Raw genomic sequence first — 55747 nt, forward strand, 5'->3', positions numbered from 1 at the left:
TTATTGTCCCTTTCTTTTTTATTTGATATAATATTTTAGAAATAAAAGGAGTTTATATGGTTAATTTTTTAAATATGCTTAGAAAAATATTTTTTACCAATGTAATTGGTGAAATAAATTTATATGTAATTTTATCTTCACTATTTAAATTTATATTTATATCTATAGTTTTATATTATATTTATATAATCGTGAAGTTAATTATACTTGATATAAAAAATATTGATATTAAAGATAAGATTAAAAAGTATTTTATAGTGGTAGTTGATTCTGATGGCATTTCAAAAAACTATTTACTTGAAAATAATACAAGTATTGGTAGGGCACTAAACAATGATATCGTGCTTAGTGGGGAGGTTATCTCTAAATATCACGCAGAGATAGTCCAGTCATCTGATAACTATTATTTAGTTGATAAAAATTCATCGAATGGTACATATTTAAATGGTGAAATAGTTAATAAAAATTATCAACTTTTAAATAATGATATTATCCAAATTGGCGATTATAAAATAAAATTCGTTGAAGAATTTGTTGATCCAAAATCAAATTAGGAGTTTTTATGGATATTAATAGAAGTATTGCACAATATAAAAGTAAAAAAAAGACTTATAATAATTTTCTGATTTTTGGATTGTTTATCTTCCAGTTTGTAGGTTTATTTTTATCATTATTGAGAAATACAGATAGTAAAAATATTACGATAATTTTGTCTATTGTTTTTATAGTTATGACACTTTTATCAAATGCACTTATTCCTAAAATTACAAAAGGGGATAGTACATTCATATTGCTTGTAAATTTATTATTTACAATAAGTGCTATTATGATGATAAGATTAGATATTCCTACTGCGAACAAGCATATGATGTGGTATGTTTTAGGATTGATTATATTTTTATTTGTGTTTTTTGTAATGAAATACATGGATAAATTCTTAAAAAATAAATTTATTTTATATTTTAGTTTAACTTTTTTAACTTTTTTAATAACATTTGCACTAGGATTTAGAAGTGGTGGGGCAAAAAATTGGATTAGAATCGGAAATTTGTTCACTATTCAATTATCAGAGTTTGCAAAAATAGGTTATATATTTATGTTAGCAAGTTATTATTATAATATAGAGGAATATCAACAAAAAAAATTAGGTAAATATTATACTGCTATCGCAACTTATATATTCTCAGGCATGTTTTTTATACAAGGGGAATTGGGAACTGCAACTTTATTATTTGGTCTATTTCTTTCAACAATGTTTATCCTTGAAAGAAGATATTTTTTCATTATATTAAATATTGTTATAGGACTAATAGGAATATATCTGGCATCGTTAGTTTTATCTCATATAAGAGTTAGAATTGATATATGGTTAGATCCATGGAAAGACTATAATAATAGAGGTTATCAAATTATACAAGGACTTTTTGCGCTTGCAAATGGATCGTTTTTTGGTGCAGGTATTGGATTAGGTAGACCAGATCTAGTACCTGTTATTGAAACAGACTATATTTTAGCTGCTATAATTGAAGAAATGGGTATCTTTATGGGATTTGCTATATTAATGATATATATTATAATTTTCTATAAAACAATAAAAGTAGCGCTAGAATTTAAATCAAATTATTACAGCTCTCTTTCAATGAATATAGGTTTAATTTTTGCATTTCAAACTTTAATTATGTTTGGTGGGATTTTAAAACTTATTCCTCTTACGGGTATAACTACTCCGTTTTTAAGTTATGGAGGCTCATCTACAATTGTAAATTTCACACTTTTAGGTATTTTACAATATTTAACAACAAGGACAGGTGGTAAATATGAAAAACTCGAAGGATAAAAAATTAATATTTTTACTTGTTGTTATTGTTTTATTATTTTTAATACAAGCGACGTATTTGGTATATTTTCAATTATTTAAGTCGGAAGAATTAAATAAAAGTTCACTGAATGCTAGAAACTTTGCAGATGAAACTAAGATTGAAAGAGGTAAAATTTTCGATATAAATGGAAAATTGTTAACGGAAACAATTAAAACTGAAAATGGTCTTCACAGAAAAAACACATATAGTTTTATGTATTCAAATATTATTGGATATAATACAATTCAATACGGAAAATATGGTATAGAAAAAGCATATAACAATGAACTACTTGATATTAGAAATAATGAAGATATATTTACAAGACTTTCAGGAATGCTAAAATCACAACCTAAAGGAAATGATCTTTACTTAACTATAAATGATAAATTACAAGGACATGTATATGATTTGCTAGGAGATAATAAAGGTACAGTTATAGTAACTAAACCAAAAACTGGAGAAATTGTAACATTAGTTTCTAAACCATCATATAATGTAAATCAAATTAAAATAGATTGGGATGAAATAATGAATTCTAAAGATGGTATTTTATTAAATAGAGCAACACAAGGAAAGTATGTTCCTGGTTCTGTATTTAAGCTTCTAACCTCAACAGTATTTTTAAGAAGTGGAATAGATTTAAATTATAACGATACTGGAGAAGCAACTATAAGTGGTTATACAGTTCATAATTTTGAAAACAAAGTTTATGGAGATATGGATTTGGAGAAAGCACTAAATGTATCTTCCAATACATACTTTTTTGAAAAATCTAAACTTGTAAGTAATGATCTTTATATAAAAACCTTAAAAGATTATGGTATTGGCAAGGTGGATAATTTTCCAATTCCAATGAGTAATTCATCATTTCCATTTAAGGAAGGATTATCCGATTTAGAAAAGGCTAATGCATCATTTGGTCAAGGAGATACATTAGTTACTCCTATGGATATGATGCTAATCGCTATGGGGATTGCTAATGATGGTGTAGTAAATCAACCATATATTGTTAATAAGATTGTGAGAGATGGAAAAGATGAGTATACTACTCAAAAAGTATTATCATCTAATATCGAAAAAGATATAGCTCTAAAATTAAGAAAGTACATGCAATCCACTGGTGAATATAATGGATACCAATTAAATAATGGTGAATATTTAACTGGTAAAACAGGTACTGCTGAAATAAATAAAGAAAAAAATAATGCGTGGTATGTAGGAATGACTAATGAAGAAAAACCGGAATACGCAATTGTTGTTATGATTGAAAATACAGAAGGAATGGGTGGAACATTAGCAGCACCTATAGCATTAAAGACTATTGATTTTATAAATGAAAATTTGAAATAAATATAGATATATATGGTTTATATGGCAATTTATGAAGAAACTTGGAACAGAAATGTAAAAATTAAAAAAATGTTCCAAAAACGGTATATAAAGAACAAAAAAATTTGGAACAGAAATTAAAAAATAATATTTCTGTTCCAATTTTTAAATTTTATTCTTTATAATATATTAAAAACTATAATATCTTCAATTATATAAATTTTTCCTTAATATTTTTCCAGAACCAATTTTTATCAAACACAACTTTTTGTATAGTATTTTTTGAAAGTTGTATATCTATATAATTTATAGATTCTATTTCTTGATGTAATCCATCAATACCTAGTGCAAACTGAGTATCTTCTCTTTTTCTTGTTATTAATTTTATCTTTGTATCTTTAGGTACAACTAAACTTTTATCAAGTGAACGATGTAATGCTGAACGTATTGGTGCTAAAGGAGTAATTTGGAATGCATCTATGCTTTGATACATAATTGCTCCGCCTGCTGATAGGTTATAGGCTGTAGATCCTGATGGGGTGGAAAACATTACACCATCTCCTGCAAATGACTCTAACATAACATCATCAACATATAAGTTAAAGTGTAATACTGAAGTATATTTTGCCTTCAATACTAATTCATTTAAGCTCTTAAATTCATATGTATCATCATCTGTTGAAACCTTACAGTCTATTGAACGAAGATTGTGAACAAAGTAGTCATTATTTTTAATCTTTTGAATTGTTTCTGCTACTTCGCTATGATGTACATCATTATAAAAACCTAAGTGTCCAGTATTTATACCTATAAAAGGAATTTCAGAAAAATTAGAATCATGAACAGCTTTTATAAACGTACCATCTCCACCAATTACTATGTTGAAATCAGCGTTTTTATCAAATTCTTCTGTAACGATAAAATCATTTGCTCTTAATTCATCTTCAACAATTTCTCTAATTTCATTTGTAATTTTATATAAATTAGAAAAAATATTAACCTTCTTTTTCATTTATTCCTCCTTAAATATTATATATAAAGATTAACATATTAGACTATACTTTTCAAAACTAATATTTTCTGTTATAATATATATATCCACAGTTGATTTTATAATTAACCTACACTAACTATAAGGGCATCCGGAGTTCATTAATGAATGTAACGCCTTAAATGGACTACAAAAATTGATGACAGGTAGCCCACCTTCACATATTGAAGGTATAATTATTTGTCATCTGTGGATATATTTTATTACTAGGACAAAGGGAGGATATTTATGTCAATAAAAGATTATTTCGTAGCAAAACAAAGAGAGCTAGAAAGACAAAAGAAGAAAGAAACTGCTGGTAAAGTGGGATTAGGTTTAGCAGTAGGAACTTTATTGGGTTCAGCAGCAGGATTATTATTCGCTCCTAAATCAGGTAAAGAAACTAGAGAAGATATAAAAAACGCAGCACAAGATGCGGGACAAACTATCAAGGATAAATCTCAAGAATTAGGAAAAGAAATTTCTAAAACTTATAATAAAGCTGTTGATAAAGTAAGCAAATTTAGTGAAGAAAAATTAACAGATTTAAGAAGCTTTTCAGATGATGTAGAAGAAAAAGTAGAAGATGTTAAAAAAGCTGTAAAAGGTAAAGTTGAAGAAGGTAAAGAAAAAGCTGAAGAAGTGAAAAAAGAAGTTGCAGACAAGGTAGAAGATGCTGCGAAGAAAACTAAAGATACAGCAAAAGAAGTAGAAGAAAAAGCAAAAAAAGAAAAATAATAAGGAGGAAATATGTTAGCAAATAATGCTATCAATATATCTTTCACATTATATGATGTATTGATTTTTGTTCTTATTATTGCTGGAACAGTAGCATTGCTATTTTTAGCAAAAGTATTTATGTCTTTAGCTAATTTACTTGGAACAGTAAATAAAACTTTAGAAGATAATAAAGAAAGTTTAGATAGTACATTAAAGAATTTACCTAATATTACAAGTAATATTAATAGTATTTTAGTTAATACAGATGAAGTTGTAAATGATATAAAACCTAGCATTACATCTACATTAGCAGATGTAAGTAATGTTACAAATAAGGTTTCAAATATAACTACAAATGTATCTGATACAGTTGAAGTTGTTGGAATTGCTGCAGCAGATACTGCAAGCAGATTTACAAATACTTTTACAAGTGCAACTGATTATGTTTCTCTATTTAAGGGTATAATGAAAATGATCAGTAAAAGAAAAAAATAATTTTTCAAGATGGATTTTACGATTCATCTTTTTTATGTTAAAAAGGGGAATTATGAGTGAAGAAAATAAAGTAATTACAAATTATATGGGGACAGAAAATGAACTTAAAATATTGATAAAAATGAGTTTGCCAGCGATTTTTTCTATGTTAGTTCAATCTATTTATAATGTTGTTGATTCATTTTTTGTAGCTCAAATAAGTGAAAAAGCTTTAAGAGCTGTTGCTATGGCTTTTCCTATACAATTGATTATGATTGCAATATCTGTAGGGACATGTGTTGGGGTAAATTCATATATGTCGAGAAAATTAGGAGAAGAACATCACAGAGAAGTAGGAAATGGTGCTGTAAATGGAGCTTTTGTATTATTTTTATCATGGTTATTATTTATAGGATTTAGATTTATATTTTTAGATTCATTTTATGGTATATTTACTACTGATCCAGAAGTTGCATCCATGGGGAGAGATTATTTAGGAATTGTTTCAGGTTTTTCAATTTTTGTATTTTATCAAGTACTTGGTGAAAAAATAATGCAATCAACAGGTAGTATGGTTATACCTATGATAAGTCATATGATGTCATCAATTATAAACATGATTTTTGATCCAATTTTAATTCATGGATACTTTGGATTACCTGCAATGGGAACAAAAGGTGCTGCAATTTCAACAGTATTTTCACAATTTGTAGGATTTGTGTTTATGGCACAATATATTTATAGAAATAGAGAAAAACTAGGTATTGATTTTTCACATATTCATATTAATAAGTATACTATTTCTGCAATTTATCATGTAGGAGTGCCTGCAATTTTAATGACATCAATCGCAGCGGTACTACAAATGGGTATGAACTGGATTTTGTCCTCAGTTAATGAAATTTCAGTGACTGTTATGGTTGTATTTTTACAATTGCAATCATTTGTATTTATGCCTATATTTGGTTTGAATCAAGGGTTTTTACCACTTATTGGATTTAATTATGGAGCAAAATTAAAGTCAAGAATATTGAATTTACACAAATATGCTAAATACTATTCTTTAATATTAGGAATAGTAGGATTTATTGTTTTCCAATTATTTACAAAAAATCTTTTAATGCTATTCGGTGATAACAGTGAATATTTACAATTAGGAACAATAGCAATAAGAATCTTGTCGTTTACTGTATTATTTGCACCATTATCAATAGTTAATTCAAACTTCTTTCAAGGTTTAGGTAATGGTAAATATAGTTTTTATTTATCACTTATGAGACAATTGATAATAGCGTTACCTTTAGCATATATATTTTCTAAAATAAGTTTAACCCTTGTTTGGACATCTTTACCAATAGCAGAATTTATATCTTTGATAGTAAGTTTTTATTTTGTTAAATTAATTGTAAAAGAAAAAATTGAAAGAATATAAAACTTGCTAAAATACGCTTTATATGATATACTTTTTAAGTCAAATAAACACATTATTTGTTTATGCCCGTGTGCCGTAAGGTTTGGCATTGAAGAATAATGGAGGCAAATAAAAACACAAGGAGAAAAAAATGTCAGTTATACCTATGAAAGCTTTATTAGAAGCTGGTGTTCATTTTGGTCATCAAACAAGAAGATGGAACCCAAAAATGAGCAAATTTATATTTACAGAAAGAAATGGAATTTATATCATTGACTTACACAAAACATTAAAAAAAGTTGATGAGGCTTATGATGTAATAAGAGAAGTTGCTAGCGAAGGTGGAAACATCTTATTTGTTGGTACAAAAAAACAAGCTCAAGATGCTATAGAATTTGAAGCAAAAAGAGCAGGCCAATATTACGTATCACAAAGATGGTTAGGTGGTATGTTAACAAACTATAATACAATTAGAAAATCAATTAAAAGATTAGAAGAAATTGAAAGAATGTCAGAAGATGGAACTTTTGATTTATTACCAAAAAAAGAAGTATTAAACTTACAAAGAGAATTAGAAAAATTAAATAAATATCTAGGTGGTATTAAAGATATGCCTGGTATTCCAGATTTAATGTTTGTAGTTGATCCTAAAAATGAAAATATTGCTGTAAAAGAAGCAAGAAAATTAGGTATTCCAATCGTTGGTATCATTGATACAAACTGTGATCCAGATGATGTAGATTACCCAATTCCAGGTAATGACGATGCAATTAGATCAGTTAAATTAATTACTGCAGCTATGGCAGATGCTATTATCGAAGGTAGACAAGGTGAATCAGATGATGCTTCAGAAGAAAGTTTTGTTTCTGAAGAAGTAGAAGTTGTTGAAGAAACAGAAGAAGTAGAAGAAGATTCAGCAGAATAATTATAATAATAAAATATGCAAAATTAATAGGAAGTAGTACCGCTACTTCCTATAAATATATAGGAGGAAATATGGAAATTACTGCAAAAATGGTTAAAGAACTAAGAGAACTAACTGGTGCAGGTATGATGGACTGTAAACAAGCTTTACAAGAAACAAATGGAGACATGGATAAAGCTGTTGATTTATTAAGAGAAAAAGGTGCTGCTAAAGCTGTAAAAAAAGCTGGTAAAGTTGCAGCTGAAGGTGTTATTAAATTATTAGTATCAGATGATAATAAAAAAGGTACTTTAATAGAAATTAACACTCAAACAGACTTTGTTGCTAAAAATGAAAATTTTTTAGTTTTAGCTGATAAGATTGTAAAGCACGTATTTGATAACAATATTAAAACAGTTGAAGAATTAAATGAAACAACATTTGAAGGTCAAAATTTCAAAGAATATATGAATGCACAAATTGCAAATATTGGTGAAAATATCGTTGTTAGAAGACTTTCTACTTTAGTAGCAGAAGAAAATGAAGAAATTGTTGGTTATGTTCACTTTAATAATACAAATGGTGTAGTATTAAAGGCTAAAGCTGATAGCGAAAAAACTTTGGAAGGTGCAAAACAATTATTACAAAATGTTACAATGCATATTTCTGCTATGAGTCCAGAATACATTTCATATAAAGAATTATCACCAGAATTTGTTGAAAAAGAATTAGCAGCATTAAAAGGTGCTTTAGAAGTTCAAAATGAAGAAAATGAAAGATTAGGAAAACCATTAAGACACATTCCTAAATACGGTTCAAGAGCTCAAATCACAGATGAAGTTTTAGCTCAAGAAACAGAATTAATTAAACAAGAATTATTAGCAGAAGGAAAACCAGAACAAATTTTAGATAGAATTGTTCCTGGTAAAATTTCAAAATTCTTTGAAGATAATACACAAATTGATGCTCAATATGCTTTATATAGCCAAGCATACGTATTAGATGCAGATAAAACTGTAGAAGAAGCAATTAATGATAAAGCAAAAGAATTAAATGGTTCTTTAGAAGTTGTTGAATATGCAAGATTTAAAGTAGGTGAAGGTATCGAAAAGAAAGAAGAAAACTTTGCTGAAGAAGTTGCAAGTCAAATGAGAGGCGAATAATATATTCACGATTACTAAGAAGAGAACATTTTATGTTCTCTTTTACTGTATATAAATTTATGGAGATACAATATGTATATTAATAAAAGAGTTCTTATCAAATTAAGTGGCGAAGCACTAGCAGGTGGCAAAGGCTTTGGAATGGATGATAATGCAATTAACAATATAGCTAAAACTATAAAAGAAGTACATGATTTAAATGTTGAAATTGGTATTGTAGTAGGTGGTGGAAATTTCTGGAGAGGAAGAAATCAAGACGATATGGATAGAACTGTATCTGATAACATCGGTATGTTAGGAACAGTTATGAATGCGTTGAGAGTACAAGCTGCCTTAGAAAAGATTAATTTAGAAACAAGGGTTCAAACTGCTATCCAAATGAATGAAGTTGCAGAGCCATTTATAGTAAGAAGGGCCATCAGACATCTAGAAAAAGGAAGAGTAGTTATATTTGCTGCAGGTACAGGTCATCCATATTTTTCAACTGATACTACATCAGCATTAAGAGCTTTGGAAATTGGGGCTGATGCAATATTAATTGGTAAGACAGGTACAGATGCAATATATGATAAAGATCCAAATAAATTTGATGATGCAGTAAAATATGATGAATTATCATATAAAGAAATATTAACTAAGAATTTAGGAGTTATGGATGCCTCTGCAACATCACTTTGTAGAGATAACAACATGCCTTTAGTTGTTTTTGGTATTGATAATCCTGAAAATTTAGTAAAAGTCGTAAAAGGCGAAAGAATTGGTACTATTGTTGGAGGAGACAATGATAAATAATTTAATTAAAGATGGAAGAAAACATTTAGAACAACATTTAAAAGGATATAAAGATAATTTAAATTCTGTTAGAGCTGGTAGAGCTAACCCGTCATTAGTAGAAAATATTCATTTTGATTACTATGGAACAGAAACACCTATTAAAAATGCTGCTACTATTACAGTTCCTGAAGCAAGATTATTAGTTATACAGCCATGGGATGCATCTCAATTAAAAAATATTGAAAGAGCAATTTTAGCATCCGAATTAGGTATTACACCTTCAAATGATGGTAAAGTTATAAGATTGCCTTTCCCAGAATTAAATGAATCAACTCGTAAAGATCTTGTTAAAGAAGTTAAGGCTAAAGGTGAACAATCTAAAATTGGAATTAGAAACTATAGACGTGAAATGATTGATGATATCAAAAAAGCTGAAAAAGATAAAGAAATTTCTGAAGATGATAAAAAAGTTTTAGAAAAAGACGTTCAAGATTTAGTTGATGAGTTTGTAAAGAAAATAGATGAAGTTACTAAAGAAAAAGAAAAAGAATTATTAACAATATAATTTAATAGGTAGGAAGCGTATGGATGATAGAAATTTAATTGAATTAATAAAAAATAGTTCATTAAATCACATTGCAATAATAATGGATGGTAATGGAAGATGGGCTCAAGAAAGAGGCTTTGAAAGAAGTAAGGGACATAGTGCAGGAATGCAAAAAGTTATTGAAATTATTGAAGTTGCAAAAAAATTAGAAATTAAATATTTAAGTCTATACGCTTTTTCTACTGAAAATTGGAAGAGACCTCAAATAGAGGTGTCAACTTTATTTTCGATATTAAATACATTTATAAAAAATGAACTAAATAGGTTAATTCAAAATAATGTAAGATTAACTATAATGGGAGATATAAGTAAACTTCCGTATTCAAGTAGAAAAGCAGTTGAATATGCTATAAATAAGACAAAAGATAATAATGGTTTAACTGTAAATATTGGACTAAATTATGGTTCAAGAGATGAAATTGCTTACGGAATTAGAAATATAGTTTCTGAAATAGAATCTGGAAATTTAAATCAAAATGATATTAATGAAACTACTTTATCTAAATATTTATATACTTCAGAAATACCTGATCCAGACTTATTGATTAGAACAGGTGGAGAAAAACGCTTATCTAATTTTATGTTATATCAAATAGCATATTCAGAATTTGATTTTCCAAAAATATATTGGCCAGATTATGGCGAAGAAGAATTCAAAAGTTCTATTCTTAATTTTATCAATAGAAATAGAAGGTTTGGTGGATTAAATGAAAAATAATTTATTAAAACGTATTATTACAGGTATCATTTTAATATTTGTTATATTAGGAATGATTTATCTAAATAATCCAATTCTTACATTTGGAATACTTATTTTATCAAATATAGCTATTTATGAATTATCAAAAGCATTAAAAAAGTTAGAATATGGTATTCAAGAAAAGGTATTATACATATTTAACAGTTTACTTGTTTCATCAACTTTATTATATGATGTTAAAATTACCTTAAGCTTATATATTTTTATAAATATAATTATATTATCACTTATTATATTTAAGAGTGAATGTAGAGTAAATGATATATTGGGAAATATCTTTATAATTTTATATATAACAGTTCCTTATATACTAATATTAAATTTAAGAGATACTAAATGGATTTTTTATGCCTATGCATTGCCATCATTTACAGATACACTCGCATATGCTATAGGTATATTATTTGGTAAACATAAGTTAATTGAAAGACTATCTCCTAAAAAAACTATAGAGGGTGCTTTAGGTGGAATTTTAGGAGGAATAATATTTACTTATATTTTTATAAATATATTTAATTTAAACCAAGATTTATTTTTATATGGATTTGCTGTAATATTTTCAATTATTTCACAAATTGGAGATTTATTTGCATCATTCATAAAAAGAAAAGCAGATATTAAAGACTACGGAAGTATACTTATTGGACATGGTGGAATAATGGATAGATTTGATTCATTACTTTTTGTTGCACCTTTAGTATACATAATGATTATTAATTTGAGGTTATAATGAGTACAGCAATAAATATTATCATTGGATTATTAATGTTTTTATTTTTAATCACAATACATGAACTTGGACATTTTACAGGCGCAAAATTATCAGGCATAAAAGTTAATGAATTTTCAATTGGTATGGGACCATCAATATATAGTAAAAAAGGTGTAGAAACGCTTTATTCATTAAGAGCTTTACCAATTGGTGGATATGTTATGATGGAAGGTGAAGAAAGTGATTCAGATGATGAAAGAAGTTATAATAATTCTAAACCATGGAAAAAATTCATTACAATTTTAGCAGGACCAGGAATCAACCTTCTGTTTGCAGTAATTGTATTTTTTGGTATTAATGCAGTAAATGGGACTCCAACAACAACTATTAGTACAGTTGCAAATAATTCTCCAGCACAAATAGCAGAAATTAAACAGGGTGATAAGATCTTAAAAGTTAATGATAAAAATATACATATTTTTCTTGAATTGATTTCAGAATTAAGATCTTCAAAAGAAAATTTTAATATCTTATTAGAAAGAGATGGAAAAGAAATTTCTGTCAACTTAAAACCTAGTGTGCAAAATGGACAAAAAGTAATAGGAATTTCACCATTATTAGAAAGTAGCATTTTAAGTAATTTAAAATATTCATTCTATATGACATTTTATATGATGGGAGAAATTTGGAATGGATTGAGAGGGTTAGTATCTGGTGCTTTAGGTTTAAATCAATTATCCGGACCAGTTGGTGTTATAAAACAAGTTGGAACAGTTGTAAATCATGGTTTTAAAGCATTTTTAATGTTTTCTGCAATGATTTCAATTAATTTAGGTTTCTTTAATTTATTGCCAATACCAGCACTTGATGGTTCAAAATTACTATTTATTATTTGTGAAATGGTACTTGGTAAACCGATAAACAGAAAATTTGAAGAAAGAATTACTATCGTAGGATTTATATTTTTACTTGGACTAATTTTATTAGTTACAATTAAAGATGTAATCTCACTATTCTAGAAGGGTGTAATAATGCAATTTATCGAATTTTTAGATGAATATAATAAAAACAATAAAACGAGACTTTTTTTAGATGAAGTTTCGTTTTTTAAAATTGAAAATGAACTTAATATAAAATTACTTTCTAAAGATGATGTTGATTTGGATGATATTAAGACATATTTTAATAATGTATTAGATAATTATGGTGTAAATATTGAAATTACAATATTTACATTAAAGGAGATATTTGACTATTTTTCACAAGTTTTTCCATCATTAAAGTATGAATATAATGATCCGAAATTCAAGATTTATTTATTACACATGAATCAAAAACAGTTTTATGAAGGCAAAGATATATTTATTAGATTTAAAGAAAAAGTATCTAAATTAGATATTGAAGTAGAATTTCTAGAAAATAGTATTGATAATAAAGAGGCAATAGAAAAAATTGCAAAAAAGAAAGAACAGGAAATACTATCACAAATAAAAAAAGCTAAAGAAAAAGAGGATAAGAAGCAAGAGAAGGAAGCAGTTAAAAAAGCTTCAGAAAAAGGGGATATGTTTTCTTATGGTTTTACAAAAAGTGTACCTGCAAATTTTACTGAATTAGAAGATTTAGTTAATGACACAAATAAAGTTAAAGTAAAAGGTAAAGTTTATGATCTCGAAAGTAGAGCGGTTAAATCCGGATGTTTTGTTAAATTTTCTTTAGATAATGGATATTATGCTATTTCGTGTAAGATTTTTGTTAGAAGTGATAAAATTGATGACTTTTTAGAAAATTTTAAAAATGGTTTAGATGTTATTATATCTGGAATATATGCGTATGATGAATGGGAAAAATCATCGATACTAAATGTTACAAGTATTGAGCAAACAATATTACCTGTTAGACAAGATTTATCTCAAGAAAAGAGAATTGAATTTAACATTCATACTAAATATACTAATTCCGAATCAGTTGTTGAGATTTCATCTCTATTTAAGACTCTAAAAACTTGGGGACATCAAAATGTAGGTGTTTCCGATTTATTTAATGTGCAAGCTTATCCAGAAATTTATAAGGTGGCTAAATCAAGTGGAATAAAACTTAACTTAGGATTACAGACTAATTTTATTGATTCAGAAATGACAATATTGAGAAATTATTATAATTTACCTATTGATAATAAAGACTATGTTGTATTTGATTTGGAAACAACAGGTTTATCTAATTTTACAGATAAAATAATTGAATTTGGTGCCGTGAAAATCAGAAATGGTGAAATTATAGAAGTTTTTGAGGAATTTGTAAATCCTAAAGAGCCATTAAGTGATTTTACTACTGAGCTTACAGGTATTACAAATGATATGGTTGTAAATGCTGATACAATTGATATAGTACTTCCAAAATTTTTAGAATTTACAAAAGACACAATTTTAGTAGCACATAACGCTGAATTTGACGTTGAGTTTATATTAGCTAAAACAAGTGAAATGAATCTTGAATTTAAGCCAATTTATGCAGATACTATGTATATATCTAGAGCCTTAAACCCTGATTTTAAAAATCATAAACTTGATACTTTAACTAAACATTATCAAGTTAATTTATTAAATCACCATAGAGCTAGTGATGATGCTAGAGCTACTGCAGAAGTTTTTATAAAAATGTTAAAAAAACTTGATGAATTAGGTGTAAAATTTGATAATAATATAAATAAAATGGATGTTGAATATAATGTAGCACAACATAAGGAATATCAAGGTCTATTGTACGTTCAAAATAAAGTTGGATTAAAAAATTTATATATTATAGTTTCAAAATCAAATCTAGAATATTATCATAGGGATCCAAGTATACCACTAAATGTACTTGAAGAACTTAGAGAAGGTATATTGATAGGAACTGGAAATTACAAGAGCAGATTATTTAATTTGATTTCATTAAATTATGATGAAGATATTTTAATAAATGAAGCTAAGTTCTTTAATTTTATATCATTAATTCCCTTAGATTTTAGTTATTATTTAATTAAAAGAGGATATATAAGAAGTGAAGAACATTTAAAACAAATTAATACTAAATTAATTGATATTGCAGAAAAATTAAATATTCCTGCTGTTGCCATGGGAGATGTTTATTATATAGATAAAAAAGATTATCCATTTAGAAATGTATTAAAAAATTATCCGAGAAAGAGAAGTCAAGACAATTCGGGAGCGTTTTATTTAAAAAATACACAGGAAATGTTAAATGAATTTTCGTATTTAGGTGATGAAAAAGCTTATGATGTTGTAGTTAAAAATTCTTACAAATTAAATGATATGATTGAAAACATTTCACCTATTGCAGATGGTACATTTCCACCAAATATTGAAAAAGCAGTTGAAAGACTACAAACTGAGTCGTTTGAAAAAGCTAGAAGTATTTATGGAGATGATTTGCCAGAATTAGTTGAAAGCAGATTAAATAGGGAATTAAATTCAATTATTGGAAATGGTTATGCATCTTTATATGTAATCGCTCAAGAATTGGTTAGGGAATCTAATAGGCAGGGATATTTAGTAGGTTCAAGAGGGAGTGTTGGCTCTAGTTTTGCAGCTACAATGGCTGATATAACCGAAGTAAATCCGCTTCCTGCCCATTATATATGTGAAAATTGTAAGCATGTTGAATTTAATGAAGACGATAAATATTCATGTGGTGTAGATTTACCGGATAAAATTTGTCCAAAATGTGGAAGTGAAATGAGAAAAGAAGGATTTGATATACCTTTTGAAGTTTTTTTAGGATTTGAAGGGGATAAAGAACCAGATATCGACTTAAATTTTGCTTCTGTATATCAATCAAAAATTCATAAATATACTGAAAAGTTTTTTGGACCAGGAAAAGTATTTAGAGCTGGTACACTAGGTACAATTGCTGAAAAAACTGCATACGGTATGGCTAGAAAATATAAAGAATTTTATCCGGATGATGAAAAAATTCAATTAGATAACGCAAATATTAACAGAGTAAAAAGATATATTACTGGAGTGAAACGTACAACAGGCCAGCACGCTGGTGGACTTATAATTGTTCCGGATAATAAAGATATAGAAGATTTTACACCTGTACAATATCCAGCCGATAAGAAGGAAACTGGGATAATTACGACTCATTTTGATTATCATGCTATCGATAAAAATCTATTGAAACTAGATTTATTGGGACATAACGCACCCACAATAATAAGATTACTATCTGATAAAAGTGGAGTAAATGCTGTTGAAGTACCTTTGGATGATAAAGATACTATGAGTATATTTAGTTCAACGGAAAAACTAAATATAAAACACGAATATACAAATATAAAAGATGGATCACTTGGAATTCCTGAATTCGGTACTAATTTTGTTAGAGGAATGCTTGCAGATACAAGACCTACAACATTTGAAGAATTAATCCGTATCTCTGGACTTTCACATGGAACAGATGTATGGCTTGGAAATGCACAAGAACTTATTAGACAGGGAATATGTAATTTAAGAAGTGCTATTTGTACTCGTGATGACATCATGAATTATTTGATTGAAAAGGGATTAGATAAGAAGCTATCATTTGATATAATGGAAAAAGTTAGAAAAGGCAAAGGTGTATCTGATGAACAGATAGTTGACATGAAAAAATGTAATGTACCTGATTGGTATATTGAATCATGCCAAAAAATTCAATATATGTTTCCAAAGGCACATGCTGTTGCATATGTTATGATGAGCTTTAGAATTGCATATTTTAAAGTGCATCATCCAGCATATTTTTATGCTGTATACTTTACAAATGCAATTTCAGATTTCAAATATACTCATATATCTAGAGGATTGGATTACATGACTTCGTTCATTACATCCTTAAAATCGGAAGGTGATTTAGATATAAATAATGAATTTTATTGTTATGAACTTGCTGAAGAAATGTATGCCAGAGATATTAAAATGGAAAAAGTTGATTTATACAAATCACATCCTGTAGAATTCGAAGTAATAGATGATAATACAATTTTACCACCTCTTATGGCTATGGAAAATATCTCTGAATCTATGGCTCTTAGAATTGCTGAAGCAAGAGATAATGGTGAATTTATATCTAAAGAAGATTTTATTAAAAGAACAAAAATTAATAAAACGGCTATTGAAACATTAGAAAATGCAGATATATTTTATGGAATGCAAGATACTAATCAGATTGATTTTTTTAGTTTCTAAATTTGACTTAATTATGTGTAAATGCTATAATATATGCAGATAGAACGTTACTAAAGAGTGGACATACAAGGTCCACTCTTTATTCATTAAAAGGAGCGAGAATGTCAAAAAATTTAATTGAAAAATTAAAACTTGAATTTGAACCAAGCATTATTGATATGGGATATGAACTAGTTGACATTGAATTTATTAAAGAAAATTATGAGAATTATTTAAGCTTTTATATCTATAGTGAAAATGGAATAGATATAGATGATTGTGAAAAAGTATCTCGTTATTTGGATGTTAAATTAGATGAAATAGATCCTATTGATGTACATTATTATCTTGAGGTGTCATCTCCTGATTTAAATAGACCATTAAAAACAGATGATGATTTAAGAAGAAATGTTGGAGAAATAATTGAAGTTCACTTATATAAAAAAGTAAATGGTTTGAAAGATTATATTGGAGAATTAAAAGAATATAATTCTGATGAAATTAAATTATTAAGTGAAAATATTGGAGAAGTAGTATTAAATAGAAAGGATATAAGCCTAATTAAAATTTGGCTAGAGTTTTAGAGGATATCATGAATAAAGAATTTATAAAAGCTTTAGATGAAATTGAAAAAGAAAAGGGTATAAAAAAAGAAGAAATAATTACTGCAGTTGAAAAAGCTTTAGAAAAAAGTTTTGAAGAAAATTTTGATAGCACAAATGTAGAAATTAGTATAAATGAAGAAACTGGCGATACTAAAGTACTTGCTGTTAAAGAAGTTGTAGAAGAAGTAACAGACCCTAACAATCAAATTACTTTAGATGAAGCATTAGAACATAATAAAAGAGCAAAAGTTGGTAAAGAAATTAAAATAAAAGTTACTCCTAAAAATTTTGCAAGAGTAGCAGCACAAAAAGCAAGAAATATTGTAATTCAATATATTAGAGATGCTGAAAGAAAAGTTATCTATGAAAGTTATATTGATAAAGAGAAAGATATAATCAATGGTATGATACAAAGAGTTGATTATAAAAATATATATGTAGACTTAGGAAAATCAGAAGGATATATACCAGAAAAGGAACAAGTTGAAGGTGAAACATTTAAACCAGGAGACAGAGTTAAGCTATATGTAAAAGAAGTAAAGGAAACAAGTAAAGGAGCTCAAATTATTCTATCAAGAAAAGCACCTGAGTTTGTTGCGAAACTATTTGAAATAGAAGTACCTGAAATTAGTCAAGGAACAGTTGAAATTATGTCAATCTCAAGAGAAGCAGGATATAGAACTAAAATAGCAGTCTATGCGGAAGATAGCTCTATTGATCCTGTTGGTGCATGTGTAGGTATGAAAGGGGCTAGAGTTAATTCTATAGTTGAAGAAATAAATGGTGAAAAAATAGATATTGTAGTATGGAGTAAAGATATGAAAGTATATATTTCAAATGCATTATCTCCTGCTGAAGTTGTAGATGTTTATATTGATTCTGATAAAAAAGAAGCAGTTGCATTTGTTCCAGATAGCCAATTGTCATTAGCTATTGGTAAAGAGGGACAAAACGTTAGATTAGCAGCTAAATTAACAAATTGGAAAATAGATATTAAGCCTGAAAGTAAAAAAGATGAAGTACTTAAGGAACTTGAAGAATTAAAATTATCAGAAAAAGAAAATTCAGACAATGAAATATCTGACTTAAATGAAAATATTTTAGAAAATGAAGATATTCAAGAAGAAATTGTTTTGGATGAAATAAATGAATAAACAAAATTTAAGATTAAGAAAATGTATAGTTTGCAAAGAGCAAAAAACTAAAGATGAATTAATCAGAATTGTAAAAGATAAAGAAGGGAATATTAGTATAGATCATAGCGGAAAACTTAATGGTAGAGGGGCGTATATTTGTAAAAATAAAAATTGTATAGATAGTGCTATTTCAAAAAAAATATTGAATCGCCACCTTAAAACTAATGTAAATGCTGAAATTTACAAGGAGTTAGAATCTATGTAGAAAGGTGTAATTTATGTCAAAAATAAGAGTATATGAATTAGCAAAAGACTTAAAATTATCAAGTAAAGAGTTAATAAAAATATTAGACGAAGAATTTGGACTTGAAGTATCAAGTCATATGTCTGTATTAGAAGGTGAAAATCTTGAGCTAATTCAAGAATATTTTGTAGAAATTGAAGAGGAAAAAAATAATAAAAATAAAAAGAAAAAAGAAATAGTTGAAAAAGAAGAAATTAAAGATTACGAAGAATATAATGATGAATATGAAGAAGTAGATAGAAAAAAGAAAAAGAAACAAAAAAAAGAAAAGAAACCTCAAATTGAAGTAAAAGAAGAAACTAAAGCTGAACAACCTGATTCAAAAATTGTTTACATTGAAGAGGGGATTACAATTAAAGAATTTGCTGAAAAATTAAATAAACCAGTAACATCAATTATTACTGAACTTATGAAAATGGGGATAATGTCAAATATGAACCAAGAAATTGAAATTGAAAAAGCAATGGAAATTGGTATGATATTTAATATTGAAGTTGAAGAAAAAGCTTTTTCAGATGAAGATGATGCTAATGATATTTCAAGCATTGACTTTGAAGATAAAGAGGAAGATTTAGAATTAAGAGCACCAGTAGTTACAGTTATGGGACACGTTGACCACGGTAAGACATCTTTATTGGATAAAATGAGACATTCTAGAGTTACAAGTACTGAAGCTGGTGGTATTACACAACATATAGGTGCATCTTCAATTTATGTTGATGGTAAGAAAATTGTATTTTTAGATACTCCAGGACACGAAGCATTTACACAAATGAGATTAAGAGGTGCAAATGCTACAGATATAGCTATTTTAGTTGTTGCTGCTGATGATGGAGTTATGCCTCAAACAATTGAAGCTATAAACCATGCTAAAGCTGCAGGAGTTCCTATAATCGTTGCTATAAATAAAATGGATAAATATGAAGCTAATCCGGATAAAGTAAAATCAGAATTAGCAGAACAAGGTTTAACACCTGAAGATTGGGGTGGAAAAACAATTATGATTCCTGTATCAGCACATACAGGTGAAGGTATAGATGAGCTATTAGAAATGATTTTAATGGTTGCTGAACTTGAAGAATTAAAAGCTAATCCAAATAGACCTGCAGTGGGTATTGTTATTGAGGCTCAATTAGACAAAGGTAGAGGACCTGTTGCAACTGTACTTATAAATAAAGGTACATTAAATAAAGGTGACTTTGTTGTTTCAGGACATTCAAGTGGTAAAGTTAGAGCAATGTTTGATAATAATCAAAAAGAAGTTAAAAAAGCTAAACCTTCAACAGCTGTATTAATTTTAGGTTTATCAGATGTACCAGAAGCTGGAGACAAGATTTATGCAATAGCTGATGAAAAACTAGGTAAGAAATTTGCTGATAGGGCTGCACAAAAAGAAAAAGATGAATTTATTAAGAGAACATCAAAAGTTAACTTAGATCAATTATTTAATAAAATTTCTGATGGAGAAATGAAGGATCTTAACATAATTGTTAAAACAGATGTAAAAGGTACTATTGAAGCTGTAAGTACTTCTTTAATGAAACTTTCAAATGAAGAAGTTAAAGTAAATGTAATTCACGGGGCAGTAGGTGGTATAAATGAATCTGATGTTATGCTAGCTTCAGCATCTGATGCAATTATTATTGGTTTTAATGTTAGACCAAATCAAGGTGCTAAATCTCAAGCTGAAACTCAAGATATTGAAATTAGAACATATAGAGTTATATATGAAGCAATTGAAGATATTAAAAAAGCTATAACAGGTATGCTTGCTCCTAAATTTGTAGAACAAGTTATCGGTACTGCAGAGGTAAGAGAAGTATTTAAGGTTCCTGGAGTAGGTAATATCGCTGGTATCTATGTAACAAATGGACAAATGCAAAGAAATGCTAAAATTAGATTGTTAAGAAATGATGTTGTTATTCACGAAGGTGAAATATCTTCATTGAAACGTTTTAAAGATGATGTAAAAGAACTAAACCAAGGTTATGAAGGTGGTTTAGGAATTCAAAATTATAATGATGTAAAATCAGGAGATACTTTAGAAGCGTTTATTGATAAAGAAGTTAAAAGATAGGAGTAATAATGGATAAGAAAAGAATCAAAAGAATCGAATCAGAATTAAAAAAAGAGATATCTGTGATGATTAGTAATGATATTAAAGATCCTAGAATTGCACCAATAACATCTATTACAGATATAGAATTAACTGATGATTTACAATCTGCAAAAATCTTTATTTCAGTCTTAGGTAGTGATGAAGAGAAAAATGATACAATTGATGGATTACAAAATTCAATTGGATATATTAAACGAGAATTAGGCAAAAGAATGAATTTGAGACATATTCCTCAATTAAAAATTGTATTGGATGATAATATTGAAGAAGCAATGAGGATTGAAAAATTAATAAGTGAAGTAATTAAAAAAGATACAGAGGCACAAAATGAACGTGAAGAATAATTTTTTTAAGCTTGTTCAACAATCTCATAATATCTTGATTTCAGGGCATATCAATCCAGATGGTGACTCTATTGGTTCATCATTTGGATTAGCTCTTGCATTACAAAATTTAGGTAAAAATGTAAAAATAGTTAAAAATGATGATTTTCCAACTAATCTAGAGTTTATATACAGAGATGATTTATATTATAATGATGAATTTAATGATTCTATCGACTTATTTATAGCTATAGATAGTGGAGATATTGAAAGAATAGGTGAAAGTATAAAATATTTTGAATTAGCTAAAAATACTGCAAATATCGATCATCATATAACTAATACACATTTTGCAGATGTAAATATTGTTTTAGAAGCAAGCTCGGCTTGTGAAATTGTAACAGAATTATGTATTGATTATGATGTTATAATGCCTGAAGATGCTGCAACATATTTATATTTAGGTATTTTAACAGATACATTTAGATTTGTATACGAATCATCTACATCTACAACTTTAAGGGCTGCTGCAGCTCTTTTAGATATAAATGCCAATAAAAAATTAATACATGATAATTTATATGATAAATTAGATACAAATTTATTATTATTCCAGGCTGATGTAATAAAAAATGCAACTAGAATTGGTGATAAAATTATAGTTGCAATGATTACAAAGGATTTAGTAAAAAAATATAATTTGGATTTTGATAAAACTTCAGGAATTGTATCATTACTAAGAACTATAGATGGTATTGAGGTTTCTGCAATAGTACAAGAAGATGAAATAAATAAGCAAAAAATTAGCTTTAGATCTCAAGAATTTATTGATGTTTCTAAAATCGCCGTTGAATTTGGAGGAGGAGGACATATTAGAGCCTCTGGAGCAAATCACGAAGGAACACTAGATGAAGTATTTGATAAAGTTGTAAAAAGATTGGAGAAACTTTATGAAGATGGGGATCTTAGTCGTTAATAAAGCTAAGGGAATGACATCTCATGATGTTGTTGCTATTTTAAGAAAAAAGCTAAATACAAAAAGAATAGGGCATACTGGTACATTAGATCCAATGGCTACAGGTGTCCTACCTATTTGCATTGGAAATGCAACAAGAGTAAGCGATTATATAATGCAACAAGGGAAATCATACATTGCAACATTAAAATTTGGAGAAGCTACAACTACGTATGATTCTGAAGGAGAAATAACAAATTTATCTGAAAATGTAACATTTGAAGCAAATACAATAGTTAATGTTTTAAGTAGTTTTAAGGGGAAAATTGAACAGTCTCCACCTATATATTCTGCAATAAAAGTTAATGGTAAGAAATTATATGAATATGCTAGAGAAGGAAAAGACGTAGAAATAAAAAAGAGAAATGTAGAAATATATGATATAAAACTTCTTGAATTATCTGGTAAATATGCGAAGATAAAGGTTGCATGTTCTAAAGGAACTTATATAAGATCATTAATTAATGATATTGGATTGAGATTAAATACTTATGCGCATATGACTGATTTAATCAGAAATAGAGTTGGGAAGTTTGAAATTAAAGACTCCATTGATATATCTAAAATTAATGAGATTAATATAGATAAAATATTGGATAGTATCATTCCTACTGAAAAAAGTTTATATAATTTAGATAAAATAAATATTTTAGAGGATATAAAATTTAGATTAATCAATGGACAACGAATAAATTTAAATACTGTAAAATATAATGGTAATTTCAATCAAAATGAAGATATAGTTATAATTATAAATGACGAATTTATTGGAATTGGAAAAGTTGAAAAAAATGTATTAAAAATGGAGAAGGTATTATGTCAATAATTATTGATTTAGACAATAATAAAAATAATATATTTCAAGAATCAGTTATCGGTCTTGGAAATTTTGACGGATTACATTTAGGACATAGAGATATCATAAGTAAAGTTATAGAAATTTCTAAAAATAAAAATGTAAAATCTTCTGTTCTAATTTTTAAACAACATACTAATGAGATTTTTCCATCTTTTCCTAAATATTATATTACATCATTAAATGACAAAATTAAAATTTTAGAAAATTTAGGAATCGATATTATTTATTTAGTAAATTTTACATTAGAATTTGCAAAATTAGACAGTGAAGAATTTATTTTTGGTTTTATAAAAAATAAGCTTAATGTTAATACATTAGTTTGTGGTCCGGATTATACATTTGGAAAAAAAGATATTGCAAATACCAATTTATTATTAAAATATAAAAATGAAGGAAGAATTGGTGTAGAGATAGTTGATTATGTAATGGAAAATTGTGAGAAAATATCATCAACTTTAATTAGAGAATACATAAATAATGGTGAAGTTGAAAGAGTTAAACATTTAATTACAACAAATTATAAAATCTCTGGCACTGTTATTCATGGATTTAAGATTGGTTCTGCAGAGTTAGGGTATCCAACGGCAAATATATCTCTAGACTTTAATTATATTATTCCTAAAGAAGGAGTGTATTTAACATATGCCTATCATAATGGGAAAAAATATGTTTCATTAACCTCAATAGGAACAAATCCAACTGTAACAGATAATCAAGATATAAAAATCGAAGTATATATACTGGATTTTAACAAAAGAATTTATGGCGATAAATTAGAAATCGAATTTATTTTAAGGATGAGAGATCAAATTAAATTTAATACAAAAGAAGAATTAATAAAATGTATGGATAATGATTACAAATACGCATTAAAATTTAAAAATGAAATTAAATAATATGTTTACATATATTTAACAATTCTAGATATTTACATATAGCTTATTTGCGTTAGATTATATTTAAATGTTTTTATTTGCTATAATGAAAGCTAATATATAAAGATATAAAGGAGGTATATATTGAATTTATTATTTCAAAAATTGAAAGAAATATCTATGACGGTACTACCAATTGCTTTTATAGTTGTAATAGTTAATTTTACTTTAATTCCTCTTGGCGATATAATAATGAAAAGATTTCTAATAGGAACACTTCTAATAATAATTGGACTAACATTATTTTTAATTGGAGTTGAGATTGGAGTTACACCATTTGGATCGAAAATTGGTTCTACTGTTGCCAGAAAAAACAATATATATTTTGTTGTTTTAGTTGGATTAGTTTTAGGTTTTTTCATATCAATAGCTGAACCTGGATTGCTTGTACTAGGTTCACAAGTGGAATCTGTAACTTCTGGAGCTATTTCTGCTACAACATTATTTATTGTAGTATCAATTGGACTAGCTTTTATGATTTCAGTAGGATTTATTAGGGTCTTCTTTAATTTATCACTTAGAAATATACTTATCGTAATATATTCGATTATATTTTGCTTGGCACTATTTACATCAGAAGAATTTTTGGGAATATCATTTGATGCTTCAGGCGCAACTACCGGTGTTTTAGCTGTGCCATTTATACTTTCTTTATCAACAGGTGTCTCAAAATCAAAGAAAGACAGCATAGCTGGTGAAGCTGACTCATTTGGATTGATTGCACTAGCTTCATCAGGAGCAATAATAGGAGTATTATTACTAGATTTATTTACAAAAAGTAATATTGTATCGGATAGTTTAACAATTGAAAAACTTAAATCGGAATCTGTTTTAGGTCCATTTATTTATATATTTCCAAGTCAATTATCTGAAACTGTAAAATCTTTATCTCCACTTTTATTAATATATATTGTAATGCAAATATTTGTTTTTAAACTTAATAAAAGAGAAAATAGAAAAATATTGACAGGTTTTGGTTTTGCATTTATTGGTCTATTAGTATTTTTGACTTCTGTTAATGGTGTTTTTATAGAGGTTGGAGGATTAATAGGTGAAGGATTAGCTAGTTTAGATAAAAGTATTTGGCTGATTATAATATCGTTTATTATAGGAGTAGTTACTATTTTAGCAGAACCTGCTGTATATGTATTAACAAGACAAATTGAAGATGTTACAAGTGGTTATGTAAAGAAATCAGCTTTATCTATTTCTTTAGCTTTAGGTGTAGGACTAGCGATTTCTTTGTCTTCACTAAGAATAATAATACCTGAGTTGAAATTATGGCATATTTTACTTCCTGGATATATACTATGCTTTATATTATCATTTTATACTCCGCAACTATTTGTTGGAATTGCATTTGATGCCGGTGGAGTTGCAACAGGTCCAATCACGGCGACGTTTATCCTTGGATTTATTCAAGGAGCAGCAAATATAACTACAACTGCCAATTTATTGATAGATGGATTTGGTATGATCGCATTAGTTGCGATGACACCTATAATTGCTTTGCAAATATTAGGAATAATATTTAAGATGAAGTTAAATACAAATAAAAGACAAGATATAAAGGAGATTTCTAATGCAAGCTAAAAGTTATGAAATTATGTATGTAATCATAAATAAAGGAAAAGCATCTAAAGTATTAAGTTTGGCTAAGCAACATGGAGCTAAAGGTGGAACAATATATCTTTGTCATGGAACTGTAAAAAATAAGGTATTAAATTTTTTATCAATTTTTGATGAGGATAAGGAAATGGTAATTACAGTTTTAGAGAAAGAAGAATCTAAAAAAGTAATGCCAGCCCTGATTGAAAAATTTAAATTTGATAAACCAAATACTGGAATTGTATTTACAACATCAGTAAGTCAAATTCAAGGGGCATATGTTAAATACAATAAACTTAATGAAGGAGTTGATAAACCTATGTATAAGTTAATTACAACAATTATTGATAAAGGAAAAGCTGAAGATGTTGTAGATTCAGCAAATAAAGCAGGTGCAATAGGAGCAACAATATTAAATGCAAGAGGTTCTGGTACAAAAGAAACATTAAAAATATTTAATATGGAAATTGAGCCAGAAAAAGAAGTTGTTATGATGATTGTAAATTCAGAAAAATCACTAGAAATTGTAGAAACTATAAATAAAGATATGCATATAGATGAGCCTGGAAACGGGATAGTTTTTGTGCAAGATATATCTCAGGCTTATGGAATGTATGAAGATAATAATTTAAAATAGTTTACATAATAATATTTATATGATATACTATTGAAGTACTTTGGCTTGGTTTATGGTAACTCCGTTCTAAACTCGGTCATAGTGAATAAAACGTAGAGGAGGAAATATGATTTCGAATGAAAAAAAATTAGAAATTATTAAGGAATTTGGAAGAAAAGAAGGAGACACTGGTTCTCCAGAAGTTCAAGTAGCTATTTTTTCACACAGAATTAAAGAGCTTACAGAACATTTAAAAAATAATCCTAAAGACCATGCTTCAAGAAGAGGGTTATTTATGTTAATTGGTCAAAGAAAAGGATTATTAAACTATTTAGAAAAGAAAGATATAGAAAGATATCGTTCTTTAATTGAAAAATTACAAATCAGAAGATAATTTTTTAACTGCTTTACTACGGTAAAGTAGTTTTTTTTATATTTATTCCCATTTTTTCTTATTTTATGATATTATATATCTGTACAAAAAAAAGAAGTATAAAATATGATAGCAGGTGCTATCAATAGGAGAGAAAATGGTAAAAAATTATAAGTATAGTTCAAATTATAATTCATTTGAAATAGAAACAGGTAAAATGGCTAAACAAGCCGGAGGAGCTGTAACTATAAAAGCTGGAGATTCTATGGTTTTAGTTACAGTAGTAGGATCAGACACACCTAGAGAAGGAGTTGATTTCTTCCCACTTTCATGTGAATTTCAAGAAAAAATGTATGCTGTAGGTAGAATTCCTGGAGGATACATTAAAAGAGAAGGGAAACCATCTGACGAATCAACATTAAAAGCACGTATGATGGATAGACCTTTAAGACCTTTATTCCCTGAAGGATATAAAAATGATGTTCAAATTATTGCAACAGTATTATCTGCTGATGAAAATCACGATGTAGGTATTTTAGCAATGGTAGGTTCATCTGTTGCATTAGGAATTTCTAATATTCCATTTAACGGTCCAACAGGATCAGTTTCTGTAGGATATGTTGACGGAGAATATGTAATAAATCCAACTCAAGCTCAAAGAGAAATTTCTGATTTAGATTTAACTGTTGCAGGTACAAAAGATGCTATTATGATGGTTGAAGCTGGAGCAAATGAATTAACAGAAGATGAAATGCTTGAAGCAATTTTATTTGGACATGAAGAAATTAAGAGAATATGTGATTTTATTCAAACTATTGTAGATGAGATTGGTAAAGAAAAACAAGTCTTTGAGTTTAAGGATGTAGATCAAGAATTAAAAAATGAAATAGAATCAGAATTTTATGACAAAATCAAATCTGCACTACAAGGCATAGACAAGCAAACTAGACAAGAAGAATTAGATGTTGTAAAAGAAGAAATAATAGAAACATATGTTACAGAAGAGTTTGAAGATATTGAAGCAAGACAAAAAGAAGTTGTTGCAATATTTGATAAATTAGAAAAAGAAATAGTAAGAAGATTGATTTCCGTAGATAAAATTAGACCTGATGGAAGACAAATGCATGAAATTAGACCTTTATCTGCTGAAGTAGCTCTTGTGCCAAAGGTACATGGATCAGGATTATTTACAAGAGGACAAACTCAAGTATTAAACATTGCTACTTTAGGTTCACCAAGTGATGTTCAATACATTGATGGATTGACAGATGAAGAAGTTAAAAAGAGATACATTCACCACTATAATTTCCCACCATTTTCAGTAGGAGAAGCAGGAAGAATGCGTGGACCAGGAAGAAGAGAAATTGGACATGGTAGATTAGCTGAAAGAGCTTTAGAGCCAGTAATTCCTTCACAAGAAGAATTTCCATATGTTATAAGATTAGTTTCAGAAGTATTAGAATCAAATGGTTCTTCATCAATGGCTTCAGTATGTGGTTCAACATTATCATTAATGGATGCTGGTGTACCAATTAAAGCTCCTGTTGCTGGTATTGCTATGGGCTTAATTAAAGAAAATGATGATATTGCCATTTTAACTGATATTCAAGGTTTAGAAGATCATTTAGGAGATATGGACTTCAAAGTTGCTGGTACAAAAGAAGGTATCACAGCATTACAAATGGATATTAAAATTGACGGTATAAATAGAGAAATTTTAACTACAGCTTTAGCAGATGCTAAAAGTGCTAGATTGAGAATTTTAGATGTTATAACAGGTGCAATTTCAGAACCTAGAAAAGAATTATCTCCAAATGCACCAAGAATATACACAATTCAAATTAAACCTGAAAAAGTTAGAGAAGTTATTGGATCAGGCGGAAAAACAATTAATAAGATAATTGATGAAACTGGAGTAAAAATAGATATAACTGATGAAGGTCTTGTAACAGTTTCTTCACAAAATGGAGAAGGTGGAAAGAGAGCTATCGTAATGATAGAAGGAATTGTTGAAGAACCAGAAGTAGGGGATGTATATCTTGCTAAAGTTGTTAAAATAATGAACTTTGGATGTTTTGTATCATTTGGTCATAATAAAGAAGGTCTTGTACACATTAGTAAACTTTCATCAAAAAGAGTTGAAAAAGTTGAAGATGTTGTAAAAGAAGGCGATGAAATTATGGTTAAAGTTTTAGAAATAGATGATAAAGGAAGAATAAATTTAGCAAGAAAAGATATTTAATATAAATAAATTTAAGCCAGATGTTCAAGTAGCATTTGGTTTTTATTATGTGTATTTAAAATAATTTAATACCATATTTAGTAGATTTATGATATAATGATAATGAGTTTTTATGGAGGAAATATGGCAAATAAGAGAAAAAAAAATACTACAAATAATAAAAATTTTGCTATTAAGTCAATTACTACATTGTTTTTATTTATATTTTTAATATCAGCCATTATTCTCAAAGATAAAATGGGAATAATAGGTGAGGTATTTAGTAAAGGTCTTTTTATTCTTTTTGGTTTGACAGCTTATATTTTACCACTTTATATTGCTTTTATGTTTTTTGCATTATTAAATAAAAAATTCTATGATACAAATAAACATAAAATAGTTGTAATTTCACTATTACTTATAATAACAGGTATATTTTTATCAACATTTTATAGTAATGGATTAAATTATTCATCATATATTGAAAACTCATATAGTCAAGCATTGAATTATACTGGAGTTGGTATTATGTTTACCACTTTATATTTTTTATTTAATGCTTTAATTGCCGACATCGGCATATATATATTTACTATACTAATATATTTTGCATCATATTTTTATTTATTTGATAAATCAATGTCTGAATTTTTTAAAAATTCATTTTATAAATTTATGACTTTATTTTCCAATACTCCTAAACCTATTAAAAAAAATAAAGATGTTAAGGAAAAAAGATTTATATTTGATAAAAAAGATGATACTAAAAATGAAATTTATAACAATACAAATTCAGATAAATTAGAACCTCGTATTGAACCTAAAATTTCATATCACAAGCAAAATGCAGAAAATAAATCAGTAAATAAAGAATCTGATGAAGAAAATGGTTACGATCAATTGGGAATTGTATACGATGATAATTATCAATATACTAAACCTCCAATGGATTTATTAAATAACCAATCGGAGTCTAAAACTGATGATGAGACAAGATTACTAGGTAATGCTGATATAATCGTTGATACATTAGAAAGTTTTGGTATTTCTTCTGAAGTTGTAAATATTAACAATGGACCTACTGTAACTTCATATGAGGTTAAGCCCCAATCAGGTATAAAAGTAAGTAAAATAGTTAATTTATCAAATAATTTAGCTATGGCCTTAGCATCACCTGGTATAAGAATAGAAGCTCCAATTCCGGGAAAACCATATGTAGGTATAGAAGTTCCAAACCAAAATAAAGATATTGTTACATTTAAATCTTTAATTTCTACTGATGAATTTCAAAAAGAAGATGATGATATTACAGTTGCAGTCGGTAAAGACTTATTTGGTAAACCATTATATGCAAAAATTAATGAAATGCCACATTTACTTATTGCTGGAGCTACTGGATCAGGAAAATCTGTTCTTATGAATGTTATCATTATGAGTATTATATATAAATATTCTCCAAATGAGGTAGAATTTATTATGATTGACCCTAAAATGGTTGAACTTAAAATTTATTCTGGAATACCTCATCTAAAGGGTAGAAAAGTAGTTACTAAAGCTCAAGAAGCTACAGCTTCTTTATATGAAGCTGTAAAAGAGATGACTACACGTTTTGAAAAATTTTCAAAAAATGGATGTAGAGATATTAAGTCATATAATAAGAAAGTTGAAGAAGATAATGAAGATGGAAGTTTAGAAAAAATGCCATATCTTGTTGTTATTATTGATGAGTTATCTGATTTAATGATGGAAGCATCCAAAGATGTTGAAAATTATATTACAAGACTGGCTCAAATGGGTAGAGCTAGTGGTGTTCATTTATTAATTGCAACTCAAAGACCAAGTGTTAATGTCATTACAGGTATTATTAAAGCTAATATTCCATCTAGAATAGCATTTCAAGTTGCATCAAATATAGATTCAAGAACTATAATTGATATGTCTGGTGCTGAAAAGTTATTAGGTAAAGGTGATATGTTATATTATCCTGGAAAATTACCAAAACCAAAACGTGCACAGGGTGCATTTTTAACTGACAGTGAAGTTGAAAGAGTTGTAACATTTGTAAAAAATAAAAATGAAGAAATTAAACATGATGAAAGCTTTAATAAAGTTATTTCAGAAGCTGCAAATAAATCAAATGAATCAGTAGATGATCTTGATGAATTATTTGATGAAGCTGTTAACTTTGTTATAAGTGAAAATCAAGCTTCAATTTCTGCAATTCAACGTAGATTTAGAGTTGGATATGCTAGAGCTGGCCGTATAATTGACCAAATGACTAGAAAAGGAATTGTAAGCGAACAAGATGGAAGTAAACCTAGAAATATACTTAAAACTTTAGAAGAAATTGAAATGGAAGATAATAATGAAGAAATTATTGAAGATGAATCTACCGAATAAACTAACATTGATAAGATTATTTATGGTTCCAATTTTTGTTATTGTATTCAATATTTACAAAACAAATTCTGTGTTGCCAGCTATTTTATTTGCAATTACATCATTTACAGATTTTCTAGATGGTCATATTGCAAGATCAAGAAATTTGGTTACTACATTTGGTAAATTTATGGATCCTTTAGTGGATAAAGTATTAACTCAAGCTGGATTTATGGTTTTAGCAGGGGCTGGAATAATACCTGCATGGACTGTAATTGTTATAATTTTTAGAGAATTATTGATCGATGGTTTGAGAATATTAGCTGCATCTAATAATATTACTATTGCAGCATCTATTTATGGAAAATTAAAAACTGTTAGTCAAATGATTACAATTATTATGTATTTATTGAGTGGAATACTTACATTTATACCAAGTTTAGTATTTAGCTTATTACTTTACATTTCAGTTATTTTAACTATACTTTCAGGTTTAGATTACTTAATTAAAAATATTAAGGTATTAGATTTAGAAAATATTTAGGAGGTTAGTTATTACTGAAAATACAATGGATAAAGAAAAAAGAAAAGCCTTAGATCGTGCTTTATCCCAAATTGAAAAATCATACGGTAAAGGTTCAATAATGGTTCTTGGTGAAGCACCAAAATCAGTTGATATTGAAGCAATTCCTACTGGTGCGATGAATTTAGATATTGCGTTAGGAATTGGTGGTCTGCCAAGAGGTAGAGTTGTAGAAATTTATGGACCAGAATCATCTGGTAAAACAACATTAGCATTACACTGTATTGCTGAAGCTCAAAAAATGGGTGGAATCGGTGCTTTTATAGATGCAGAACATGCTCTAGATGTACATTATGCAAAAAATTTAGGTGTTGATACTGATAATTTAGTTTTATCACAACCTGATACTGGTGAGCAAGCATTAGCTATTACTGAATCATTAGTAAGATCTAATGCAGTAGATATTATTGTTGTTGACTCTGTTGCTGCGCTTGTACCAAGAGCAGAAATAGAAGGAGATATGGGTGATAGCCATGTTGGTTTATTAGCAAGACTTATGAGTCAAGCTATGAGAAAATTAACAGGTATTGTTGCAAAATCAAATACAACAGTTATATTCTTAAATCAATTACGTCAAAAAATTGGTGTAATGTTTGGAAATCCTGAAACAACAACAGGTGGTATTGCTCTTAAATTCTATTCAAGTGTTAGACTTGATATAAGAAGAAAAGATCAAATTAAAAATGGTGATGAAGTTATCGGAAGTAGCACTCAAGTAAGAGTTGTCAAAAATAAAGTAGCTCCACCATTTAAGACTGCAACATTTGATATTATGTATGGAACAGGTATATCAAAAGTTGGTACAGTTTTAGACTCAGCAGTTGACTTTGAAATAGTTGATAAAGCTGGCTCATGGTATAGTTATAATGGAGATAGATTAGGACAAGGCCGTGAAAATGTTAAAGAGTATCTATTAAATAATGAAGATATTTACAAAGAAATTGAAATGAAAATTAGAGAAAAATTAAAAAAAGGAAATCAACCTTCTGAACAACCTGAAGTGTTAGAAGATGAAGAAGAAGGATTGATTAAATAGCATCTAGGAGGTTAGCATGGATTTTGTATACTATGCACTAGCCTTAATAGTGGGAGTTATTATTGGATATATAGTTGTTTCAATTATAAAACAAAATGCAGATAAGAAAAAAATTAATTCTGCAGAACAAATTTCAAGAAGAATAATTGACGATGCTAATAAAGACGCTGAATCTCTAAAGAGAGAAGCAATATTGACAGCTAAAGATGAAATTTATAAATTAAAACAAAATATTGAACAAGAAAATAAAAAACGTAAAAGTGAAATTAACAAACACGAACAAAGGTTAGTTAAAAAAGAAGAAAATTTAGATAAAAAATTAGATAAATTAGATAGAAAAAATGATTCATTAAATAATAAAATTAAAAATATTGAATCAAAAGAAGCTGAAATAGAAGAAGCATTAAACAAACAAGTAACAGAATTAGAAAGAATTTCTGGTTTAACTCAAACAGAAGCAAAAGATATTATTTTAGAACAAGTTGCTGATGAAGCAGAACATCATAAAGCATTAATTTTGAGAGAATTTGAAGCTAGAACACGTGAAGAAGAAAAGCGTTTATCTAGAGAGATTGTTGCAACAGCAATTCAAAGACAAGCATCTCAAATTGTTGCTGAATCTTCAGTTTCAGTAGTATCACTACCTAGTGATGAAATGAAAGGTAGAATTATAGGACGTGAAGGAAGAAACATACGTTCGTTTGAAAGTTTAACAGGAGTTGATTTAATTATAGATGATACCCCTGAAGCGATAGTTTTATCTTGTTATGATCCAAGAAGACGTGAAATTGCTAAACTTACATTAGAATACTTAATGGTAGATGGAAGAATCCATCCAGCAAGAATTGAAGAAATGTATCAAAAAGCTCTTGAAGATATCGAACAAAGAACTAAAGAATATGGTGAAGAAGCTTGTGAAAAAGCAAGAGTTCATGGTTTACATCCAGACTTAGTAAAAGTTTTAGGTAAATTAAATTATAGAACATCATACGGACAAAACGTTTTATGGCATTCAGTTGAAGTAGCAAATATAGCTGGTATTATGGCTAAAGAATTAGGTATAAATGATAGAATTGCTAGACGTGGTGGTTTATTACACGATATTGGTAAAGCATTAGATCACGAAATCGAAGGAACACATGTTGAAATTGGTGTAAATTTATTAAGAAGATACAAGATTAAAGAAGAAATTGTACACTGTGTTGAAGCTCATCACTTTGATGTACCATTTAATTCATTAGAAGCTATGATAGTTCAAGCAGCTGATGCAATCTCAGCATCAAGACCAGGTGCTAGACGTGAAGCTTTAGAGGCATATCTACAAAGATTGACAAATCTTGAAGCAATTGCAACATCATATGACGGAATTAAAAAAGCTTATGCTATTCAAGCTGGTCGTGAAATTAGAATCATGGTTGAACCTGAAAAAATTTCTGATGACCAACTAACAATTCTTTCAAATGAAATTGCATTACAAATTGAAAATGAATTAGAATACCCAGGAAAAATTAAAGTTCATACAATTAGAGAAACAAGATCTGTTGCATATGCAAAATAAAATAATTTATATTAAAATAGTTATTAACTATAAAATAAAAAAGACAATCAATTAATTTTGGTTGTCTTTTTAATATTATAATAAAAATCAAAAATATAAGTAAAATTAATGAAAATTTAAAGGTGTAATTGTATGTCTAAATATAAAAACATCGCTTAGAATCGATTTTACGGCTTCAAATTTTAGAGGAAATTAGCAAATTATTATATAAAGCAAAATACATCATGAAATAGTAATAAAAACAAAATATTATATTATTAAATTAAATTTGGAATCCTGAAATTAAATTTCTGAAATATTAATTTAATAAGAATAAAATTCTTAGATTAATTTAAAAGGAAATTCTTGTAAATGAGATATATTGATTTAAATTAAGAAGAATAAAATTTTTAGATGGAGAAGCATTTATAAATAAATTAAAGGATATAAGTAAATAAACTAATTAATAAATTTAATATATCGGATATTGAATTATAATAATATTACTGAATTTTACATTATTTGGAGTTTATATATAAACGCAGCACTCCTATTTCGTTTATACTATTTTGTCACAAAATTAGTATTTTGTGACAAAGTATATTCTAAGAAAAAATATTTAATATTAAATTATATTAAATATTTATATCCCCTGTCAAATATTTTCAATATGTTTTTTAATCAATGATACTACATTATTTGAGTTTTTATTCTCATTCATGTATATAGAAATTAACTCTACAATATCTTCATCTTTTGCATAGTGTCTAACAAAAGAACGTGCAGTTGTTCTATTCTTTAAATACCTGGAATGTTCAAGGTTCTTTTTATGCCACTTTTTGTGTGCAATTGTGTTTGGTGATAATTCTTTTTTTTCAGACATATTATATAATCTCCTTCTATTCTAATTGACATTTTCAAATTTTAATGATATCTTTAAGAAGGATTATATAAATATTAAAAGAATTTACCCGTTACCAGTATCATAACATAAAAATATGTTTTTATATACTTAATTTTAATAATTTTATATAAATCATTGAAAATATTAAAAATTTGTAAAAAAGTATGATTTAGGGGTCATGCTTTTTTATTTTTAAAATCAAATTTCAATAAATTTTGAAATACTTTCTTTTGAATTATATTTTTCAATATTATTTAAGATTTTACGCAATTCATATGTTTCTATCTTTAATTTAATTATATCATTTTTATCTAAAGTTGTCTGTAATTTTTTCATATTTTCTTTAATTTTTTTATTAATATTTTTTTCAAAATCATATTTAATATCATATTTCTTATTTAAAATATAAAGGTTATGATTTATAGTTGTTGTATTATTTTTTTTAGCCCAATTTCTATATCCTTGTTTCGTTCTAGCTTTATCATTTGATTGTGTATCAACAATAAAACCTATATCTTTTTTTATCTCATTAAATTTATTACTTAAATCAATATATTCTTTATCTTGTGTCTGGTGAAAGTTCTTAAATTTTTCTTTTTTATTTTTTTTGTTATTAGAAGTAACAATAGCATATTCTATTTTGTTTTCTATTCTTTGTTTAATACTTTCTCTAGTATATTCTTCTCCTAATTTTTGGGTACATCTCATAAATTTTTTGCTAAAGTTTTTGTGTTTAAAAGAAAGATATTTATAGCCTTCATCTTTTATAAAATATTTAATACTCATTATCTTAATAAAATCTTCATAAGTAGAAGATTTTAGAATTGCTGAATCTATATCTTTTTTTAGCAAATCTCTTAAACTTTTTTCATTTTCATATTCTCTATTTACTTTTTTTTCAGTTACAATACATTCATCTATATAATTTTCTTTTAAAACCGTATTAAAGTCTTTTATTAATTTATCGTGAAATGATTTTTTATTGGATCTATAAGCTTTTCCAGTCTCTAAATTTACAGTATTAAATATTATATGAGCATGTAAATGCTCTTGATCGATATGTACAGAAATTACATATTGATAATCTTTTAAATGTTTTTCGCAAAATTCTTTAGCTACTTTTAATACTTCATCTTTATTAACATTTTGTTCCTTAGCATAAGATTGTATGATATGTCTGGCTGTTACTTTTACTTTAGAATGAAACTGCAACCTTGTAAGTTCAAAATCTTGTTCTGTATTGTAAATACCACATTTATTAAAATAAATTAATTCTGGAGTAGTTTTTTCTGGATTTAAAATATAGTCTATACTTCTATTAACATTATCTTTAATTGTAAAAATTTTTATATAAGACATTTATTTTCCTTTTATTATTTTTATAATATCATCATTAATTTTTTTATTCTCATTAATCATTTTTTTAAATTCTTTTTGAAATTCAACGAAATCTTCATAATAAAATTCATTTATTGTATTAACCCTTTTGGCAATTTGATTAATATTATTTCCGATTTTATTTATTTCATAATTTCTTTTTCTAATAATTTCAAAATCTATAATATTTACCTCTTTTTTTAACAAAATATTTCTTATATATTCAGATAAATTATTAAATTTACTTTTATTTAATTTTTCCTTAATTATTTTTTCTTCATCTCTGTTAACTCTACAAAAGATAAATTTGTCTTTTTGCATAAAAAATCCTTCCTTCGGTCATGATTTTTAGATTAAGCAGATGGAAAAATTTTCTTCACACTTAAAAATGATAAAATTTTTCCTTCAAAATGTGCTATTTTCAATAGCACGCAAGAACAGCATTTGTATAACAAATGCCTAAAAAAATAATATTGGAATTCTCCAATATTATTTTTATCTTGTTAGGGTGTACCCTAATACCCCTTTTTTATATTCTACAAATTGTATATTTATTACATGTAAATCATTTCATCAATAATATTTTTAACTATATTTTTTTGTTTTTCATTGTAATTTTGATCTAGTTTATATAAGTTTTTATTTATTGCATTTAATCTACTTTGTGCATAATTTTTTGTTATATCAACATCAAAATATTTTTCACATTCTATAATGAAACTCATAATATCTTGATAAGAATAACCTAAAGCTAATAAAAAATAAATGTAGAGAATAGTATTATAAAATCTATTATTTATTACAAAGCGTTTAATTAATAATTGTTCTTTTTCTTCTAACATTATTCTATCTGAAATATATGTTTCGCAGAATTCAATTAGTAAAATTTTGTGTTCTTTTGTTATTTCTAACTTAAATATTTGTTCTACTTCTTCATAATATATTTCTCGATAAAAAGATATATTTATATTGTTTATTTCTAAATTTTCTTTAAAATAATCACTTATAATTTTCTTATTATTATCTTTAAAAGTATTATTAATTTTTTTCAATTCCTTTAATAAATTCATATTATATTCATTACTATAATATGGTTTAATTTTTTTAATTTGATTTAGAGTAATTTCTTTATTTTCTAATTTTTCTATGATATTTTTTTTAATAAATTCATTAAAATTACTTAGATCTACTGTAATTTTTTTCACATTTTTAGTTTCATACAAGTAATATAAATCTTCTTTAGATAAATCATATCTCATATAAGACTTTATTTTTTCTATAAATCTTTCATCATTTACTAAATAACTTACAATAGAATGAAAAATTGCTTTTTGTTGTAAATTAAATTTATTTATCTCAAAATTATTTTTATTTTTTTCATCTGATAAAGCTATTTTTATTTTTTCTTCTTTTGATTTTACTTTTTTCATCTCCTAACCTTAAATTTTCCTTTTTTCTTTAATAATAAACAATAAAATCGATTATAAGAGCTTTAGTAAAGAAGTTAATGTATTTATTGAACTTCATAAATTTAAAGCCTTATAATCGATTTTGTGCTTTGATTTTTTCATAATTCTGTCATTTCTTCATCATTTTCTTCATCATTAAAATTATCTTCCATATTATTATTTTTCTTTGATTTTTTTAAATAAAGAATAACAATCATTACTATAATTACGACAATATATATAGCATAGTCTAAAATATTAAAATCTTTTTTTTCTTTCTTTTCTTGTTTTATTTCATTATCATTTTTTTCTACATTTTTTTCTTTTAATTCTGGTTGAATTTTAATATTTTCATTTTTTGTTTCTTCAAAACTTTCACCAGGATCATTTAATTTATTTTGTTTAATTTTATTAATATCTTCATTGCTTATTTTTTTTAATATTTCAACATTTTGTTCTATACCATTTTTATCATAATCAATTAATAAATAAAAAATTTGTCCTTCAATTGTCGTAAAAGATACAAATTGGCGATTGTTTCTTCCAAACATTTTAATTTTATCTTTATTCATTACTTCTTTAACATTACCTGGTTTAGTATTCTGTATATCAGTATTATTTTTTTTAGGTGTTTCTTTAGGTGTTTCCTTAGGAGCTTCTTTTACATTTTCTATTTTTACTTCTTTTTTTGCTTGTTGCTTGGGGGTATTATTTGCAAAAGATATATTTGTTGAAATAATTAATATAGTAAAAATGGTTATTAATATTTTTTTTATATTTTTCATATTTTTTTCCCTTTCTTTTTGATAGAATTATGTTTTAGGTTACTTTATTTGTGTATATTCATTTTTTAAAAATTTAAATGGCAGAAAACATATATTTTTTGACATAATGAATTTATCGTTCATAATCTATATTATTTTTATCTTTATTTTGTTTTTTTTCTTTACTTTCAATATTATTTTCAATTTCTTTATTTTGTTCTATTTCTATTTCTTCTTTTTGTCTTTCTGGTACAAATTTTTCTATATTATTAATAACTTCATTCGTAACATTTATAACTGGTAATATTAGTTTTTCTATTTGTTTTTCATCTAATTTTTCAAAATGATATTTTAAATGCTCTATTCTTGAATCTACTACTGGAATATTAAAGTATTCAAATAATAATAAAGTTGTAATATCAGCTTGTACTTCGATTACATTTTCATTATCAGATTGATAATCGACTGCGTCATTGTGCAATAAAGAATGACCTAATTCATGTGTAAGTGTAGATAATTTCCCTATGTCATCAAGTCGTTCATTTATAATTATTTGATTTAATCCAGGATAATACTCTCCTTTTAAATTTAATGGTAAGTTATTATAATAAATTTGAGTGTTATTATTTTTAGCATATTTTTCTATTATTTCAATTTTATCTTTAACTTCAATATCGATTAAATTATTAAAACCAAGTAATTTTGGTAAATCCTCAGCCTTAATATCACTTTGTGATATGTCAAATACATTTACTGGTACAAAATTTCTATACGATATAACTTTCAATTCTTTATTTTTTACTTGTTCTTTTTCTTCTTTTGTAAGTTTTTTAAAAGGTTTATGAGTTAAATCAACTACTGCATACTTTGATTCTGTTGGAGCAAAAATCTTAATTGCTTTTTCACCTTTTTTTATGCTATAACCCATCTTAGATATTTTATTAAATGAAGCTATATAATTTGCTGACTTGTTTTGCGAATAAATCAACATAGTGTTTTTATAAGAATAATTTCTAAATTTTAAAGAAAACTTTATAAATTCTACTATATCTTCTTTATTATGCTTAAAATCTTTTATTAAGTTATTAATTTTTATTTCTAATTCTTTTACTTTGTTTTCTTTTTCTTTCTTCCATTTCTCTTTATCAAAAGTATTATTCATTATTTTTTCCTTTCTATTTTGTTCATTTTGAACAAAATTTTTAAAAGAAAATGGAACAAATTTATCATTGTCCCATCTTTCAATTGATATAACTTTTTCATTTAGTGTTGATTTCTTAAAGTATTGATCATTTTTTTCTACAATAAATGTTTCAAAGTAATCAATGTATAATTCACTTTGTGCAATTCCCATCTGCAAATAAGTATTCTCTTTTGTTTTAACTAATAAAAAATTACTTTTTATTGTAGATTTTGAGTGTGTTTGATTATATAGTATTGAATTTTCGATATTTTCCATAAAATATTGAAAATTTTCTATTCTATCAATAATATTATTCATTTTATTAGGGTGATTTTTGCTGATTAATCCTAACAATTCTTCATCACTTCTATTTTTTATAAAACTATATAATCTTGCTCCTTTTAAGTATTTTGTATTTTTTTGTGTGTACTGCATTCCTAATAAATGTGGAAGCATATCATTAAATATTTTTATATTAAACTCATTGCTCTCTGTTTTAATAGTAATATTACTATTATCAAAATTTTCCCACCACTTTATTATAGAGTGTATTTTATACATATTATCTCCTTTTAAAAATAAAAAAGACAATCAATTGATTGTCTTTTTTTATTGATTTTTAGTATTGATGTGCTTATCTCCTATGCTATTACAAGCATTACATTACGCCTCGTTCAAACTAGACCTACGGGAAAATCTAACCGTAAATACTTTCGCCGTCATTGGTATTTCTGACCCCCCAACTCAGGGTAGAGGTAGTATTTACCCCCAGTTCTCATGCTACTAGCTTATTTAAATATTATCATATATTTTTATTTGTATCAACTTTTTCTTCATTATTTATATCAGCAATTAGATCATAATATTCATTAAAGGATAATTTGCTTTTAATAAATAATTTATATAATGCTTCTTTTTGTGTTTCAATTATTAATTCTTTTGAATTATCTAATTCTTCTTTAGCCTTTTCAAATCTTTCTTCTTTTTTTTTCATGTTTTCTATTGCTCTATTTAGTTTTTTTATTTGCATAATAAAACTCCTTTCTTTTTTGTTCATTTTGAACAAAGTTAATTTATACGATATTTCATAAATTTCTTCACATAATTTTTATCTCCATAGCTATTCCACCCTTTTCTACTAGCCCACATGTTTGAAAAATTATCAGCTAGTTCTTGTGTCCATTTTCCACCATTTCTTGATACGTATTCAATAAAGCCTTTACCATAGTTATATGAATGTATCATAGTTTTTAAATCTACATTATATTTGTTCATATGTTCTATACAATTTTTTAAGTGCAAAATACCATAATGTATGCTTGTAATAGGATTATTAATTGTATTTGGTGGAAGACCTATACTTTCTGATGATTGCATTACATCATGTAAAGTTTCTGCATTTCCAGCACTTTCAAGCATTATAATAGTAAGAGCAATATCTTTATAGCTCTCTAAATTATACTTTATTAACTCGTTCATAACAATAGGTTTCCATCTTAAAACCTCTTTAGGTAATTTATCAATATTAACATTTTTTAAAGCATTAGCAATATATATTTCAGGATCAATTGCTTCTCCATTTTTTCGTACTTCAAAATGTAAATGTGGACCTGTTGAGTAACCTGTTGAACCCATTAATCCAATTACCTCACCAATTTTAACCTTTTGCCCTAAAATAACTTTAATTGTGCTTAAATGAGCATATCTAGTTTTAATATTGTTTCCATGATCAATTTCAATCCATTTACCATAACCAGTAGTTGAGTTTGGATCTATATATGTTATAATCCCATCTGTCATAGCTTTAATTTCAGTTCCTAATTGATTTGCGATATCAATTCCTTTATGAAAGTTTCTAGGATACCATCTTCCATCTTGCAAATAAAATCCATCTCTCCAGCCAAATTTTGATGTTATTTTACCTTCTGCTGGATAGATTATATTATCTATATAATCTATATTTTCGTTATTATTACTATTCCCTACAAATATTAATAAAAAAATTAATAAAAAAAATACAATTGGTAATAAAAATATTCCTAAAGAAGTAATTATTGACAATACAGTTCTACCTAAAAATGCTAAAAATTTACTTGGTAATTCTATAAAAAATGTTTTTGTAGAATCCCATTTTACATTTAATCTATATTTAGCATAATATAAGTTTTTATGTAAAATCCTTGTTATTAATCTTTTTTGATTAAATTTTTTGTCATTATATAAATTATTCTTAAAAAGTTTATTTTTATTTTCTTTCTTTTTAATTTTAGAAATTTTATTACTTTTTTTTTTAATTTTTTTAGTTAATTTCTTTCCTTTTGATCGTATTTTAGAAGATAATGCTTTGCTAGTTGTATATGTTGTTTTAAAAACCCCTTCAGTTGCTGCATTTTCATCTTCATTATTTTGTAATATTTTTTTGGAAATAGTTTTAATAGTTCCTGTAACAGGTTTTACTTTATTATATAAAAGTTTATTTTTATAATGTCTATATTGAAATTTAGACTTTTTAGCAGTATGCTTATTAATTTTTCGTTCATGTTTTAATGATTTTTTTTCTGATTTTTCGTTATATTTTCTTTCGTTTTTTAATCCTCTGTCAATTTTTTTTAATTGACGTTTTGATAATGACTTTCTTTGATAAATTTTTCTTTGTTTTATTTTTGGTATATCTTTAAAATTAGCTACTTTATATATGTTTATTTTGGTTATTTTTCTTTTTTTGGATAAATTAGTTAAATCAATTTTTTTATTCGATTTTTTAACTTGCATTTTCACCTAACTTAGTTGTTATTAGTTTATATAAAGTAGTATTTTTATTTAAATGATCTCTAAATGGTATTATCTTACCTTCATAACTTATTAAGCCTTCACCAGGATTATTATTTGTAACATATGATAATTGTTCACTTGATATATTTAATGCTTTAGCAAGTCTTTCTCTGTCATCTGATGATTGATTTAACATACAAATATAATCGCTGTTTTTAAAAATAGTTTCAATTTGTGGACTATCTAAAATATCTGTAACATTTTGTGTTATACCTGTTGGAACTCCCCCATATTTTCTGAATCTTTTCCAAAAATCAATCATATATTGAGCTGTACGATCATCTTTAAGAAGGACATGAATTTCATCTATAAAATACCATGTAGATTTAGCTAAATCCCTATTTTTACTTACTTTATTCCAAACATACTCTTGAAGGATTAATAACCCTAAATTTCTTAACACCCCTTTTAAACTATTAATATCAAATGTTGTTAGTCTATTATTAATATTTATATTTGTTCTATTATTAAAAATATTCATTGATCCTGTAACGTATATTTCAATTCTTGTAGCTAAGTCTTGTGCTTCATAGTCCTTTTGTTTTAATAATATATTATAAAAATCTGTGAATGTTGGCATATTATTAGCACTAGGATTTTGTAAAAAATTTGTATACATTTGAATTACACATCTATCTAGTATAGATATTTCTTTACCTGTAAGTCCATCATAACCACCGATAATCTGTTCGATTAATGAAATAATAAATACACTTTTTTCTTTTATTGCATTTTCATTATTATTTTCAAAATCTATATCAAATGGATTAATATGATTAGCTGATGTTGCTGATAGTTCAATTACTTCACCATCTAAAGCTTGTGTTAACGCTGGATATTCTCTTTCAGGATCTGCAATAATAATATCATCTGGTGTCCTTAAAAAAGTTTCCATTATTTCTCTTTTAGCCTTAACACTTTTACCTGAACCAGGAGATCCTAAAATCAATCCATTTGGTGCTTTTAATTTCTTTCTATCAAAAAATAGTATGTTTGATGAAATGGTATTATATCCATAATATAAGCTATCTTTACTTTCTTGAAACAGTTCCTGTGTCGTAAACGGAACTAAAATACCTAAACTTGAAGTTGTTAACCCTCTTTTTTGTCTTAATATATTATATCCAAAAGGAAGTGTTGATATTAATCCTTGTTCTTGACTATTGTATAATACTCTTAAATTACAACTGAATTCTCTACAAATTGATTGTAAATTAAAAAAATCATTTTCTATTTTTTTTATACTATCATTTATAATTGTAACTGTAAATGTAGTTTGAAAATACCTTTCATTTCTTCTCGAAACATCATCTAAAAGTTCTTTTGTTTCCTCAATATTTATTAATAAATCAGTTGGCAAAATATCCATATCCCTTTTAGCGTTAATATTTTTTGTTTGCTCATCACCTTTTGTTTTCTCTAAATCTGATAATAATCTTTTAACATTTTTAATAGCTTTTTGTTGATCAACTGTTTGAAATGCAATTGAAATTAATAGTTCATTATCATATTCTAACAATTTTTCTAAAAAATTATCTTCAAGTTCAGTTGTATCAAGATCAATTTTACATACTCTTAAAAACTTATTATCGATTTTAATTAAATTATCTGATGAAAAATTAATACTCATTGGAGAAATATAGTCTTTAATGGAAATTTGTGATTCCATAAAATCATTGTAATTAATTTTTTTATTCTTTTCTATATTTTTTTTATTTAATATTTCATTTAATAAATCTATTCTTTCATCACCATTTACAGAAAAAGAATGTGATCCTAAGAGTTTCAATTTATGTATTATACTATTTTCAAGTGTTAACAATTTTCTTTTTGCTAAAGTTAAATTCTTTTCTTTAACAGTAATTATTATATATTTCTTTTTTAAAACTCCATTTTCTTTGACTTTAAGTCGACTTAACATTGCTTCATTCAATTCTTCCTTAAATTTATCAAATTTATCATTGTTTAACTTGTTAAGTACTTTATTTTCATAAAAATGTTTCCCATCTGTTTGATTATAGAAAAAAAGTTGAACATCAATTGTATTATCGAAGTGATTTAATAACGAAAAATATTTTTCTAAAATTACTTGTTTGTCATCTTCTTCTGATAATTTATAATTTATATCATCAAATCTAATCATTTTAGAAAAGAAGTTATCTTCTAAAATCATTATTCCATCTTTTGTTATAGTATAAAATGGAAAAGTTTCTTGAACAGAATTTTTATTATAAGTCCCAAAAATTTTTCTAAGAAATTTATTATTACTTTTTCTTTTTGTTTTTAACATTTTTCCCCTTTCTATTTTGTTCATTTTGAACAAAATTTATTTTTTCCAATATTTCTAAATTAGTTGTAGATTTATATACTCTAATCTGTTTATTTAATATTACTCGATTAATTATGTTGAGTAATTTCACATCAATGTATTCATTATTTTTTTTATAAAATCCTAAAAAAAATATTGGAAATGAAGTCAAAAATAAACCATATAAAGCAACTCCACTTCCAAATTTTGAATTAAGTATTGTAAATAATGGTACACTAATAGCACCTGCTATTGACATTGTTATAACTTGTCTTTTTGTAAAATTACCTACTAATTTTGTTTCAATTAAATTAATATCTTTTGGAATTTTTGCAAAAGCCATATACCCCTCTTTCTATTTTGTTCAAAATGAACAAAAATTTTATCTTGCGTCTAATACTGATTGTGCTATACTTTTTGTCTTAAATAAAGTAAATACTAATACTATACCAAAAGCTAGTATCTTTAATGCGTTTATTCCTTCTCCTTGTAACTGACCTTGTGTTAAAGCAATATAAATTGCTAAACAAGCAATTATTAATAAACCTTGTAAAGATAAAGCAAATATATTTTTTATAAAATTTAAACCTATACTTCTATATTCTTTAGTTGCTAATGTTGCAAGAGGTATAGTTCCAATTATGGAATATAAGTATATTTCAAAAAATCTTCCTATAACAACTACATTAATTAAAATCCCAATTCCTTTAAATATGAAACTTAATATCATTGTTATTATATAATCTCGAAAAGCTACAAATATTCCTAATTCCTCTGCGACTTGCTCGACTGTTTTTCCCCCTAAATCATATGTTAAACTTGCTCCTTTTGTCGTCAAATTAACCATTTCAGTTAATTTATTTAACGCCCAACCTCCTACATCGAAAATAGCATTAATTATTGTTATATAATTTTTTAAAATCATTACACCTATTGCAATCTTTAAAATCCATACAAATATTTGAAAACTTTCTATTTCATGATAATTATTTTTTTGTGTAATCATTTCTATAAGTTCTATCGTCAATAAATAAGCAAATATTAATCCAGCAATTACTAAAATAACATTTGTTGATATTGTAGTAACCATATTCCATGCAGAGGGGGAATATTTTAAAGGAGATTGTTCAAGAAGAGGTGATATATTATTAATTGAATTTATCATATCTTCTTGTATATTTTCATATCCTTTTATTATTGAGTTTATAAGACTCTCAGTCCAACCTTGAAATGGATTAAATAGATCAATTCCCATCATTTTTCCCTCTATCCTTTATGTTAATTATCAATAAATTCATATTCTTCAACAATTGTTGAATTAGTAAAACTTATTTTATTAGTTTCTTCTTCATATTTTTTAATGTATTCTTTTAAATCAAAAACATTATATTTATTTATAATTTTTTCTTTTGTTTTTTTATCAAATTCTTCCTTAACATGATATAATTCATTGTAATATTTATGTTTATTTGTCATATATTTTTTACTCTTAAATGGTGATAAACCTCTTAAAATATATATACATTCATCTTGTCTTAATTTCGTTAATTCTCCCACACTTAATAGATTACGACCAATATTTTTTTCATTTTGTGATACAGATCTATTATTTGAATATGTTTTTGAAGAATTTTTCTCTAAAATTGTTGCTTTATCAAGCGTTTCAGATAAATCTTTTAAGGTTTCTTTTTCTTTAGATCCTAAAAAAAGATAAGAATCACAATTCCCCATTATGCTTGAATAAGATTCTTTATATGCTTCTTTTAGTTGACTTGTAGCTTGAATTAATATATGAATTGGTATATTTCTACTTCTATTCGTTGAAATAATGTCTTCAAAATTATTAATTCTAAGCTGTTTAAACTCATCTAAAAATAAAGATACAGGTTTTGGAAAACTCCCCCCATAATTATTATCAGCTTCCTTATACAAAATTTGTATTAGTTGTGAATATAATACTGAATTTAAAAAATCTAAAGTCCGATCACTATCACTTGTTATAATATAAAGAATTGTATTTCCATTCGCTAGATTATTTAATTCTAATTGATCTTCTGAAGTTAAATCTCTAATTACATCAATATCAAAAACGCTCATTCTTGCACAAACGGATAATATAATACTTGATCGACTTTTTGATGCTCCAGTTAAATATTTTTTATATTGTCTGACTGCAAATACATTTCCTTCTTTTGCTTCTAAGTCCTTAAACATCATATCTACTTTATTTGATACTTCATCTTCATTATTATTTTCATTTTCTGCATTTCTAACTTCGATAATAATATCTAAAAAATGTTTAATATTTATATTTTCAAAAGGTTGCGTTTCAAACAAATATCCAATTATAGCTGTAAAAAAAAGTCTTTCAGCTTTTACCCAAAAACTATCTCCTTTATTTGTGCCAATATCTTCGGTGGCATTCATTATAGTATTTGTAATAGAAAGAATATCTAATTCATTTTTTATATAAGCAAAAGGGTTATATTTTAATGACAATTCAGGATTTTTTGTATTAAAGACTTTTATGTCTTTTTTCTTTTTTTTCATAAAATGTCCTGTGAGTTTAATTGTTGATCCTTTTGTGTCTGTTACAACGTATGATCCAGTATTTTGAAGTAAATTAGATACTATAAATAACCATGTTTTACCAGTTCCTGGCATACCTACGATAATTGAGTTATGGTTTCTGTTAAGCTTAAAATCTTCTCTCTCAATTTCTAACGTTAATCTTTCCGTTTCTGTAAATAATATATTTCTTGAAAAGTCTTTATCGATAAAAGGTGCTATATCTTCTGCTGATCCCCATTCTGCTGATCCATACTCTTTGTTTTTATGTTTTAACATTTTTAATTTTATTTTTCTGTTTTTAAAATATTGTTTATATGCTATATATATGATAAATGTAAAAAATATAGTAAATAATATATCTGAAATATCAAAAGATATGTTTAATTCTTCAAAAAAATTCTTATTAAAGTTATTTACTCTTAGCATATATAATATGTTATTAATTATATATGCTAAAAATGTAAATACTGATATTTCAAATATTAAAACTATATTTTTACTAAATAAGTTTTTTGTGTTTTTCATAATATTAACCAAATAAATTTGCTAATAGTGGAACTACCTTTATACCTAATAATATAAGTCCTCCACCACCCATTAGCTGCTTAATACCTTGAGATTTTGCTCCCGGATTATCTGAACCATAACCTTCAAGTAAATTTATGATTCCCCATATTCCAAGACCACCACCTATAGCTATAACAATTTGTCCTAAAACATTTATTCCTGCTCTAAAAGCTTCCATTTTTATTCCTTTCTTTTTGTTCATTTTGAACAAAATTTATTTTATTTTTTTAAGTTATATATCTAAATTGAATTCATCTTTTATATTTTCTCTTTTATTATCATTATTTAAGTTATAATTTTCGTCATAAAAACTAAAATTTAAAATTTCTGGATTTAACCCTTTTTTTCTAACCATTCTCGTTTAGACATTTCTAATTCTTCTTTTTTTATTTAAAAAGTAAAAAGAGGAGATTTCTCTCCTCTAATACTTTTCTAACTTTTGTTCATTTTGAACAAAAATTACTATTTATTAATTTTTCTTTGTTTTATAGTTACAAAATATAAAGCTACTACTGAAATAACAAGTGTTGATATTACTGCAAATATTCCTGTATCTCCTGTATTTGGATTGTTAGGAGTGTGTGGAACTGGTAATACTTTAACAGTTTGATCTTTATCATTAAAGTCTTTATGTTCTGCTACTTTTCTTACTTTTCCTTCTACTGAAATATCACTTAATGTTTCAAATGCTACAAGTGAGATACCTCTTAAATCTTTTGCATTAACTGTGATAAATACTTCTGCTACTCCATCTTTTGTTTCAGGAGTAAATTCTAAACTTGCTGTTAATTCTTTACCGTTAGCATCTTTTAATACTTCTTTTGTTACACTATTCATTAAAACTAAATCAAATCTCATTTTAATTCCTGGTACTAAATCAAAGTATTCAATACGATCTACTAAATGTATTAATTTATCTAATGGTAAAAATTCTTTAGCTCCAGTTTTTACTTCCATTAATGTTGTTTTAATTCTTGGATTTGTTGTTCTTGTTGTTTGAGCTTTATCATGTATATCTCTATGGAATGTTAATAACTTCCCATCTTTGTATAAATCTTCAAATACAACTGTTTCTTTACCTCTTACAACACTTCCTGGTACTGTAAATAATAATTCTACAAATCCATTTCTACTTGTTGGAATAAATTCTTTACTTGCTTTTACTTCCTTACCATTTACTAAAACTGGTTTATTTGTTAATTTATACATTAATGTACCATCTAAAATGTATGTCTTTCCAATAATTAAATCGTAATAAATTACTTTATCTTTAATGATAACTTCTTCTAATGGTAATGATTCTTTTTTACCTGTTTCGTTGTCTACAGCTGTTGTTCTTATTTCAGGAATTTTCTCATTAATTACTTCAACTTTGTATGTTGAACCATCTTTTTTGTCTGTAAAGTTAAGATTAATTTCTTTTTCATTTTTGAAATATCCTTCTGGAGCATTTAATTCTTTGAAAATATAGTTACCATTTGGAAGATTTTCAACTACAATCTTTCCATTTTCATCTGTAATATATTTTCCAACTATTGTTTCCCCTTTTTTAGAATCAGTTGCTATAAGCACATATTCAGCTCCTGAAACAACTTTTTTGTTTCCTTCTTCAACTGATCCAGCTTCAATTTTTGTAACATCTAAAGTGATTTTATTAAGCTTATTTACAATATTTGCACCAATAACTGTATTTTGTTTTTTATCAGTTGTATTAAAATCAAATCCAGTTTCATGTTTTGTATTATCTAAAACATAACCTTTAGCAGTAGATATTTCTTTAATGTAGAATTTTCCATCAATTAAAATATCCTTAAATTTACCTTTTGCTTTTCTTTCTATTACTTTTTCAAGCACTTTATTTTCAGTATCTTCTACTTGTCTAGTTACTGTTGTCTTAAATTCTTTAATAGAATAGATAATACCTTTTTGTTCTAATTCAGCTATTTTTTTATCTTTTTCTTCTACTTTATTAAATTTAAGTACTTTGTCTAAAGTTTTTTCAATCTTTGTTTCATATCCTACAATTACATTTTCTGATTTTTTACTTTCTTTAACACTTAAATTAGATTTATCTTTTTGTGTTTCAATAAAGCTTAAAGCTTCTTCTTTTGTATTAAAAACTTTTACTTCACCATTTTGTAATTTAATTTCAAATATAGAATATTCTTCTGTTTTAATAATTGGTTTATCTTTGTTTTCAACTTCTTTTTGTGTAAATGTTGATATTTCATAACTTATTACATCTTCTTTAACTTCTTTTGTAGCGTTAACTTCTTTTTGTGTAACTTTTTCAGTTATATTATTTACATCAATTGTTACTTTATCAAGTAGTGTATCTTTTTTAACTGTTATTCCATTTTCAGTATAATCTTCATTTAAGAAAAGTCCAAATGTTGCTTTTGGTTCAATTGTAAATAATTTTGTATCTTCAAATTTTTTGTTAAATTCAAATGTAAGTTCTTTTCTTTCATTGTATGCTTTAACTGATTTTGAAGATACTCTAACTTCTTGTGATTGTGATGTAAATTCGATATCATAAATTTTTGGATCTACTAAATATCCTTTTGGTGCTGATACTTCTTTTAATGTATATTTACCATGTGCTAATTCTTTACTTGATATTTCACTTGTTGAATTAGTAATTAAGCTTTCTACTAAATCACCTTTTTTGTATAAAGTTGTAACTTTATCATTTGAAATAATATCTTCTTTAGCTCTAATTTCCCATTTTGTTCCAGCTAAAAATCCTTCTTCAAATATTAAATCTGTAATATCTTTATCTTTTTGATTAGCCTTTGTGCCTAATAATATAGAGCCTGTTTTTTCAAGTCTTATTATACCCTTTTGTGGTGTGTTTTTAATTTCTTTAATTATAACTTTTGTATCATTTTCAAAGATTTCAATCTTTATAGCTTTACCGTTTGGATCTAGATAATATCCAGAAGGTGCTTTTATTTCTTTAATATAATAAATACCAGGTAAGACTTTTTCTTTAATAGTTACAATTCCCTTATCATTAGTCTTAAATTCACTTTCTCCACCTATAGTAAGTTTTTTCATATCTTTATCTAAAATATTAAAAATTACTCCTGACTGTGGGATTTGTTTTCCGGTTTCACTATCAACTTTTACAAGTTTAAGTTCCTTTTTATCTCTTTCATTTTTAACAATTGGCATGTTATATACAGTACCAGGTTTTTCTGCTCCATTTTCTTTTACATATGCTAAAACAGGTGTTGGATCTAAAATATATCCTTTTGGTGCTTTAGTTTCTATAAATTCATATGTTCCTTTTAAACCTAATGTAACTCCATATTGATCCTTAAATAACTCATCTCCACTTATTTTATATTTTTCCTTAAACAAAATATATCCATTTTCATCCGTCTTAAATATCCATGTTCTAATAGGTTTTTTACCTTGTGTACTTGTTAATATTTCATCATAATATTTAACTGTAAATTCTGCTCCTTCAAGTGGTCTATTATCATCACCTTGTTTTTTAAGCATAATATCTAATGGGTCAAATAAAGGTTCATCTTTTACATTTAGTACTTGATCTTTTGAGGTTAAATCAACTTCATAAATTTGTTGGTCTAATTTAAAGCCTTTTGGTGCTTTTAATTCTTTAACAAAATATTTTCCTGGTGCTAAATTTAATTTATTTGACCTTCCTTTATCATCTGTTATAAGTTTATTTAATAAGTTTTTATTGTTTAGTGCATTTACTTTAGTATCATATACACCATATTCTGCTCCTTTAAGTGAATATCCAGCCTTTGCAATATCTGTTAAAGTTTTGTTTGCACTCGTTTTTACTAATGATAAACTATGTTTTTTTTGTGATGGTGTAGGTTTGTTAAAATTCCATGCAAACATTCTTTGAGTTCCACCTGATTTTGTTGAATATACCTTAAACCAATCTGGTGCATTTGATTTAGAATCAATATATGATAAAAATTCTTGCATTTCAGAATTTCTCATGAAATATTTAGGAGCTGTTCCCCATACATTTGATAATGCATAATGTGTTAAATGATATCCTTTACTTCCTTTATTTGCTGGTACACCATATAGATTAAAAGTTTCCAACTTACTCCATTTTTCTGGAGAAGCATATCCATAATATGCAACTTTTCTAACTTTTTCATTCTTTTCTTCTCTCCAACCTGTTAATGTAGATGTATTACCAGGATTTACAGGTGGATTTAATGAAGCTTCTCCGCAAAATATATAATATCCATCACTTGATGTAAAATAGTCTGAACCTCTTCCTTCTCCTCCACCATGATTTGTGACTTTAATCCCACTTGGTGCTGCTGATACAATTTTATTCGGAATTATTATTCCGGATATTAATATTGCAAATGCTAGTATAGCACTTAATGATTTAGTTAATTTATTTTTAATTTTTTTCATTTTTCTCCTCTATTTTTCGTTCAAAATGAACAAATTATTTATCATGTTTTCTTGATTTTCTTTTATATATTTCTATAATTTCAATATTTTTTTTAATGTGACTTTGCGAAAAATTTTATCATTAGTAGATAAAAAAATATTTTATACATTATTTCCCCCCCTTTAAAAATAAAAAAAGAGAGAAATTTTTTTCTCTCTCACTTATTATGTTTTTTCCTCTCTATACATATTATATCAGATTTTATCAAGTTCTAACTGTCATTATTGTTACGACAATTTAATATTTTTATTTTATTATTCTAATTTTTTATTATAAATTAGAACTTTTTCGCTTTGCTCAAAAGGTCGCTAACGCTCCGCTTTTTGATTGTGTGCTTACGCACATTCATTTAAGTGTTAGAAATAAAAAAAGAGAGAATTTTACTTCTCTCTTTGATGGTTACTTTTGTTCATTTTGAACAAAAGTAATATTATCTATATTCCCAGTGTCCTTTTTCTTTTACTCCTTCTTTAATTAAAACTTTTTTACAGGATTTTTCTTCCGAATGATTAATAGTTTTGTATTTTTTATTTGTTATTATTACCTCATCTTCAGCTGTTCCCCAACTAGATCTAACATCTTTTTCCTTTAATAAATTACCATAACGATTATAGGCTTCTTTTTCGTTATAATAATATTCTTTACCATATTTATCACTATTTACAAACCATCTAGGTTTTATTATTTGATCAAAATCAATTAATTCATCAGTTGTTTCTGTCCATGCTTGTTTTGTTAAAACACATTTATTTTCATAAACTGGATCTTGTTTTTTCACGTCAACAACCCATACTTTTTCTTTTTGTTTTGTTTTTTGTGGTTTTGATGTTTCTTTTTGTGTAACTTTAGGTTCTTCCTTTTTTGTTATTTTAATGTTTTCTTTTTGTGTTTCTGATTTTTGTGCTAACTCTTTTTCATCTTTTACAAGATTTTTACTTTCATTGGATTTCTTTTCTTCTTTTTTTGCTATCTCTTTTATTTTTTTAGTATCTTTTAATGAATTAATTTCCTTTTCTATTTTCTCAACTATTTCTTTTTTATATTTTAAATCCCATAAACCTCTTAAAAATTCAACACTTTCTTTTTGTTTAGTAAATGGTATCTTAAATGATTCTAAAACTTTTAATGTTTTTATTTTATCCTTATCATTTTTAATATCAGCTAAAATATATTCTTTTTTATCCTTTTTTATAACCTTAAAATTACTTAACAATGGTGCTTGTTTTATTTCTTTTTTTGTTTCTTTTATTGTTTCTAGCTTTATCTCTTTTTTCGTTTCCTTAACTGTTTCTTTTGTTTTAGTTGAACATGCTGTAAGTGAAAGTGTTAAAGCTATTAATAATACTAAATTTTTTCTCATTTCTTTTCTCCTCTATTTTTGTTCATTTTGAACAAAATCTCTAATATATCTTTCTTGATTGTCTTTTATAAATTCATATGCTTCTGTAATTTCAATGAATTTCTTTTGTGAGTTTTTGTTTTTATTTTGGTCAGGGTGATATACTTTTGATAATTGCATATACTTTCTTTTTAACTCTGTTTCTTCACAATCAACATCTACTCCTAATATTTCGCAACAGTTTATATATTTTTCTTCAAATGAATTATTTTTTGATTGTTCAGTATCTTTTGATGAATTTGAGTTATTTGCTTTTTTATATGTCTTTTTTCTATCTGTGTATCTACCAGACAACACTTTTACAAAATTATCTTCCTCTAAAAACCATTCAAACGTAATTATAAAATTTGTTTTATAGCCTTTTAAGAAACTTGATTTATTTATTTTTCTTATTGCTTCAATTAGATTTTCTTTTCCAAATTTATTTTCTAAATTACTTAATTTGTAATGTGTATTTGTACCTGATTCTATAATTACTATTTTAGGTATATCTTCAATACTATTCCACTCATGCATGTATTCCATTATATTTGGAATATTAGTTTTTTCATAATTATTTTCGTGAGATGATTCTTTTTTTATTAATTTAGGATATATGTTTAATTCATAAAATTCAAATAATCCAAAAAACCATAAATCATCATCTTTATCAAAAATATCATCAAAAATTCTTTCAGCTAATCCCACAATTACCTTAGATCTAATTAAATATAGTATTATACCAGATATGATTACTGCAAGAATAAATACTATCCAGTTTAATCTATCCTTAGGTTTGTATGATTCATAAATTAAATAAGATGTTAATCCAAATACTATAAAACTTGTGTATATTAAATATAATATTTTACATTTTCTTTTTATTAAAAATAATATAAGTAAATAAAGAACAATTAAAATTAAATACACTCCCATTTGAATTATCGACGGTGCTTGAATGTATTTTGCTATAAAATTTTGGTTGTACATAAAAAATACAGATATTTCAAAAAATGTAATAAATGCACAAAACAAAATTATAAAAATTATACCCAATGTGATTATAAGACTTATCATAAATATTTCCCTCTTATTTTGTTCATTTTGAACAAATTCATTATATAATAATATTTTAACATAATTATCTTTCAATTTCAGATAATTCTTTTACATTTACTTTATTTTTTATGCTTAAATCTTTAAAATCAGAAACTTCATGTCTATTTGGATCAATATCAGCTCTATCTACAACTCCATCATTATCAATATCTTTATCTTTTTCAAAATCTTTGTTTGATTTTTGAGATTTTGTTTTTTCATTTTATTCTCCTTTTTTGTCTTAAATTAAAAT

48 protein-coding genes are annotated in these 55747 nt (G+C 26.1%); 30 read left to right on the plus strand and 18 right to left on the minus strand.

Annotated elements, in window-relative coordinates:
• Window positions 1–56 precede the first annotated feature (56 nt).
• The 3 genes from ABGF48_RS04995 to ABGF48_RS05005 are packed head-to-tail and all read left to right on the plus strand — an operon-like array spanning window position 57 to window position 3212.
• A complete protein-coding gene (locus ABGF48_RS04995; protein ID WP_408105239.1) occupies window positions 57–554 on the plus strand; it encodes an FHA domain-containing protein in 498 nt (165 codons plus the stop codon).
• A gap of 8 nt (window positions 555–562) precedes the next feature.
• Window positions 563–1837 carry an FtsW/RodA/SpoVE family cell cycle protein gene (locus ABGF48_RS05000; RefSeq protein ID WP_408105240.1) on the plus strand — a complete coding sequence of 425 codons (1275 nt, stop codon included), beginning with the start codon at window positions 563–565 and terminating at the stop codon, window positions 1835–1837.
• On the plus strand, window positions 1818–3212 hold the full coding sequence (locus tag ABGF48_RS05005) for a penicillin-binding transpeptidase domain-containing protein (protein WP_408105241.1): 1395 nt from the start codon (window positions 1818–1820) through the stop codon (window positions 3210–3212). The genes ABGF48_RS05000 and ABGF48_RS05005 overlap by 20 nt, the downstream gene beginning before the upstream one ends.
• 190 nt (window positions 3213–3402) lie before the next feature.
• On the opposite strand, the gene ABGF48_RS05010 is transcribed toward ABGF48_RS05005, so the two are convergent.
• A complete protein-coding gene (locus ABGF48_RS05010) occupies window positions 3403–4203 on the minus strand; it encodes an NAD(+)/NADH kinase (protein ID WP_408105242.1) in 801 nt (266 codons plus the stop codon).
• Window positions 4204–4470: 267 nt separating this feature from the next.
• Between ABGF48_RS05010 and ABGF48_RS05015 the strand changes: the two genes are divergently transcribed.
• The 27 genes from ABGF48_RS05015 to rny all read left to right on the plus strand — a co-directional run bounded on the left by ABGF48_RS05015 (window position 4471) and on the right by rny (window position 34626).
• Complete coding sequence (locus ABGF48_RS05015) at window positions 4471–4959, plus strand: YtxH domain-containing protein (protein ID WP_408105243.1); 489 nt, start codon at window positions 4471–4473, stop codon at window positions 4957–4959.
• Window positions 4960–4971: 12 nt separating this feature from the next.
• Window positions 4972–5436 (plus strand): DUF948 domain-containing protein, encoded by a 465-nt coding sequence (locus ABGF48_RS05020; protein WP_408105244.1) that lies wholly within the window; start codon window positions 4972–4974, stop codon window positions 5434–5436.
• Window positions 5437–5488: 52 nt separating this feature from the next.
• A complete protein-coding gene (locus ABGF48_RS05025) occupies window positions 5489–6847 on the plus strand; it encodes an MATE family efflux transporter (RefSeq protein ID WP_408105245.1) in 1359 nt (452 codons plus the stop codon).
• A gap of 130 nt (window positions 6848–6977) precedes the next feature.
• Complete coding sequence (gene rpsB / locus ABGF48_RS05030; RefSeq protein ID WP_408105246.1) at window positions 6978–7751, plus strand: 30S ribosomal protein S2; 774 nt, start codon at window positions 6978–6980, stop codon at window positions 7749–7751.
• Between the two features lie 71 nt (window positions 7752–7822).
• A complete protein-coding gene (gene tsf / locus ABGF48_RS05035; RefSeq protein WP_408105247.1) occupies window positions 7823–8893 on the plus strand; it encodes a translation elongation factor Ts in 1071 nt (356 codons plus the stop codon).
• Between the two features lie 72 nt (window positions 8894–8965).
• Window positions 8966–9685 carry a UMP kinase gene (gene pyrH / locus ABGF48_RS05040; protein ID WP_408105248.1) on the plus strand — a complete coding sequence of 240 codons (720 nt, stop codon included), beginning with the start codon at window positions 8966–8968 and terminating at the stop codon, window positions 9683–9685.
• Window positions 9675–10232: a ribosome recycling factor gene (gene frr / locus ABGF48_RS05045; RefSeq protein ID WP_408105249.1), complete on the plus strand. Its 558-nt coding sequence runs from the start codon at window positions 9675–9677 to the stop codon at window positions 10230–10232. The genes pyrH and frr overlap by 11 nt, the downstream gene beginning before the upstream one ends.
• Window positions 10233–10251: 19 nt before the next feature.
• Complete coding sequence (locus tag ABGF48_RS05050) at window positions 10252–10992, plus strand: isoprenyl transferase (protein ID WP_408105250.1); 741 nt, start codon at window positions 10252–10254, stop codon at window positions 10990–10992.
• Window positions 10982–11764 (plus strand): phosphatidate cytidylyltransferase, encoded by a 783-nt coding sequence (locus ABGF48_RS05055; RefSeq protein WP_408105251.1) that lies wholly within the window; start codon window positions 10982–10984, stop codon window positions 11762–11764. Before ABGF48_RS05050 ends, ABGF48_RS05055 begins: the two co-directional genes overlap by 11 nt.
• Window positions 11764–12765: an RIP metalloprotease RseP gene (rseP, locus tag ABGF48_RS05060; RefSeq protein WP_408105252.1), complete on the plus strand. Its 1002-nt coding sequence runs from the start codon at window positions 11764–11766 to the stop codon at window positions 12763–12765. The genes ABGF48_RS05055 and rseP overlap by 1 nt, the downstream gene beginning before the upstream one ends.
• Before the next feature lie 12 nt (window positions 12766–12777).
• Complete coding sequence (locus tag ABGF48_RS05065) at window positions 12778–16977, plus strand: PolC-type DNA polymerase III (protein WP_408105253.1); 4200 nt, start codon at window positions 12778–12780, stop codon at window positions 16975–16977.
• 101 nt (window positions 16978–17078) lie between these two features.
• Window positions 17079–17540 carry a ribosome maturation factor RimP gene (gene rimP / locus ABGF48_RS05070; RefSeq protein ID WP_408105254.1) on the plus strand — a complete coding sequence of 154 codons (462 nt, stop codon included), beginning with the start codon at window positions 17079–17081 and terminating at the stop codon, window positions 17538–17540.
• 8 nt (window positions 17541–17548) lie between these two features.
• On the plus strand, window positions 17549–18715 hold the full coding sequence (gene nusA / locus ABGF48_RS05075; protein WP_408105255.1) for a transcription termination factor NusA: 1167 nt from the start codon (window positions 17549–17551) through the stop codon (window positions 18713–18715).
• On the plus strand, window positions 18708–18962 hold the full coding sequence (gene rnpM / locus ABGF48_RS05080; RefSeq protein ID WP_408105256.1) for an RNase P modulator RnpM: 255 nt from the start codon (window positions 18708–18710) through the stop codon (window positions 18960–18962). The genes nusA and rnpM overlap by 8 nt, the downstream gene beginning before the upstream one ends.
• A 13-nt stretch (window positions 18963–18975) precedes the next feature.
• Window positions 18976–21078, plus strand: a complete 2103-nt coding sequence (gene infB, locus ABGF48_RS05085) for a translation initiation factor IF-2 (RefSeq protein ID WP_408105257.1) — start codon at window positions 18976–18978, stop codon at window positions 21076–21078.
• Between the two features lie 8 nt (window positions 21079–21086).
• Entirely contained in the window at window positions 21087–21464 is a 378-nt protein-coding gene (gene rbfA, locus ABGF48_RS05090) for a 30S ribosome-binding factor RbfA (RefSeq protein ID WP_408105258.1), read from the plus strand.
• Window positions 21448–22419, plus strand: a complete 972-nt coding sequence (locus ABGF48_RS05095; protein WP_408105259.1) for a DHH family phosphoesterase — start codon at window positions 21448–21450, stop codon at window positions 22417–22419. The genes rbfA and ABGF48_RS05095 overlap by 17 nt, the downstream gene beginning before the upstream one ends.
• Complete coding sequence (truB, locus tag ABGF48_RS05100; protein ID WP_408105260.1) at window positions 22394–23284, plus strand: tRNA pseudouridine(55) synthase TruB; 891 nt, start codon at window positions 22394–22396, stop codon at window positions 23282–23284. Before ABGF48_RS05095 ends, truB begins: the two co-directional genes overlap by 26 nt.
• A complete protein-coding gene (locus ABGF48_RS05105; protein ID WP_408105261.1) occupies window positions 23275–24213 on the plus strand; it encodes a bifunctional riboflavin kinase/FAD synthetase in 939 nt (312 codons plus the stop codon). Before truB ends, ABGF48_RS05105 begins: the two co-directional genes overlap by 10 nt.
• A 123-nt stretch (window positions 24214–24336) precedes the next feature.
• Entirely contained in the window at window positions 24337–25845 is a 1509-nt protein-coding gene (locus tag ABGF48_RS05110) for a DUF1538 domain-containing protein (RefSeq protein WP_408105262.1), read from the plus strand.
• A complete protein-coding gene (locus ABGF48_RS05115; protein ID WP_408105263.1) occupies window positions 25835–26497 on the plus strand; it encodes a P-II family nitrogen regulator in 663 nt (220 codons plus the stop codon). The genes ABGF48_RS05110 and ABGF48_RS05115 overlap by 11 nt, the downstream gene beginning before the upstream one ends.
• A 106-nt stretch (window positions 26498–26603) precedes the next feature.
• The gene (gene rpsO, locus ABGF48_RS05120) at window positions 26604–26870 is read left to right on the plus strand and encodes a 30S ribosomal protein S15 (RefSeq protein ID WP_408105264.1); all 267 of its coding nucleotides are present in this window, start codon (window positions 26604–26606) and stop codon (window positions 26868–26870) included.
• 136 nt (window positions 26871–27006) lie between these two features.
• Window positions 27007–29091: a polyribonucleotide nucleotidyltransferase gene (gene pnp, locus ABGF48_RS05125; protein ID WP_408105265.1), complete on the plus strand. Its 2085-nt coding sequence runs from the start codon at window positions 27007–27009 to the stop codon at window positions 29089–29091.
• Window positions 29092–29214: 123 nt separating this feature from the next.
• Window positions 29215–31470 (plus strand): DNA translocase FtsK 4TM domain-containing protein, encoded by a 2256-nt coding sequence (locus ABGF48_RS05130; RefSeq protein ID WP_408105266.1) that lies wholly within the window; start codon window positions 29215–29217, stop codon window positions 31468–31470.
• Entirely contained in the window at window positions 31454–31993 is a 540-nt protein-coding gene (pgsA, locus tag ABGF48_RS05135; protein WP_408105285.1) for a CDP-diacylglycerol--glycerol-3-phosphate 3-phosphatidyltransferase, read from the plus strand. The genes ABGF48_RS05130 and pgsA overlap by 17 nt, the downstream gene beginning before the upstream one ends.
• A 25-nt stretch (window positions 31994–32018) precedes the next feature.
• On the plus strand, window positions 32019–33068 hold the full coding sequence (recA, locus tag ABGF48_RS05140) for a recombinase RecA (protein WP_408105267.1): 1050 nt from the start codon (window positions 32019–32021) through the stop codon (window positions 33066–33068).
• Between the two features lie 16 nt (window positions 33069–33084).
• Window positions 33085–34626, plus strand: a complete 1542-nt coding sequence (gene rny / locus ABGF48_RS05145) for a ribonuclease Y (protein ID WP_408105268.1) — start codon at window positions 33085–33087, stop codon at window positions 34624–34626.
• Window positions 34627–35260: 634 nt separating this feature from the next.
• Here the strand turns inward: rny and ABGF48_RS05150 are convergent.
• The 17 genes from ABGF48_RS05150 to ABGF48_RS05230 form a co-directional block, all read right to left on the minus strand.
• Window positions 35261–35488, minus strand: coding sequence for a hypothetical protein (locus tag ABGF48_RS05150; RefSeq protein WP_408105269.1), 228 nt, complete (start codon window positions 35486–35488; stop codon window positions 35261–35263).
• A gap of 219 nt (window positions 35489–35707) precedes the next feature.
• Window positions 35708–36868 carry a relaxase/mobilization nuclease domain-containing protein gene (locus ABGF48_RS05155; protein WP_408105270.1) on the minus strand — a complete coding sequence of 387 codons (1161 nt, stop codon included), beginning with the start codon at window positions 36866–36868 and terminating at the stop codon, window positions 35708–35710.
• Window positions 36869–37207 carry a plasmid mobilization protein gene (locus ABGF48_RS05160; protein ID WP_408105271.1) on the minus strand — a complete coding sequence of 113 codons (339 nt, stop codon included), beginning with the start codon at window positions 37205–37207 and terminating at the stop codon, window positions 36869–36871.
• A 233-nt stretch (window positions 37208–37440) separates the two neighbouring features.
• Window positions 37441–38316, minus strand: coding sequence for a ribonuclease H family protein (locus ABGF48_RS05165; RefSeq protein WP_408105272.1), 876 nt, complete (start codon window positions 38314–38316; stop codon window positions 37441–37443).
• A 137-nt stretch (window positions 38317–38453) separates the two neighbouring features.
• Window positions 38454–39119: a CD1107 family mobile element protein gene (locus ABGF48_RS05170; protein WP_408105273.1), complete on the minus strand. Its 666-nt coding sequence runs from the start codon at window positions 39117–39119 to the stop codon at window positions 38454–38456.
• A 112-nt stretch (window positions 39120–39231) separates the two neighbouring features.
• Complete coding sequence (locus tag ABGF48_RS05175; protein WP_408105274.1) at window positions 39232–40842, minus strand: PBECR4 domain-containing protein; 1611 nt, start codon at window positions 40840–40842, stop codon at window positions 39232–39234.
• A 241-nt stretch (window positions 40843–41083) separates the two neighbouring features.
• Window positions 41084–41311, minus strand: a complete 228-nt coding sequence (locus ABGF48_RS05180) for a hypothetical protein (protein WP_408105275.1) — start codon at window positions 41309–41311, stop codon at window positions 41084–41086.
• Between the two features lie 38 nt (window positions 41312–41349).
• Entirely contained in the window at window positions 41350–43053 is a 1704-nt protein-coding gene (locus ABGF48_RS05185) for a lysozyme family protein (protein ID WP_408105276.1), read from the minus strand.
• Window positions 43043–45403, minus strand: a complete 2361-nt coding sequence (locus ABGF48_RS05190; protein WP_408105277.1) for a VirB4-like conjugal transfer ATPase, CD1110 family — start codon at window positions 45401–45403, stop codon at window positions 43043–43045. Before ABGF48_RS05190 ends, ABGF48_RS05185 begins: the two co-directional genes overlap by 11 nt.
• Complete coding sequence (locus ABGF48_RS05195) at window positions 45378–45764, minus strand: PrgI family protein (RefSeq protein ID WP_408105278.1); 387 nt, start codon at window positions 45762–45764, stop codon at window positions 45378–45380. The genes ABGF48_RS05190 and ABGF48_RS05195 overlap by 26 nt, the downstream gene beginning before the upstream one ends.
• A 39-nt stretch (window positions 45765–45803) precedes the next feature.
• Window positions 45804–46679, minus strand: a complete 876-nt coding sequence (locus tag ABGF48_RS05200) for a VirB6/TrbL-like conjugal transfer protein, CD1112 family (protein WP_408105279.1) — start codon at window positions 46677–46679, stop codon at window positions 45804–45806.
• 20 nt (window positions 46680–46699) lie between these two features.
• Window positions 46700–48517 carry a VirD4-like conjugal transfer protein, CD1115 family gene (locus ABGF48_RS05205; protein WP_408105280.1) on the minus strand — a complete coding sequence of 606 codons (1818 nt, stop codon included), beginning with the start codon at window positions 48515–48517 and terminating at the stop codon, window positions 46700–46702.
• 4 nt (window positions 48518–48521) lie between these two features.
• Entirely contained in the window at window positions 48522–48761 is a 240-nt protein-coding gene (locus tag ABGF48_RS05210; protein WP_456264622.1) for a Maff2 family mobile element protein, read from the minus strand.
• Window positions 48762–48791: 30 nt separating this feature from the next.
• Window positions 48792–48914: a hypothetical protein gene (locus ABGF48_RS05215; protein WP_408105281.1), complete on the minus strand. Its 123-nt coding sequence runs from the start codon at window positions 48912–48914 to the stop codon at window positions 48792–48794.
• Window positions 48915–49021: 107 nt separating this feature from the next.
• Window positions 49022–52978, minus strand: coding sequence for a SpaA isopeptide-forming pilin-related protein (locus ABGF48_RS05220; RefSeq protein WP_408105282.1), 3957 nt, complete (start codon window positions 52976–52978; stop codon window positions 49022–49024).
• Between the two features lie 470 nt (window positions 52979–53448).
• The gene (locus ABGF48_RS05225) at window positions 53449–54378 is read right to left on the minus strand and encodes a hypothetical protein (RefSeq protein ID WP_408105283.1); all 930 of its coding nucleotides are present in this window, start codon (window positions 54376–54378) and stop codon (window positions 53449–53451) included.
• Between the two features lie 12 nt (window positions 54379–54390).
• On the minus strand, window positions 54391–55473 hold the full coding sequence (locus ABGF48_RS05230; protein ID WP_408105284.1) for a J domain-containing protein: 1083 nt from the start codon (window positions 55471–55473) through the stop codon (window positions 54391–54393).
• Window positions 55474–55747: the final 274 nt, after the last annotated feature.

Source organism: Helcococcus bovis (genome assembly GCF_046035835.1).
In the GTDB taxonomy this organism is placed as follows: Bacteria; Bacillota; Clostridia; order Tissierellales; family Peptoniphilaceae; genus Helcococcus; species Helcococcus bovis.

Bases quoted from the DNA above. Each gene is read 5' to 3' on its own strand.
- ABGF48_RS05185 (WP_408105276.1), bottom strand. From the start codon at position 43,053: ATGCAAGTTAAAAAATCGAATAAAAAAATTGATTTAACTAATTTATCC.
- truB (WP_408105260.1), top strand. From the start codon at position 22,394: ATGAAGATGGGGATCTTAGTCGTTAATAAAGCTAAGGGAATGACATCT.
- ABGF48_RS05115 (WP_408105263.1), top strand. From the start codon at position 25,835: ATGCAAGCTAAAAGTTATGAAATTATGTATGTAATCATAAATAAAGGA.
- rny (WP_408105268.1), top strand. From the start codon at position 33,085: ATGGATTTTGTATACTATGCACTAGCCTTAATAGTGGGAGTTATTATT.
- ABGF48_RS05205 (WP_408105280.1), bottom strand. From the start codon at position 48,517: ATGAAAAACACAAAAAACTTATTTAGTAAAAATATAGTTTTAATATTT.
- rimP (WP_408105254.1), top strand. From the start codon at position 17,079: ATGTCAAAAAATTTAATTGAAAAATTAAAACTTGAATTTGAACCAAGC.
- ABGF48_RS05230 (WP_408105284.1), bottom strand. From the start codon at position 55,473: ATGATAAGTCTTATAATCACATTGGGTATAATTTTTATAATTTTGTTT.
- ABGF48_RS05065 (WP_408105253.1), top strand. From the start codon at position 12,778: ATGCAATTTATCGAATTTTTAGATGAATATAATAAAAACAATAAAACG.
- ABGF48_RS05005 (WP_408105241.1), top strand. From the start codon at position 1,818: ATGAAAAACTCGAAGGATAAAAAATTAATATTTTTACTTGTTGTTATT.
- ABGF48_RS05160 (WP_408105271.1), bottom strand. From the start codon at position 37,207: ATGCAAAAAGACAAATTTATCTTTTGTAGAGTTAACAGAGATGAAGAA.
- ABGF48_RS05150 (WP_408105269.1), bottom strand. From the start codon at position 35,488: ATGTCTGAAAAAAAAGAATTATCACCAAACACAATTGCACACAAAAAG.
- ABGF48_RS05220 (WP_408105282.1), bottom strand. From the start codon at position 52,978: ATGAAAAAAATTAAAAATAAATTAACTAAATCATTAAGTGCTATACTA.
- ABGF48_RS05180 (WP_408105275.1), bottom strand. From the start codon at position 41,311: ATGCAAATAAAAAAACTAAATAGAGCAATAGAAAACATGAAAAAAAAA.
- recA (WP_408105267.1), top strand. From the start codon at position 32,019: ATGGATAAAGAAAAAAGAAAAGCCTTAGATCGTGCTTTATCCCAAATT.
- ABGF48_RS05195 (WP_408105278.1), bottom strand. From the start codon at position 45,764: ATGGCTTTTGCAAAAATTCCAAAAGATATTAATTTAATTGAAACAAAA.
- ABGF48_RS05015 (WP_408105243.1), top strand. From the start codon at position 4,471: ATGTCAATAAAAGATTATTTCGTAGCAAAACAAAGAGAGCTAGAAAGA.
- ABGF48_RS05000 (WP_408105240.1), top strand. From the start codon at position 563: ATGGATATTAATAGAAGTATTGCACAATATAAAAGTAAAAAAAAGACT.
- ABGF48_RS05020 (WP_408105244.1), top strand. From the start codon at position 4,972: ATGTTAGCAAATAATGCTATCAATATATCTTTCACATTATATGATGTA.
- ABGF48_RS05170 (WP_408105273.1), bottom strand. From the start codon at position 39,119: ATGAAAAATATAAAAAAAATATTAATAACCATTTTTACTATATTAATT.
- pnp (WP_408105265.1), top strand. From the start codon at position 27,007: ATGGTAAAAAATTATAAGTATAGTTCAAATTATAATTCATTTGAAATA.
- ABGF48_RS05130 (WP_408105266.1), top strand. From the start codon at position 29,215: ATGGCAAATAAGAGAAAAAAAAATACTACAAATAATAAAAATTTTGCT.
- ABGF48_RS05105 (WP_408105261.1), top strand. From the start codon at position 23,275: ATGTCAATAATTATTGATTTAGACAATAATAAAAATAATATATTTCAA.
- rpsO (WP_408105264.1), top strand. From the start codon at position 26,604: ATGATTTCGAATGAAAAAAAATTAGAAATTATTAAGGAATTTGGAAGA.
- ABGF48_RS05225 (WP_408105283.1), bottom strand. From the start codon at position 54,378: ATGAGAAAAAATTTAGTATTATTAATAGCTTTAACACTTTCACTTACA.
- ABGF48_RS05165 (WP_408105272.1), bottom strand. From the start codon at position 38,316: ATGAAAAAAGTAAAATCAAAAGAAGAAAAAATAAAAATAGCTTTATCA.
- ABGF48_RS05095 (WP_408105259.1), top strand. From the start codon at position 21,448: ATGAACGTGAAGAATAATTTTTTTAAGCTTGTTCAACAATCTCATAAT.
- ABGF48_RS05190 (WP_408105277.1), bottom strand. From the start codon at position 45,403: ATGTTAAAAACAAAAAGAAAAAGTAATAATAAATTTCTTAGAAAAATT.
- pyrH (WP_408105248.1), top strand. From the start codon at position 8,966: ATGTATATTAATAAAAGAGTTCTTATCAAATTAAGTGGCGAAGCACTA.
- ABGF48_RS05025 (WP_408105245.1), top strand. From the start codon at position 5,489: ATGAGTGAAGAAAATAAAGTAATTACAAATTATATGGGGACAGAAAAT.
- nusA (WP_408105255.1), top strand. From the start codon at position 17,549: ATGAATAAAGAATTTATAAAAGCTTTAGATGAAATTGAAAAAGAAAAG.
- frr (WP_408105249.1), top strand. From the start codon at position 9,675: ATGATAAATAATTTAATTAAAGATGGAAGAAAACATTTAGAACAACAT.
- rnpM (WP_408105256.1), top strand. From the start codon at position 18,708: ATGAATAAACAAAATTTAAGATTAAGAAAATGTATAGTTTGCAAAGAG.
- rpsB (WP_408105246.1), top strand. From the start codon at position 6,978: ATGTCAGTTATACCTATGAAAGCTTTATTAGAAGCTGGTGTTCATTTT.
- tsf (WP_408105247.1), top strand. From the start codon at position 7,823: ATGGAAATTACTGCAAAAATGGTTAAAGAACTAAGAGAACTAACTGGT.
- ABGF48_RS05055 (WP_408105251.1), top strand. From the start codon at position 10,982: ATGAAAAATAATTTATTAAAACGTATTATTACAGGTATCATTTTAATA.
- ABGF48_RS05210 (WP_456264622.1), bottom strand. From the start codon at position 48,761: ATGAACAAAAAGAAAGGAATAAAAATGGAAGCTTTTAGAGCAGGAATA.
- ABGF48_RS05050 (WP_408105250.1), top strand. From the start codon at position 10,252: ATGGATGATAGAAATTTAATTGAATTAATAAAAAATAGTTCATTAAAT.
- ABGF48_RS05215 (WP_408105281.1), bottom strand. From the start codon at position 48,914: ATGGTTAGAAAAAAAGGGTTAAATCCAGAAATTTTAAATTTTAGTTTT.
- ABGF48_RS05155 (WP_408105270.1), bottom strand. From the start codon at position 36,868: ATGTCTTATATAAAAATTTTTACAATTAAAGATAATGTTAATAGAAGT.
- pgsA (WP_408105285.1), top strand. From the start codon at position 31,454: ATGAATCTACCGAATAAACTAACATTGATAAGATTATTTATGGTTCCA.
- ABGF48_RS05175 (WP_408105274.1), bottom strand. From the start codon at position 40,842: ATGTATAAAATACACTCTATAATAAAGTGGTGGGAAAATTTTGATAAT.
- rbfA (WP_408105258.1), top strand. From the start codon at position 21,087: ATGGATAAGAAAAGAATCAAAAGAATCGAATCAGAATTAAAAAAAGAG.
- rseP (WP_408105252.1), top strand. From the start codon at position 11,764: ATGAGTACAGCAATAAATATTATCATTGGATTATTAATGTTTTTATTT.
- ABGF48_RS05010 (WP_408105242.1), bottom strand. From the start codon at position 4,203: ATGAAAAAGAAGGTTAATATTTTTTCTAATTTATATAAAATTACAAAT.
- infB (WP_408105257.1), top strand. From the start codon at position 18,976: ATGTCAAAAATAAGAGTATATGAATTAGCAAAAGACTTAAAATTATCA.
- ABGF48_RS04995 (WP_408105239.1), top strand. From the start codon at position 57: ATGGTTAATTTTTTAAATATGCTTAGAAAAATATTTTTTACCAATGTA.
- ABGF48_RS05200 (WP_408105279.1), bottom strand. From the start codon at position 46,679: ATGATGGGAATTGATCTATTTAATCCATTTCAAGGTTGGACTGAGAGT.